Origin of the sequence: Alteromonas sp. KUL106, from assembly GCF_009811415.1 — a bacterium.
Classification (GTDB): domain Bacteria; phylum Pseudomonadota; class Gammaproteobacteria; order Enterobacterales; family Alteromonadaceae; genus Alteromonas.
This window is the reverse complement of the sequence record NZ_BLIG01000020.1, coordinates 1-57671: the sequence shown is the minus strand read 5'-3', so window position 1 is coordinate 57671 and position 57671 is coordinate 1. Positions and strand designations below refer to the sequence as shown.

Sequence of the window (57671 nt, the reverse complement as noted above, 5' to 3'; positions counted from 1 at the left end):
TAGAGAAACAGGGTGGTGTATTGATGGATTGCCTGATTACAATCTGTCGTGCTCACCATTTAAATGTGTCTCGCGTCAGCTTGCTAAGTGGGCTGCCTCTAGTTCGCGGTGAATTATCGCCCACGGCATTCGAGCGCGCTGCAAAACGAGCAGGACTAGCAAGCAGAACGGTTAAGCGAGATTTAGATCAGATCAATACTGCACTTTTACCCGCTGTTTTGGTGTTAAATGAAGAGCAAGCCTGTGTGCTTCACGGTTTGGACGGAACGCATGCGAGAGTCTCATACCCAGAATTAGATGACGCCGTTGTCGCGGTGCCAAGAGAAGCGCTAAACGCCAGTTATACCGGGTATATCATTTTTGCTCGCCCTGAAATGAATGCGCAAGAAACTAATGCTCAAATAGATAAATCATCAGTAGGACATTGGTTGTGGTCGTCTATCAGTGCAGCGAAAGATTTGTATCGCGATGTCATTTTAGCCTCCGTATTTATTAGTTTGCTCTCGATCGCCTTACCCCTTTTTGTGATGAATGTGTACGATAGAGTGGTGCCAAATGCTGCGTTAGAAACGATGTGGGCCTTGGCTATTGGGGTTTTACTTGTTCTGGCGGCCGACTTCCTATTGCGTATGCTTAGGCAGTATTTTGTTGAACTTGCGGCGAGTCGATTAGACGTCACGCTATCAGCAAAAATAATGGAAAAAGTGCTGTCTATAAACTTGGCTAGTAGGCCAGCAAAAAGCGGGTCATTTATAAACAGCTTGCAGTCTTTTGAGAGTATCCGGCAGTTTTTCGGCTCAGTAACCTTAGTGGCATTGGTTGATTTACCATTTGGACTACTGTTTGTCATGATCATTGCGATGATCGACTTTTATCTGATTATTCCTATTCTTATTGGTGCGACGGCTCTTTTTCTCTATGCCATGAAGGCGCAACGCGTTATGCGTACACTTTCTGAAGAGTCCATGGAAATCAGTTCCCGCAAAAGCTCGCTTGTAACGGAAAGCGTGATTTCGTTAGAGGACATCAAGGCCTTTGGGTATGAGAGTCGAAATCAAAGTGCGTGGGAAAAGCAGACAATATTTCTTGCCAAAGTAAATGCAAAACTTCGCTTGGTTTCCATGTCGGTGAATAACGCGGCGCTATGGATTCAACAATCAGTGGGGGTCGTCATCATCCTAACGGGCGTTTATCTCATCATTGAAGGTGTAATTACCCAGGGAGGATTGATTGCTGCCTATTTATTATCAAGCCGCGCCATGGGGCCGGTCTCTCAAGCAGCAGCGTTACTTGCTCAATATCATCACGCTGAGACTGCAAAAAACGCCCTTGACGACATTATGTCTTTACCAAGTGAAAGAGGCAGTAATAAGCAGGTTAAAAGCGATATCGTGCTCAAGGGAAATATTGATGCTATTCAACTAAATTTTAAATATCCAGACGAAAGCGTGCTAGCACTTAAAGACATTAATTTGTCGATTAAACAAGGAGAGCATGTGGCCATTTTAGGTAAAAACGGGTGCGGTAAATCAACGTTGAATAAATTGCTCATGGCCTTTTATCGCCCTGAATCTGGACAAATTTTAATGGACAACATTGACCTCCAGCAATACGACCCAACCCTACTTCGTAAACAAATAGGCTATGTGCCGCAAGACGTAAGCCTTTTTCATGGTTCACTTAGAGACAATATCATGCCAGCTGACTCGAATATTGATGATGCTGACTTGTGGGAAGTTATAACCCGATGTGGGTTGGCGCAACTGGTCAATGGCAATGCAAACGGTATAGATCAAAACGTGGGTGAACGAGGAAGTTTACTATCTGGTGGTCAGCGACAAGCTGTCGCTATGGCCAGAGCCATAGTGCGAAACCCTGCAATATACATCATGGATGAACCTACCTCTTCAATGGATTCAACCAATGAAGCTAAAATGAAAGAGACCATTAAAACAGCGACAGCAGGCAAAACTCTTATTATTAACACACACCGAACCACATTACTCGACTTGGTAGAACGGGTGATTGTTGTTGAGAACGGAAAAGTCATTGCTGACGGCAGTAAGGAAGAGGTGCTAGTACAGTTCAAACAATCCAGTCAACGATTGAAGAGAGCGCCATGATTTTAAAACACGGTGGTGAGAAGAAAGACTGGTTGCAGCGGCTAATACGAGGATGGCTTGCGCCGCCCCCTGGTCAAGATTGGGTACTAGAAGCTGAATGGTCGCGCATTATGCAAACTCCGGCCAAAGCGCGTGGACTCCTATATTTGGTCTCCATCGTGGTATTGCTATTGATAGTGTGGTCGTATTTTGCAGAAATTGACGAAGTAGCAAAAGGTGATGGGAAAGTCATACCGTCTCAACAACTGCAGGTGCTTCAGTCTTACGATGGCGGGATAGTTAAGGAAATTTTAGTACGTGAGGGACAAACGGTTAAAGCCGGACAAGTGTTATTGAAAGTTGATCCAACACGCTTTTTGTCGAATTTAGAGGAAAATACCACCCAGTTTGCTGCACTGGCGGCAAAAGTGCAGCGTTTATCCGCATTAACCCAAGGCGAAGTATTGCGGTTTAATCGAAACCTTCGGGAAAAGGCGCCGACTATTGTTGAAAATGAACGGAAGCTTTATAACTCAAATTTAGCTGAACTTGATGAAGTAGCGGCGGGATCTGACTCTCGTATTATGCAACGTCGACAAGACGTTGAAGAAGAACGGGCCAATCTTTCTCAATATCAGAGCGTGCTATCTCTTTCTAAGAAAGAGCTTGCCGTAACGAAACCATTGCTTGCCTCTGGCGCCGTGTCAGAGATTGAAATTCTTCGGTTGGAGCGCCAAATCGTAGAGCTAGAAGGCAACATTACCAAATCTAAAGTGGCTATTGAGCGAGGTCTTAATGCCATCGAAGAGGAGATTATTAAGAAAGAAGAGGCCCGTCTAAAGCTTGTTAATCGCTGGAATCAGGAGTTAACGGATGCTTCTGGTGAAATGGCGACATTACAGCAGTCTCAAACAAGCTTAGAAGATGTGGTATCGCAAGCTGACCTACGCTCGCCAATTAATGGAACGGTTCAAAGGTTACTTATCAATACAGTAGGCGGTGTTATTACGCCTGGCAGCGCGGTTGTCGAGCTGGTTCCCCAAGACGACCAGCTCATTGTTGAGGCTAAAGTTTCACCTAAAGACATTGCTTTTATTCGAGAAGGGCAGCCCGCCATTCTTAAATTCAGCGCGTACGACTTTACCATTTATGGCGGCATGTCGGCGGAAGTTAAGCATATTAGCGCCGATGCTATAACTAATGAAAAAGATGAAACTTACTACCTTGTCAGACTTGAGACAAAACGGAGTATTGCAGAAGCGTCTCTGGATATTTTGCCAGGAATGATTGTGCAGGTAGATATTTTGACGGGCAAGAAAACGGTACTCAACTATATTTTATCGCCTTTATTCAATGTCAAAGCCTCAGCGCTGAGAGAGCGTTGATGAGACATTTCATTGCCGAAAAGGGCTTGCAAGGGGCATTGACCCAGTATTCATGGAGTAGTTATAGCCATTTTAACCAGCTAGATTGTGACCAAAGCGATTGCATATGGATTTTGACAAATGATCATAATTGGCGTGAGCAGCTCATTGATGCTAGGCAAAAAGTCGATAATCTCGTTTTACTCACTTACACATATGATCGGTCAGAGATGCAAACGGCATTAATGTTAGGTGCTAGAGCATATTGTCATGCGCTAGCTACGCGCTCTCTGCTTGCCTCGGTAACACGTGTTCTTGAAGCTGGAGGAATATGGTTGCCTAATGAACTACTCTCTGAAGCTACATTCAATGTCGCCGCTAAAAAGCAAACACTGCATGTCCTTCCCTCGCTATCGGGGTTAACCAACAGAGAAAAAGATGTGTTAAATGGTATCTTGGAGGGCTTAAGTAACAAAGAAATAGCGAGGGAACATGGTATTACCGAGCGCACCGTTAAAGAATATGTTGGTACGCTTCTTCACAAGTTTGAAACGAAAGACCGGATAGGCTTACTGTTAAAAATCGGTGAGTTTAGTCATCTAAAGGATGCGCTATAACCTCAATATTTGATACCACTCCGTCGATGCCAAGGTCAATAAATAACGCCTTTTGATCTGTGCGTTTCACGCCGTCAGCATACACACTAATTCCAAATGCATGAGCTAACGTACAGAAGCCTCTAATAAATGCGTGATTAGCAGGGTTAACGTCAATGTCAGTCATAAATGCAGAATCAATTTTGACATAGTCTAAGCCCAACTCTTGCACGTTCAAAAGTTGTGAGAAAGACTCGCCCACACGCTTAAGCCCTACTTGGCACTCCCTAGTTTTCAGTGTGTTACAGAAATTTTTAAACTCATTCGGGAAGCGCGTGGCGGTAGATTCTCTCATTTCAAAGCATAGTTGCTTAGCAACCTGTCTATCCGAGTCTAATAGCGCGTACAATTTTGATAAAACAGTTGCGTCGAGTAAGAACTGCTCAGAGCAAAGAAACGCAAACTTTGCATTATTGCTAGAGTGTTTAATAACGTCCATCAGATAAGTAACTGTTGTTAACTCTAACTCAGGTAATAAGCCCAAATAGCGAGCCCAATGGGCATAGTAACCATTTTTTCTTAACTCGCCGTCTATTTCGACACCAGCCCAGCATTGGTAATGAACGAGGTTTCGGTTTACATCAAGAACAGGGAAGTTAAATGTTTCAACGTCCTTATTTTCAATAGCGCGTTTTAAATCATGCTCCCATCTTTTCTCTTCTACCAAAGCGCTTTCCCGCTGGAGAAGCGATTCGATAAAGGGCTCATTTCTATTCGTTATCTCTGCCTCGTTGAGCATAGCGTCCGCTCTCATTAACGCGTCAGAAAAATTATCGCTAGGGCGCAGTTTTGTAACCGACTGAAATACCTTCGGATCGTCTTCCTGACAAAATGCACTTAAGCAAGCACCGTGAATGGCGTCAGATATTTCGGCGGTATTATGTGTCTCAGTAAGAAGAACGGCAAACTCGTTTTTTTGCATCCTTGCAACTCGGCTATCGCTAAAAAAGTGGTGATGATGTGATAGGCAATCGCTTATTTGTCCAACAAAATCACGAATTCTCTTTTTGCGAATATTGGCAGGAGAGCGAAGGAAACCATTCCCTTCAGTAAATCGGACAAAGAACAAGCAGTTAACGCCCTCTGCATCACGAAAGGCGAGTTGACCTTTCAGGATAGAGATAAAGTACTCTCTGTTGGCAACGCCAGACTCATCATCGAATTGCGTTTTATAACGCATGAGATCGAGTCGCGTATTTTCTTCCTCCATGATTTTTTTCGAGTTCGCCGCTAAAAAATTCATGGCGCGAACTACCCGTTTTAATTCCAAGGTGCGCGGTTCGGATAGTTGGATAAAGCGCATTTTTTGAAACGACTCGGCTTGAGTAACTACACCGTTTAGTGGACTAATGATAAAGCGGAGTGCCCAAGCGCCTATAACTCCAGTAACTAGGCCAAGAAGCGACAAACCTAACATCAATCGTTGCGTGGCCTGCCACATAGATGCGACGGCAAAGCTGGTATCCGTTTCCACATAAACCGCACCATACTGTCCCCATCCTTCGCTTACTTGGGCGATACCTAACTTCACTTCAGGTGAAAAGTACTCGGCAAACCAGTGGGGCGTTTCTTCGCCTAATTGTGCTTCATGTTTGTGAGCTGATACTATTTCGCCATCTGCTTTACGCAACACGATTGATGCATAATGGCCAATATCAAATTGAGACATAATAAAAAGATCCAAGGAAACAGGATCTTTATCGAGACCGCTTAAAGTAAGCGCCAGCATGCTGGCGTTATCTACATTCTTAGCATAGAGCTGTTCTTCAACGTATTGCTTTGTGGTTACTGCATGAATGCTCACGCTACCCGCAATTGCAACAAGGACAACGACTATAATAGCTAGCCATAATTCTCTTGTTATCGACATAAATTCTTAGGACCTTCTGCTAATCCCTTCTTTTTTCATACGCTCAATAACGTCCCGCCATCTAGACAGTCTGCTGGTTGATGATGAAACTTGTGTTTTTTGACCAGGTTGCCAAATACCTGAATCATTAAAACTGAAAACGGGGATTAAATCAGTTCGTTGAGAGCCAGGTAAAACGTTAGACACTAAACTATCTAGCACCAAAGGGTCTGATGAAGGGGAGTCATAGTACCCTAAAACCATGTGCGCTTGTGTTATTCGGCTTCTACCGATTTTTGCTTTTACGTAAATCAATCGAAGTTTAGCACTATCAATACCTAAGTGTAGCAGAGCTACATATTTTGCAATGGCATAATCCTCACAATCTCCACGGGAATGGCCAAAAAGTTCAGATGGTGTAGCCCAATAGTCTTTTTCGTTGAATACGATATCGTCGGTAGCATACTGAATACGCTCGGCAAAAAAAGCATTCACGCCGATGAGTTGTTCATTGATACTTTTATTTTCAAGAAGACCAAGCGTTTGTTCGAGTGCGTCAACATGGAGGGCCTTATCAGCACCAAATTTTTCGTTGACTTCACGCTCTAGTTTTGAAAACTCGATGGTGTAGTGCCTTTCTATATGCTGGGCGGCCTGCAGCAAAGCGATAAATGCTAAACAACTCGATGCGAGAAGGTGAAAGGTCATAGTATTAAAAGCGAACCACTCGAAAGCCCTGTTTAAGGTATCTTTCTTACCCTGAAGATTAAGTATGCAAACGTATACTTTGGTATAGGTATACCATGAGGGTGACAAAAAGCCAACTTTCTAACGAGTTATCAATAATACCAATCCGAAGTGAAAACTATTTTTTGACTACAAAATCGTTGTGTTGAATATTGGCCGTTATTCCTGCGTCGGAAAAAATCACTGATGAGTTGCTAAATGCACTCTCGACGGTAAATGTGCCAGGGTAGAGAGAGTACTGAAGATATTTCCTACCTTGGTTATCTATGATTTCTTTAGCTTGGTAGAGATACATCTCATCTTTTTCAGAAATACCGTTATCTCGTCCTAAAGAGACTGATATACGGTTGTTCGCTACGTTTATTACTCTGCCTGTGACCGGCTGGCATGCGGCAGATTCTTTTACATCTTCTATCGCCTCGTTAATAACGTTATCAACTGCCTGTCCATATCTCGATTGCCAAAAGGTAGATGAGAACTCATCCACGTCCTCAAATCTATCAAATGTCCACTCTTCTTCGCTTTGATAAGATGACGTGAAAAGGAGTCCTCCGTTAATCCCGTCAAATACTTGAAGCGACATTGAAAAAACGCGCAGCGGGGCAGTATTACGCCATGGTAGAAATAATGAGGATGCTTTCTCTTCGCCCATACTCATGTCGTTGATAACGCCAATGATGACAAACTGAGTGTTACTTTGAGCCGCTAGCGTACGTATATTTTGATCGGTATAGCGATGTTCAAATTTTGCAGTATGAGGAGCAACATACGTTATCCTCAGGTTATCCGTGTGTGTTTGCATTGCCTGTGCAAGTCGCTGAGTAAATGCTTTATCAAAATGAGGTGTATTCCCTTGTGTCAACTGTGACCTGTCTCTTATTCTAAAGTGTGTTGTAGCAAAATGTTTTTCATCATGCTGAGCGGAACATAGCTTTTCCTTTGGAAAAATATCTGCACGGACCTTAACGGTCACCACATCACCACTGAATATTTCATCAACTAGCTCAAGCTGTTCAACCTCACCGGTAGATCGTATCGTCATTTCTTCGTTTTTGAGCAGTCCGTTCGTAAGCTTTGCAACACTTTGCACTGATGCGCCGGCAAAAAGCATTGCTTGTTTGAGGGCCTCTTGCGTTGCCGCCCGTTTAGCGGCTTCTTTATTGCCGTTAACGACGACGGCCTGTCCGGTCGCTTCATACCACGCGGCATGCGCTTGCCCAATGAAAAAAGCAAGAAGGCAAACAAGCGCCACAGCGATATTAAAGATTTTTGCCAGAGTCGTTTTGCTAATGTGTTGCACCGCACACCTCTATTGTTGCTAAGCTCATGCGCATGGTTGATACCAACTGTTCTGCGTGTCATGCATAACCTATTATGCGAACGGAATATGCGAAAAAAGTGCCAAGTACGAGCAAGTACGAGAAATCTAATTAGTTAAAACATTATATCTTGGATGTCAAAATGGGCGCGTATCTTGCTAGCCTTGCTAATACTATGTCATATCAGCAACAGATAAGGCGTTCACGGCAAGGGAGTAAAACAGTGCGTAATTACTCAAGATGTCAACATAGATAGAACGTCTTGCGCGTAGATAAGAAGTTGCTAATTTATGCAAAAAGAATTTGAGTCATCACTCACTTGTTATTGATGCAAATTGAGGTTTAAGCGTATGAGCTTACGTAAATTGAAAAAATCTAGGTTTTTTGTTCAGGCCGTCATTCTCGGTTTCGCACTTAGCGCAAGTGGTTGTGGCATCGTTGATAAGCATGTTGAGTGGGAGACTGTGGAACCTGATAGTTACCCTATTTTAAAGGCCGTTGGCTATGCTCCGATTTCGTCACAGCAAGGAGAAAGTGACAGCATGAAACTTATCATGGCAATGAAAGCGTCAAAATTAGATGCATACCGAGAGTTGACTGAACAGGTCTATGGTCAAAAAATTGAGGGGAGTCAGTCTGTCTCTCGCCTAATTGTGGACAGCGAAACTTTGCGTTCTTCAGTTGAGGGCGTGATAAGAGGTGCAGAAGTGGTTAAGACATACCCTGTAGGAGATGACACTTACGTTACCGAGCTCTCTTTAGATATGCAGCAGGTGTACGACATTTATTTGTCTACGGCAAAGCCGAGACGAGTAAAAGACGTTAAATATTATTAGTAGATCTGCTTATATAGTGATAGGCAATAAGTGGGTTAAACAATAAGTGGCGTTGGCGCTGCTTTCGCTTTGTACAACAGATTCAAGCGCTCACGCCAGAACCTAGCGTACCGCCTTTAGGCTTGCCTTTTTTGTCATAGGTAAGCGACTCTTTTGCACGAACTTCCATCATCAAATTCCGTAGATGTGTGAGGCGTAGCTGTCCTTGCTCAACGGCTTTTTGATTGACTTGCGTGCGGTATTTACAGTCTTCCAGAAGCTTCTTAGCGTCAGCCATCAAGGCTTCATCTTCTTCCGACAATGAGTCATGATTGTCGACTATGTGTTCAATGTTGGCGTCGAGCGCTTGAATAGACGTCAACAGTGCGGTCTTGTCGTCCAACAGGTTCATTAACGACTCTGCGTCACGTGAGCTAATCAACTGCAACTCTTTATCAAGCAAAACCGCAAGCGACGTCATTTGATCGACTTGACGTGATAGTGCTTGTGTTAGTTGGCTCGCTTGTTCGGTCACGGTGTTTATCTCACTGAACGGTTTTCATGTATTAAATGCTGCTATTTGGTGCCAAAAATCTCTGATTCTAGCTTCGCTATCTTATTCGCAAGCACCTCTGGATTCACCTTATAATCACCGCTTTGAATCGCTTTCTTAAGGCGATCGACTTTTTCTTGATTCACTGGCGCCTCAGATCCTTTCTTTTGCACTTGGCTCAATTGCTGTGCTGATTGCGTCAAAGAAACAGAATCCTGACGCGGAGCAGGCGCGGTCTGCGCTGTTTGCGTCGATGCTTGTTGCTGAGATTGTTGCGTCTGATTTTGCTGCGCTACCTTCCCATTATCAACAGGTGTTTTAGGTAACCCGTTGTTTATATTGTTAATTGCCATTTTAAGTCCTCACTACCTTTTTTGCCTCAGTTTATATATCGGCCTTTTGGCAAATTTCTTTAGCTTAATTATGCACAAAAAAGTAGAAATTAACTGGATTCTTCACAAGTGTATCACGACTTCTTCAGGGCTTGCGACTCTTGCGATTATGGCTCTTTTACTACTCGCATTCAAAACCTTAATGTTATCGCCCAAAACGCCGTCTTGTTGAGCTATACCGGCTGTTTTAATTTCCATGCCTGCAACTTCAGCTGTAATTGTTATTCTATCGCCTTTACAAACAAAGCATAGCATATTTGACTGAATCGCCTGTCCGTCAGTTACTCGACGCATCATTCTCGCACCGACAAGCTCATCTAGGTCTGTAAATGCGGTATGGCGCAGTCGTCTTATGTCAACTTTAGCCAGTGTTAAGTTAGATGACGTGAGTACTGTACCAGGGCTTATTGCCCCCTGAGTTACGACAATTTCTTTTGTACGGGTTACTTGACCGCTGGTGAATAGATACCAGTCATTATTTTTGCAGCTAACTCGCACTGAAATGTAGGACTGGTTCAGCGCTTCTTGTGAAGAATGGTATTGGAAACCGGTTGGGCATTCGGGGATATTTATCCTATCGTCTATCTTCACAACCTCAACATCAATGTTAGTATCCTGCGTATTATCAGTTAGTTGAGATAGCAGATATTGCCTGGCGCCTTCTTCAACTTTTTCGTGCGTCGTCAGTGCCGCTAGGGCGTTTATTGAAAATGTCCCAAGCAATGCAAACGAAAGTAATCGAGAAAGCATTTGGTATGTTTTGTTGTTTATTCGTTTCATAAAGACTTTTCGTGTTCAGTTTACGAGTTTTTGACTATGCTTAATAGCATCAGTCCAGCGATACATCGGTTTTATTCGTAAAGCGCACATTAACGTTAAATAGGCGCTGATTTTAGGGCAGGTACGACAGCCCAACGAAAGTTGAGGTTGCCTAACCGACCGAAATGACACTTAGCGTCATTTTTCTGTCGTTTGACCTGCAAAAATTTAGTGATATTGTCTATCTTTACTAACAGAGGCAATGATCATGCCCAGTATTTATTAGAGGTGACCTATGTCGGGTATTTTAGATTCAGTAAACCAACGAACCCAGCTTGTTGGACAGAATCGATTAGAATTGCTGTTGTTTAGACTAAATGGCCGTCAGCGCTTTGGAATAAACGTGTTTAAAGTGCGTGAAGTGCTGCAGTGTCCTCCTTTGACAGCAATTCCAAAGCTCAACCCTCTGGTTCGTGGGGTCGCGCATATCCGTGGACAAACCATTTCGGTCATCGATTTAAGTATGGCAACCAAGGGGCGTAGGATAGAAGACCTTTCTAATGCTTTTATTGTGATCGCCGAATATAACCGCTCTGTCCAAGGCTTTTTGGTAGGGGCTGTTGAACGAATTATCAACACCAATTGGGATGCTATCATGCCTCCCCCACAAGGAACCGGCCGCGCGAGTTATCTTACGGCCGTTACCGAAGTAGAAAATGAACTCATTGAAATCCTCGATGTAGAAAAAATTCTCAACGAGATTTCACCTCTCAATGCAGAAGTGAGTGCTGAAGTGGCGGAAGGGTTAACCACCGAAGGTCAAGAAAACAAAATAATTTTCATCGCCGACGACTCGTCAGTTGCGAGAAATCAGGTTAAAAAGGCACTTACATCTCTCGGTCTTGAAATTGAGCTTGCGAAGAATGGCTTAGAAGCGTTGAACAGATTGAAGGAAATTGCTGAAGAGTATGGAGATGTGACCAATCGCGTCGGCGTTTTAGTTTCTGATATTGAAATGCCTGAAATGGATGGTTATACATTAACTGCGGAAATAAAAAATACGCCAGAATTACAGAAGCTGCACGTTGTTCTTCACACGTCATTGAGTGGCGTATTTAATCAAGCCATGGTTCAAAAAGTAGGCGCTGATGATTTTATCGCTAAATTCCATCCAGATGAATTGGCCACGGCAGTACAAAAATGGCTCATGACCAAGTGCGAATAACGGAGCAATACAGTATTGGCTAATAAAGACGTTTCGCCAGCAAGCTATTTGAAGTTTAGGGAATTTTTAGAGAAGCAATGTGGGATCGTACTGGGTGAAAACAAGCAGTACCTCGTTCGCAGTCGTCTAGCCTCTTTGCTCTACAAGCACAAATATGAATCAGCGGATGAACTGATTGATGTCGTGGTACGTGGTTTTGACAGAGCATTACTTCAAAGCGTTATCGATGCAATGACGACGAATGAGACGCTGTGGTTTCGAGATAATTACCCTTTTGATCTTCTCGTAAAAGACTTATTGCCCTCACTGTCGGCAAAAAATCAAAAGATTCGCATTTGGAGTGCAGCCTGTTCCTCGGGTCAAGAGCCTTACTCCATTGCCATGTCTGTTCTTGAATATCAACGTCAGCGACCAGGGGCTTTGAGAGCCGGCGTTGAGATAGTGGCGACTGATCTATCTTCTGAGATGCTTAAGAAATGCGAACTGGGTGTTTACGATGAATTATCCCTTGCCAGAGGGTTATCGCCGCAACGTCGACAAACATTTTTCCAAGAAAGCGACAATGGCTTAATGCAGGTTAAACCTGAAGTGCGACGTATGGTGAGCTTTCGAAGTCTCAACCTACTGACAAGCTATGCTGCGTTAGGTCGTTTTGATATTGTCTTTTGCCGCAATGTATTGATTTACTTTTCGGCGGACGTAAAGCAGCGCATACTGCAACAAATTGCCGGACAACTGCAGCCTGCAGGCGTACTTTTCCTTGGCGCTTCAGAGTCAATTAGCGCGGCTAGTGCGACTTACAGTATGGTCAAGTGCCATCCTGGTCTGTATTATCAAAAAAAATAATCGTACTTATTTGACTGATAAATAAAAGTTTTTTTACTTTCGATTTGAGTCTCAATTCTTTAGCTTCCCGTCAAAAAATCATTATGGCATTTGCCTTGCTAACTATTTTTCACAAACGACAATTAAACGAAAAATAGGCAGTGCCTTCTTTCCTCATATTGTCACCACGTAATAGTTTTTAAGTAAGTCAGAGGTCATGTCATGGCTATAAACCTAGATAAACTGGTTGGCTTTCACCAGTCAGCACTCAAGATACGCACAGAGCGTATGGAGGTGATATCAGGGAATCTAGCGAACGCGAACACGCCAGGGTACAAAGCGCGAGATATCGATTTTAATAAAGCGATGCAGTCGGCGATGCGAGAAGCGTCAAGCAGTTCACCCAGTCGTGCCTCATCAGGTTTAGTGCGGACAAATGACCGCCATTTAAGCGGCAATCCTTCGTCAGTAGCGGCAAACTTTGACATGCAATACCGCTTGCCGACTCAGCCCGACACCGGAGATGGTAATACGGTGGAAGTGCAGGCAGAAAGAAATCGATTTTTAGACAATGGATTACGCTACCAAGCTAGCCTTGAATTTTTAAATGGAAAAATTAAAGGCATGAAAAAAGCGCTTAGCTCAGGAGGTCAATAGTCATGAGTTTATTTAACGTAATGCAAATTTCAAGTACGGGTATGGAAGCTGAAAACGTCCGCTTGAATACCACGGCCAGTAATATTGCCAACGCAAACTCGGTTAGCAGCAGCTATGGCGAAACCTACCGAGCGCGCCATCCGGTTTTCGCTACTGCATTGCAAGACGCGATGCGCGACCAGTCAAAAGGCGCGGGTGTTCAGGTCAAAGGTATTGTGGAAAGTGATGCCCCACTTCAAGTGGAATACGCACCGAATAACCCAATGGCAGATGAAAACGGCTATATCTACAAGCCGAATGTGAACATTGTCGAAGAGATGGCAAATATGATGTCGGCATCAAAAGCCTATGAAACAAACGTACAAGTTGCTGACACGACAAAACGCATATTCCGCCGCGTATTACAGCTTGGTCAAGGGCAGTAACTTGCCGCTTGAATTTTGTGAGGATTAATCAGTGAATACCATTAACAACACCGGCTTAAATACTGATCTGTATTGGCAAAAAGAAACTGTCAAAATTGCCGATGGTACTGAGCAGCAGCTTACCCAAGAAGACTTCTTCTCAATGCTTACGGAACAGCTAGCTAACCAGGATCCCACTGCACCGGTTGATAATGATCAAATGGTGGCGCAGATGACGTCATTTACTATGGCTGACGGCATATCTCAGCTCAACGAAAAGTTTGAATCGTTTGCGGCGTCAATGACCTCGAACCAAGCGCTTCAAGCTTCCAGTCTAATAGGACAAAATGTGCTCGTTCAAGGCAATGTGGGCTTCATGGCGTCTGAAGGGGATGGTATATCGGGCGTGATTGTGAACGAAAAGACCGTTCAAAACATGACGATTAGCATTGAGAACCAGTTTGGTGAAGTTATTAAAACCATAGATGCTGGTACGCAAAGTGCTGGCAACATTGAGTTTGAGTGGGATGGTAAAGATAAACATGGCAATCAGATGGCACCGGGTGAATACATTATCAGTGCAACTGGAGAGCTCAATGGCCAAGGTGTTCAGCTTAATACCGCCGTTAATCGTCATGTGGGAAGTGTGAGTCTGGCCGGTAGTGGTCAGGGCGTAATTTTAAATTTGGATGGTGATGTCAGTATCAATCTTGATGACGTCATTCAAATCGGCAGTTAGTAGGAGAATCAATAATGTCTTTTAATATTGCACTGAGTGGCGTATCGGCCGCACAAAAAGATTTGGATGTGACCGCCAACAACATCGCAAACGTCAATACTGTTGGCTTCAAAGAGTCTCGTGCTGAATTTGGTGATGTGTATGCGGCATCTCTGCTTGCAGGTGGAAAAACGAAAGTGGGTGACGGTGTCTTAACACAAGAAGTCGCTCAGCAGTTTTCGCAAGGTAGCCTTCAGTTCACCAATACATCTCTAGACTTGGCGATTACTGGAAACGGCTTCTTCGCAACGGTGCCTGAAATTACCTCTCGAGATTTTTCTTTCACGCGAGCGGGTCAGTTTAAGTTGGACAGCGATAATTTCGTTGTAAACAGTAACGGTGACAACCTACTTGGTTTCCCCGTCAATGCGGACGGTACGAGTGCATCGGTTGCTTTAAGTACCACGGAGCCTGTGCGTATTCCAGATTCTTCGGGTTCACCGCAGCAAACGTCAGAGGTTGATATTCGTATGAACCTTCCTGCTGGCGACGCTGGTCTGGACCCACAAGATTTTAACCCTGATGACCCATTGACTTACAACGCCGCCACATCGGTAACGGTATATGACTCGCTTGGTGACAGCCACGTCATGACGTATTACTTCATAAAAGATGGTGCCGCAGGTGTGGATAATGAATGGTATGTGGCAACAGCAATCGACGACACATTAGTTGATATGACTGACTCTGCTGGTAATGATACCGACCCAGCTACTGCGGTTCACTCTGTCGGCGGCAACACAGGTAACGCAGTAACGGCGTCTAAGCTCATTTTCTCTCAAGGCGGCGACTTTTCAGGCATGGAAACACCCGATGGTTTGCCAACGTTAGACTTTAAAATGCAAACGGAAGCGTTAGGCGCAGGTATCCTGGCAAATGGCTCAGATCCCACGCAACAAATAAACATTGACTTCAATTTGGACGTTAATAATGCAACGCCTAATGAACCAACTCAATTTGCATCAGCGTTCGAGGTAACGTCACTTGAGCAAGATGGTCTTCCAGTAGGTCGTCTAACAGGTATCGATATCGGCCCTGACGGCTTAGTACGTGCTACCTTCTCAAACGGCACATCTGAGCCCATCGTGCGTGTTGCGCTAGTGCGTTTTTCTAATGAACAAGGCTTAACGCAAGAGAGCAGTACTCAATGGAAAGAAAGTATTCTCTCAGGTGAAGCGTTAGCGGGCGAAGCAACGACCGGTACATTTGGTGAGATTAATTCCTCAGCGCTTGAGCAAGCCAACGTCAACCTAACAACAGAGCTTATTGACATGATCATTGCTCAGCGTAACTTCCAGGCAAACTCGCGAGCGCTTGAAGTGAACAACTCATTGAACCAGACTATCCTTAACATTCGATAGTTAACGGCAAGCTTCAGTAGTTGAGGCAAGAAAACGGCAATATTCAGGCGTATGACATCGCTCGAAATTCTCTATTACACGACGGGCCGCATCACAGCGGCCTTTTTATTTTTCTTTATATTTCAATTTACTAACTTCCATCTGATCCAATTGCGCTAAATATCAACAGATTGGCATTGCCTTTGCAAAATCTTGTTTAAGGTTTAATCAGAGTCAAAAGTCAGTCATGGACAAACTTCTCTACATTGCAGCGAGTGGCGCATCTCAAGACCTATTAGGTACGGGGGTTCGAGCCAATAACTTAGCGAATGCACAAACAACCGGTTTTAGAGCACAGCTAGAGCAGGCCCGTTCAATGCCTGCATATGGTGAAGGCTTGCCGACCCGTGTTTTTTCTATGACAGAAAGTCCGTCAAATAACTACGAGTCAGGCCCGATGATAAAAACAGGGCGAGATTTAGACGTAGCTATCCAAGGCGACGGCTGGTTTGCCGTTCAAGATGAAAATGGTCAAGAAGCCTATTCAAGAGACGGGAACTTTAAGCTGGGCGACGACGGAATTTTGACAGACATTCACGATCGTGTAGTGCTTGGTGATAACGGGCCTATTTTTCTTCCAGTTCCTTTAGATAACCTAAATATAGCTGCGGATGGCACATTGTCGATGAGACAGTTAGGCGCGCCTGCGAATGTAATAGAAGATGTAGGACGTCTTAAGCTAGTCAGCCCCAATTATGCTGACATGGAGCGAGGCAATGACGGCCTGTTTCGTATGGAGGACGGCTCTGTTGCGCCAGCCAATGCCAACGTTAAAGTAATGTCTGGCATGCTTGAGGGTTCGAATGTCAATGCCGTGGAAGAGATGGTGGACATGATAAGTCTTCAGCGTCATTACGAACTACAAGTCAAGATGATGAAGCAAGCTGAAAAGCTTGATCAAAGTGGCAATGCGTTGTTACGCATACTGTAAATGAATTTATATCATCGTTGCCCCCTGAGCAACGTCGGAGGTTAACATGCATCCAGCATTGTGGATTAGTAAAACAGGCCTAGATGCCGCACAAACTGACGTGGCGGTGGTGTCGAACAATCTAGCAAACGCATCAACGGTAGGCTTTAAAAAAGATCGTGCGGTGTTTGAAGATTTGCTTTATCAGAACATAAACCAGCCAGGTGGCCGTTCGTCTGCCGACACGGAGTTGCCTTCGGGTTTAATGCTAGGCTCAGGTTCCAAGGTTGTTGCTACGCAAAAAGCGCATACCCAGGGTAACCTATTAACCACTGAAAATGCCCTTGATATGTCTATTCAAGGCCGAGGTTATTTTGAAATACTTCAGCCGGACGGCACCCTTGCCTATACAAGGAATGGTCAGTTTTCGTTAAATGACCAAGGGCAAATTGTGACCTCTGGCGCGGGCTTTTTACTTCAGCCTGAAGTCGCTATTCCCGAAGATGCTCAGCAAATTACGATTTCGCAAGATGGTGAAATTAGCGTAAGTATTCGAGGGCAGGCTGAACCGCAGGTATTGGGGCAGCTAAACATTTCAGATTTCGTTAACCCCACTGGATTGCAGCCCACAGGACAAAACCTATTTGTAGAGACGGCCTCAAGTGGAGCACCTATTCAAGGCATCCCAGGTCTGCAAGGATTGGGGTACATTTCTCAAGGCACGCTAGAGACCTCTAATGTAAACGTAACTGAAGAGTTGGTTAATCTAATTGAAAGTCAGCGTTTATACGAGATGAACTCTAAAGTTATCTCGTCGGTAGACCAAATGCTTGGTCAAGTTATTCAGCAACTTTAATGGGTAGCATAATGCGTATTCTAGGTTTATCTGTTGCACTGCTCACAATTGGTGGTTGCGCCAGTACAAATGAACCACCTGTCCAGGCAAACGACCCTTCATTTGCGCCAGTGGTCCCAGATTACCCTCGTGAAACGGTGGTTGAAGACGGTTCGCTGTTTCGCTCACATTTGGCAAACAACCTTTATTCAGATGTAACGGCGAGAAGAGTAGGCGACATTATTACCGTTACGTTGAGCGAGAATACGCAAGCGAGCAAATCTGCTGATACAAGCACAGCGAAAGACTCTAATGTAAATCTCAACCCCATTACCGGGCTGGCGGGTCAAGCAATCAATATCGGCGGCGAATCTATTCAGCTTGGAATAAGCTCATCTCGCGATTTTAGCGGAGACGCAACGGCAAACCAAAGTAATAGCTTAAATGGCGCTATTTCGGTAACTGTGGTTGACGTGCTTCCTAATAGCAACTTGGTTATTCGCGGTGAAAAGTGGTTAACGCTAAATCAGGGTGACGAATATATACGTTTAACCGGCATTATTCGTCCAGCGGATATCAGCCCTGAAAATGAAATCGTGTCAACAAAGGTCGCGAATGCTCGCATTCAATATTCGGGTACGGGTAGTTTTGCCCGAGCGCAAGAAAAGGGGTGGTTAACTAAGTTCTTTGATTCGGCTTGGTGGCCTCTTTAGGTTTAGGGTAGGAGAGTAAACATGCGTTTATTATTGGTTTTATTGGCCGTTTCCTCACTGCTTTTATCATCTCAAGTAGGGGCGCAGCGCATAAAAGACTTAGCGAGCATTCAGGGTGTGCGTAGTAACCAATTAGTAGGTTACGGCTTAGTCGTTGGTTTGCCAGGAACGGGGGAGCAAAGCCCGTTTACAGAGCAAAGCTTTCGTACCATGTTGCGCAACTTCGGTATCAGTCTTGACGCTAATACAAAACCTAAAATTAGAAACGTAGCAGCGGTGGCGGTTCACGCAGAACTTCCAGCTTTTGCCAAGCCTGGGCAGACCATAGATATTACAGTTTCTTCAGTAGGTGAAGCGGCTAGTCTTCAGGGAGGAACGCTGCTGCAGACGTTTCTTCGCGGTGTAGATGGTGAAGTTTATGCAGTGGCGCAAGGTAGCCTAGTCGTTAGCGGATTTGGTGCACAAGGCGGCGACGGTTCTAGGATTGTAGTCAATACCCCAACTGTAGGCAGAATTCCAAACGGGGCCATGGTAGAGCGCTCGGTTCCAAGCGGTTTTGCTAATGGCGATACGCTAACCCTCAACCTTCATTACCCTGACTTTTCAACTGCAAAAGCGTTAGCCGATACCATCAATGAAAGATTGGGTGCGCAGCCTGAAAATGGCTACATCATTGCGAAACCGATTGATGCGGCTTCAGTTCGCGTAACGGCACCGCGCGATGTAGGTCAGCGGGTAGGCTTTTTAGCCACACTTGAAAACTTTGAGTTCACACCGGCGGATGCGCCAGCAAGAGTTGTGATTAACAGCCGCACTGGCACCATCGTTATTGGTAGCGATGTACGTTTGCTACCTGCAGCGATTACGCACGGGGGGCTAACAGTGACGATTTCAGAGAACCAGCAGGTGTCACAGCCTAACGCCTTTGCAGACGGACAAACAGCCGTCACGACCCAATCCATTGTTGATGTGGATTTAGCCGACAGTCGCATGTTTAAGTTTGAGCCAGGCGTGACCCTCGACCAACTTGTACGTGCCGTCAACGAAGTTGGTGCAGCACCTGGTGACTTAATGGCAATCCTCGAAGCGCTGCGTCAAGCAGGTGCTTTACGTGGTGAGCTGATCATTATTTAACGGGTGTAGGTGGGATAATTACAATGGAATCACTCAGCACAAAAAATCAGCTTGATATGGCTCGCAATGTCCATGATATGGGCAGCATAAACAAGATGCGCGAAGCCATTGCGTCAGGCGATGAAACCGTATTGCAAGAGGCTGCTCAGCAGTTTGAAGCGATATTTGTGCAGATGATGCTGAAGTCTATGCGTAAAGCGCAAGACGCGCTTGCTGATGAGGACAGCCCGTTTAATTCACAGCAAGTCAAGTTTTATCGAGACATGCACGATCAGCAATTGGCAACAGATTTAACTTCCAACGGAGGCTTAGGGCTTGCTGACGTTATTGTCAAACAGTTAGGACAGACTGAGGACAGTTACACGCCGGCAAGCGTTATCAGAAGCGATGGTAATTTATCGTCACTCAATAGCAATCGCGTGCAAAGTGTTACACAAGCCCAAGCCGCCGCCCTATCCTCTGAATCAATAAAGAGTCAGTCTGCGCAAAAAGACGCTATGTTCGATACGCCTGAACAATTTGTTCAGAGTCTTATGCCTATTGCAGAGAAAATAGCAGAAAAGTATGGCATGGATCCCAAAGCTATCGTTTCTCAGGCCGCAGTGGAAACGGGGTGGGGGAAATTTGTCATTCATAAAGCTGACGGGAGTAGTTCTCACAATCTTTTTGGCATTAAGGCCAGTAAAGCATGGGAAGGTGAGCAGGCGGTAGTGGATACTTTGGAGTTTAATAACGGCTTACCGCAAAAACAAAAAGCGGCATTTAGATCTTATTCATCGGTAGAAGAGGCGATGGAAGACTACGGACGTTTTATTACCACACAGCCTCGCTACAGCCATGCTGTGGAAAATGCTTCTGACGCAGCGCGTTACACAAGTGCGCTTCAAGATGCGGGCTATGCTACCGACCCTGAATATGCGAGCAAGATAATGGCCGTATATAACAGCGAACGTCTTAGCGCGTTAATGCCGTAGTCGAGGGGCCATAGGTGAGGATAATACAGTGAGTTCTGTTGATTTATATTCATTAGCGACAAGCGGCGTAAACGCCAGTAGTAAACTACTACAGACGACCAGCAACAACATCGCTAACGTCAACACACCTGGCTATGTTCGCGAGCGAACCGAGCTTCAAAACAGTCAAGTTTTTGGTGTGGAGATTGGTAATACTGAGCGCATTATTAACGTTTTTGCGCAAAATCAGCTGCGTCGAGATATCACAGCAGTAGGAGAGCTTGAAGCCTTTTCTAGCAAAACAACGGCAATTGATAATCTGCTTGCAAGTGAAGCAAATTCAATTTCAAAAGGGTTGAGTGAGTATTTCTCGGCGTTACAAACCGCTGCTGATGACCCAACTAATTTAGCATCTCGTGAACAAGTACTCAGCAAATCCGAGTCTTTGTACAACCGAATGAGAACCTTGTCAGACTACATGCTAGAAAAAGAAGAGGAGCTTAATCTAGAGTTCACTTCAATGGTAAACAGAGCAAATACACTCATTGGTAACATTGGCGATTTGAATCGAAATATTGTCATTGCTAATGGTAACAATACCAGCGATCAGCCGAGTGCGTTGCTCAACGAGCGAGATCAGGCCATAGACGAACTGGCTTCGATAATGGGTATTACGGTTAAAGAAAGTACTACGCAAAATGGTGCTGTAACAATTAACCTGACGTCAGGCGAGTCACTCGTTCTTGAAAACGGAGCCTTTAATCTTTTTGAGTTAAGTTCTAGTGCTGACCTGACAACGAAGGAAATTAAGTTAGAAACTGACTTCGGTTCACAAACGAAAAACAACGCATCGTTGCGAATTTTGGAAAGTGATCTCGGCGGCGCATTGGGCGGTTTGTTTGAGTATCGCAATGAAGTACTAGGCCCGACGATGCGTGATGTTGGCCAGCTGTCGGTCGCTTTCGCAGATGCCATGAACACGCAGAATAAACTCGGCATGGACTTGGATGGTCAGATTGGTGGTAACATTTTTGACATTCCCTCTTTTAGAGGTTTAGCGTATGAAGATACCAATGGCGACTATGTTGTTACAGCGCAGATTACCGAGGGCAAAGGTGCTGAATTAACTGACGCCGATTATAAAATTGAAGTTACCGCAGTTGCCGCCGGCGTGCCCAGCGAAATAGAAATTACGTTTTTAAACCCCGATGGCACGCCCAAAAAAGATGGTTCAGGTAGCGACATCATTATTTCAAATTTTGCGGTAACCCCCGGTTTTAATGAATTACCCGGTGGCATTGAGATTGACTTTTCAGGAAGCGATCCTTACACCGTTGGCAATGAGTTTCTCATTCAGCCCACCAAAGACGTGGCATCAAAAATAAGCTTAGCAACAAATCGTCCTGAAGATTTAGCGTTTGCCAATCCGGTAAGAGCGGGGGCCGATAGCGCGAACTTAGGCAGTGCTAACGTTGTCGATGTGACCGTGTCAAATACGGAAGTGGGCACGTCTGCCTTTGACGGAGCGGGTGGCCTTTTAAATTCAGCGCCCGCTCAAATTAGCTTTACCGCCCCGGATACCTACAACGTTTTAGATGGAAGCGGCACTGTTTTAGCTACCGTTACTGGCACCACTAATTTAAATAATCTCATCAGCCAGGCGGGAATCAGCCCAGACCCAGGCTTTGACTTAAGCTTAGATGGCGTACCGAAGGCAGGAGATAGTTTCTCCATTGGCTATAATACAGATGGCTTTAACGACAATAGCAATGCGCTTAATCTAGCCGCTATCCAAAATGAAAACAAAGTACAGGTGAGTAGTGAAGCGACAAATAGGCCGCGAACCTTTCAAGACGCTTACGCGTCAATGGTAGGACGAATTGGTGAAGATGCCTCAATGGCCAGTGTTTCTCTAGCTTCTGCTGAGGCAATGAAAGTGCAATCTCAAAATTGGTTTGAGTCGGTGTCAGGCGTAAGCTTAGATGAAGAAGCGGCGAACTTGATAAAATACCAGCAAAGTTATGCTGCCGCAGCGCGAATTTTATCAACAGCGCAAGAATTATTTAATACCATTTTGCAGTCAGCAAGGTAGGTGAGCTATGCGTATATCAACGAATCAAATTTATGATCAAAACATGCGCTCCATTATGCAAAACCAGGGCGATTTGGCGAAGACTCAAGAGCAACTTGCCTCAGGTAAACGCATTATTACTCCCAGCGACGATCCTGTTGGTGCTGCGAAAGTTCTGCGCTTGACTGAAGAAATTGATGAGCTTAATCAGTTCCAGCGCAATAATGATTTGGTGACTGGCTCTCTTGAGCAGCAAGAGGCTGTGCTAACCAATATTACCGACTCTATCAACCGCGCACGAACGCTTATCGTCCAGGCTGGAAATGGGATCTTAGATGATCCTGATAAACGCGCCATTGGTGCGGAACTAGAGCAGATAAAACTAGAAGTGTTTGACCTGATGAACACACAGGATGCAGACGGCAATTATTTGTATGCGGGCTTCCAGTCGGGCAACCAGGCGTTTGAATACAATCCAGCGGCGGGCGCAAACGCCATTACGTTTGCAGGCGACCCTGGTGTAAGCTTTGTGCAACTATCTAATAGCTCAAAAATACAATCAACCAGTAACGGTTATGAAGTGTTTGAAAACGTTCTTTCACGCTTTAAGTTTTCAGTGAATGGCACAACGGGGGCAACGGTAACTACTGCCTCTGTGAGACAGCAGGGCACGTTTGATACCTTTTTCGACAAGAATTACGACCCTGTAAACGCAGGAAACAACGATTACCGCATTAATTTTCTAGCATCCGGACAAGCTGAGTTGGTCAACCAAGGTACTGGTGTCGTTATTGACACGGTGCCTTTTACGTCTGGTCAGCCGTTTACCATCAAGGGAATGGAATTTGATGCGACGGCTGCGCCTGGTGATAGTATAGATTTGTCTTTTAATGCACCGCAAAAGAAAAGTATGGCCCAGTCTATTCACGAAATTCAGACCATATTGATGGATTCCACAATAGACAATTCTGCACTTCAAGAATCGATAGCTGATGCACTAGTAGGATTGGATAACGGACTTGAGAAGCTTTCTTTAGAACGGGCTTCCATCGGTAGCCGTTTGAATATCGCTGAGAGTACTTATGAAAGTAATCTTGATATGGAAATTGCGGCAAAAGCGCAGCGCTCATCTATTCAGGATGTAGACTACGCAGAGGCGTCTACTGAGTTCGCAAAGCAGGAAACGGCATTGAGTGCTGCGTTAGCTACTTTTCCTAAAGTAGCCAACTTGTCGCTATTTGATTTTGTTTAGCCATTCTAATTAGTTAATTCACTAATGCCGGTTAAACATGCCATGTAAACTCGGGCTTCATTGTCGATGTGGCTGGAGTAATAAGAGACATAAAGGTTGTCGCCTTCAATTACCAAGCCCGGATAACTTGTGTCTCCGCCGCTTGGCAGTGTTTGTAGCTCAGAAAGTGTTTTAGTCTTGCTATTAAACAGCCAAATCTTGGTAGTAAATTGATGTGAGCTCCAATCAACATGTCTTCCTGCAACGATATATAGGTTTTCATTTAACGCCACAGTTGCGGGACCACCAATATAGATCCCCAAATCATGCCAGTTCCATTTGGTATAAGGCGGTTTTGACGTACCAAATTGCGCACTGAAAGTATCGGCATCTCGTCTTAAAAATACCGAGGCATTTCCCTCATCATCAAATAAGATTGTGCTTTCATTGGGATAGCCCTTGCCTTGCTTGTTTAAACAAAATGCGGCGTTTTTATGAAGCAGCATAGTTCGAGTAGGGTCGCCCTTATAAAGCGACAATGTATTTGATGACTGATTGTAAGCAAATCCGTAAGCCTCAGAACCAAACCAATCATGATTCCATAACCACCAGCCGTTTTTGCCAAAACTATTTTTTCCTGACCAAGATTGCCCCGTAGTGGAAAAGTAGCTCTGCATTTGAGTCTGAGCTTGCCCGCCCTCTATTTGAGTCTTTGCGTAGACTGTTAAAATCAGGCGGTTGCCATTTGAAGAAAATTTAGGGTCTCTTAGGTCGGCATTATTTTCACTAAGGACCGTTTTGCGACGGACTTTGAATGAATCCTTATCAATAGTCATTACCACAACTACTCCGTCAGCACTGACATGATTCGTTGCTTGGCGGTAGCAGCACAGTAACGTGCTTTGACTTTCGTCGAAAGGGTTTGCAATTAAATCTGTGAACGCACAATGCGATGCGGGCTTTGAAATGCGTCGAACACCTAATATTTTTAAACTTTTATTCAATCCAAATCCCCCTTAAAAATCCATGAGTTATAACTGATTTTCATTCCTGCGACGGCAATATGTTACCGCTTATCGGCAAAAATCGTAATTTTTTCTAAAGAGAACTTGTTTATTGTCGATACAGTTTCTGAGAGAGCCAGTTCGTCAATTACCCCTCAGTAGTTGATGACTACTAAAACAAAATAAGTCGGGATCCCCCGGCGGCCAGCAAACGCTGGACTGAGAGTGTAGGAGAGACTTTATGTCTATGTTCGTCAATACCAATGTATCCTCATTGAATGCCCAGCGTCAGCTATTTGATGTAAGCAATTCATTGAGCACGTCTTTTGAACGCCTGTCTTCAGGCTTTCGTATCAATAGCGCCGCTGATGATGCTGCAGGTCTGCAAATTACAGATCGCCTAACTTCACAAGTACAAGGCTTAAACCAAGCTGTTCGTAATGCTAATGACGCGATTTCGTTATCACAAACAGCAGAAGGTGCTTTGCAGGAAACAACTAATGCCCTGCAGCGTATCAGAACGTTGGCTGTACAAGCTCAGAACGGCATTAACAGCTCTGCTGACCGTGTTGCTCTTCAAGAGGAAGTCTCAGCGCTTCGCTTGGAAATGTCACGCATCGGCTCAACAACTGAATTCGGTGGTGTTAGCCTTCTAACAGGTGGCTTTTCAGCCACGTTCTTAGTTGGTGCTAATGCGGGTCAGAAAATTAGTGTGAACTTGTCTAGAGCGGGCGGTTTTGGTGCATCAGGTCTGGGCATCGACGGCAATATCTTATCTGCTGGTGGTGCTTCTGCAATGCTATCGGATATCGATTCGGCTTTATCGATAATAGGTAGTACGCGAGCAGAACTTGGTGCATTGCAAAATCGTTTCCAGTCGACCATCCGCAACCTGAGTAATATCGCAGAAAATGTATCTGCTGCCCGTTCTCAGATTAAGGATACAGATTTCGCGACGGAAACTGCAAACTTGACAAGAAACCAGATCATTCAGCAGGCAAGTACCACGGTACTCGCACAGGCTAATCAGCGCCCTCAGGCTGCGCTACAGCTTCTTGGTTAATCTGCGGAGCTAGCCCTATACGGCTGAAATATATTCAAGCTGGCCACCTCATTGGCCAGCTTTTTTGTATAACGCCAAAATTTATTTTGTCCTATCAGTAAATAACGCTTCTTCAAAGCGCCTTTTAAAAATCCTAAAGTATTGATTTTTATTTTAATTTTCCTTTACGCGCGCATATCTCAAAATCCCTAAAAAAAATACTAAAGTAAATTTGTCTATTGGACGATAACTATTACAAAGGGGAGATAAAGATAAAGAATCTTTCCAAGAGGGTGATAATAACAATAAATGCCCGATGATAGATGGTTTTTTTATTGTGTTAATTAATTGTCTATATTTTATTTTTGTTAGGAAAAATAGTGTCTTGTGATTGTTTTGTCGGTTTTAAAATAGTTTTAAAGTAAATACGTTTTAAGTCGATAAAAAGGAAGGTTTGCAAGGGCGGTTGGAGCTGCTAACCGGCGAGATTGAAGCCAGGAGGTAGTGAGAGGTTTGAGGTCTGGAACAACAAACTCACCGGCCAGCAAAGAGAAGTAAATTCTCTGTTTAGCAAGTTTCATTAGTAGTGTGCCAATGAAACGTCAGATTAACCTGACACCATATACAAAGCACAGGCTATGCCAAATATTTAGAATAATCGCGCAAATAATAAAAGCAATAGCGCAAAACTCGAAACTGTTAGGAGAGACCCATGAGTCTATTTGTTAATACCAATGTGTCATCATTAAATGCACAACGTCAATTATTTACCACTGGTAACAACTTAAGCACAGCATTTGAGCGACTTTCTTCTGGCTACAGAATAAACAGCGCCGCTGATGATGCAGCCGGACTGCAAATTACTGACCGGATGACATCTCAGATTCAAGGTTTGAATCAGGCTGTACGTAACGCAAATGACGGGATCTCTCTTGCACAAACAGCGGAAGGTGCCTTGCAAGAAACAACAATGGCACTCCAGCGTATTCGTACTCTTGCTGTACAAGCGCAGAACGGGATAAACAGTTCTGCAGACCGAGTGGCTTTGCAAGAAGAAGTATCGGCACTTAGATTAGAATTGTCGAGAATAGGTTCGACAACCGAATTCGGTGGCGTGAGCCTCTTGACGGGTGGATACTCAGCGACATTCTTGGTTGGGGCGAATGCAGGACAAAAGATAAGCATTAATCTATCTCGAGCGGCAGGTTTTGGAGCGTCTGGACTTGGTATCGACGGTAATATTTTATCTGCTGGTGGTGCATCAGCAATGCTATCTGATATTGACGCGGCCCTTTCTATCGTCGGAAGCACGAGAGCGGAACTAGGTGCTATCCAAAATAGATTCCAATCCACTATTCGTAACTTGAGCAACATTGCTGAAAATGTATCTGAAGCACGCTCGCGAATTAAGGATACAGATTTCGCTACGGAAACTGCGGAATTGACACGCAACCAGATTCTTCAACAGGCTACAACAACAATCCTGTCACAGGCTAACCAGCGTCCTCAAGCAGCTTTATCGCTTCTTGGAGGTTAATAGGAAGGCGCAGTTTTGGAAGGAGTTGAGAGGCCAGTCCAAAACAAAGAGGCGGTCAAAAGACCGCCTCTAAACAAAGCGCCGACTAACAGGACTGAGAGTGTAGAAGTGTTGGTTGAGAGGCCAGTTTATCCTACTTAAACCCTGCCAGCCGACATAAAACGAAATTTGCTCAATCTCCTAACATGGGCAAATTGACCGAGATTTTTGTCTCGGTCTTTTTTTATCTTTTATACCAACCTGTTTTCAATTTCAATCAGATCCCCAAATCGATATTTAATTCAAAGTATCTGTCAAACAATATTAGTACGATCAAATAGTAAGCATGTTTGATGCCATATTTTTAATTTATACCAATCCGCATGGATAATTGTCCACTCAGAAGGTGCTGGCAAGTTTCCTAGCGAAGCGTGGGAATGCAGGAATGGCTGTTCCCTTTCAAATTCCCAGAATGAAGCTAGAAAGCTTGCCAGACCATCCCGTAGGGCGAGTTTAAAATGTCCGTACTCTTTGTTGTGTCACCTTGATGTAGAACCACTATACCTGCGGTAACACGCCGCGATTACGAACATTTTAAGTCTCGCTGAGTGGCTAATTATCTATGCGGACTGGTATTGGTTCTGAATTATTATAACGCTCTATAAAATCGCAGTGCTTTCATTGCCAAGTGCCACGATTGAAACCTCATACCTCGTTCACCTTTTTCTCATCGATTACTACGGAAGAGCTGGTCGTTCTCAGTTGCATCAGACAATTATTTCATTCTAGAAGTGACGTTTAATTGCATTGCAATCAGCGAGTTAATAATTTTTTTAAAAAAATACGCAAAAAAAACTAAAGACTCTAAAGGAATGGTCGATACCTATAGTCGAGGGGTAATTTAATTTACTTTAAAAGAGGTGTTAGTTAGGAGTAGTGACCTAATTAACGTGAACTGGAAGGGTTTGATTTAACTCAGGTTGCAATCAAATCTCTAGGAGGTAATCCAATGTCTTTATTCGTGAATACAAATGTGTCTTCGCTGAATGCGCAGCGTCAACTTTTCGACGTAAGCAGTAAGCTTAACACTTCATTCGAACGTCTCTCATCAGGTTTTCGCATTAATAGTGCCGCTGATGATGCTGCTGGTCTGCAAATAACTGACCGTCTAACTTCACAGGTTCAAGGCTTAAATCAAGCTGTTAGAAACGCAAACGACGCAATTTCGTTGACGCAAACGGCAGAAGGCGCTTTGCAAGAAACAACAACGTCGTTGCAAAGGATTCGTGTGCTTGCTGTTCAAGCGCAAAACGGTATAAACAGCTCGGCGGATCGTGTTGCTTTACAAGAAGAAGTGTCAGCCCTACGCCTTGAAATGTCACGTATAGGCGAAACAACGTCTTTCGCTGGCGTCAGTCTGTTGACGGGGGGATACTCAGCCGTTTTCCTAGTTGGAGCAAACGGTGGTCAAACAATAAGCGTGAATTTGTCGCGCGCCGGTGGATATGGTGCTTCGGGTTTAGGAATAGATGGCAATGTCCTATCTGCTGGTGGTGCATCGGCCATGTTATCTGATATTGATGCCGCCCTGTCGGTAATTGGTAGTTCTCGTGCAGAACTGGGTGCTTTACAAAGCCGCTTCCAATCAACTATCAGAAACTTAAGCAGTATCTCGGAAAACGTAGCAGCAGCCCGATCGCAGATTAGGGATACTGACTTTGCAGCCGAAACTGCAGAGTTGACAAGAAACCAAATTATCCAACAAGCATCAGTCTCAATTCTTAGCCAGGCAAATCAGCGTCCACAGACGGCGCTATCACTGCTAGGATAAGCTATACTAACCTAAATTGGCTTAGTTAAAAGCTAACGGATGCTTGCGTAATTGTGAGTGTCCGTTTTGTCGTTTAATTAAGGAGGCATAAAGTGGATATTCAAAATACCGTTAATGGCCAGTCTCTTGCACAGCGTTCTGCTTTGCCAGTCCAGCCTTCGCCACCAGAGCGTACTGGGCAAGTGAATGCAGAGCAAGTTGAAACAAATAAAAACGATAGCCGGCAAAGCAATGCTCGATTGAATGCTGCTGACCTTCAAAATGAAGGGGGACTATCGCGAAATTCACCTCAAGGTTTACGCGAACAAGCCGATACCCAAGACAGAGAGGTGACGGAAGACGCAATTAGACAAGCGATTTCCAATGTTGAATCTTTTTTGAAAGTTCAAAATAGAGATTTGGCATTTTCTATAGATGAAGATACAGCGCGTTCAGTGGTAACAGTCATTGATGGGCAATCCGGTGACGTTATACGGCAAATTCCTTCCGAAGAAGTGCTAGCACTTGCCGAGCGGATACAGGAATTACAACAGGATGTGGGGGCCAGCGTCGGGGTATTTATCAATAACGAAGTTTGAGTATGAGGTGAGCTATGACAATTCGTTCGTTAGGTGTAGGTTCTGGTCTAGCTTTAGATGATCTAGTTCAGCAACTGATTAACGCGGAGCGAAAGCCTAAAGAAGATAGATTGAACGCACGTGAAGAAGCGGTTGAAGCCGAAATTTCTGCGTTGGGTTCTATCAAGTCAAAGCTCTCAGAATTTAAAGATGCCGTTGATGAGCTTCGAACTGACAGTGACATTAATGGTCGTGAACCTACTGTGACAAATCCGTCAGAGGACGATGATGTTCTATCGGCAGATGCGACCAGTTCTGCACTTCGTGGCGATTACGATATTATCGTTCAACAATTAGCAACAGGAAGTCGTATTACGACTGACGCTGCAGCCTTTTCCTCAAGCAGCGACCCTCTGCTGTCTGGCGGAACAGGGTCACTCACCTTTAGTGTTGGTGCGACTAAATCATTTACTATCAATATTGATGCAACCACAACACTTGCATCACTCCGAGAACAAATAAATAATTCAGAAGAGAATTTCGGTGTCACTGCAAACATAATTGAAACCGGAACTGGAGCCGGCCCCAGACTCGTTTTTGTCTCTGAAGAAACGGGAAATGGTAACGACTTGGTTATTAACAACGATACTGGAAATACTGAGTTAGATCGTTTATCCACGACCGGTGGCACAAACAATATATCTACAACAAACATTGAATCAGCAAAAAACGCAATTGCGTTGGTAGATGGTATTGAAGTGCAAAGCGAAAGCAATGAGTTTGATAATACTATCCAAAATGTATCGTTCACCGTTAATGAGTTGTCACCATTAGATAATGTTGGCAATCCCATCGCCACTAAGTTGAGTATTGGATTTGATAAAGAGGGACTCGAGCAGAAAATTCGAGATTTTGTTGAAAACTACAATTCTCTGGCAGATGAAATAGAGAAGCTGACTAAATACGGTGCTTCCGAACTTGAAGAAGATGGCGCACTAGCGGGTGATGCATTACTTCGCAGTATTCAGTCGGGCCTTGCCTCCATCGTTGGCGACAGTGTGAGTACATCTAGGTTAGGCGGCCTTTTTAGACTAGGCGTTGAGTTGGACGAAGATGGCCGATTGGAAATCGCATCTAATGACTTTGGTTTGGGTTCAGGTGAAGAGCGCTTAAAAGATGCTCTAGAAGATGACTTCGATGATATAGCGACACTTTTTACTGATGAAAACGAAGGTATTGCCGTTAAACTATATAACTTTGTAGACGAGTTCTCAGCTTCAGATGGTTTAATTAGCCTAAGAGAAAAGTCTGCGAAAGATGCGCGTGAAAGTGTGTATGCCGATAGAGAGACGCTAGAACTACGAATGGTGAGCTTTGAACAAATCGTCCGTGGTAAATATTTAAATTTAGACCAAACTGTCTCTCAATTAAATCGCACTGGGTCTGCGTTGTTAGCGGCATTGTAAAGATAGATAGGAGTAGATATGTCACTTAAAGGTATCAATGCGTACCGCAAAGGTAACTTAAAACAAGACGTGGCTAGTGCTGATCCGCATAAGCTTACTTTAATGTTGCTTCAGGGAGCATTAGATAGGATCGCTTACGCCAAAGGTGCAATGGAGCGCGGAGAGTTTGCATCTAAAAGCGAACTTATTTCAAAGGTGAGTGCAATACTTCTTCACTTACGCGATACCTTAGATATGGAAGCAGGCGGAGAAGTTTCGCAAAATCTCTTTGCTCTGTACGATTATATGATTACAAGAATAGGCGATGCTCACGTACAGAATGACTTGAATATTTTAGATGAAGTATCTAATCTTCTAACACCAATTCGAGATGCTTGGGTTCAAATTCCAGAAAGCGCAAAAGCTGAGGCTTATGAAAAGCAGCGTCAAAACCGTGAAGCAGTGTGATAATCGATAAAATACCAGAGTTAAACCACTCCTATACTCCCCTTTTTCTCAAAATACTCAATAGGCACATTACCCAATGCCTTAATGATGAAGAAGGGGATAACACATTTCCTGAACTGCTCCGCTGTATTGAAATTCGCCACAAGGTTATCATTCGTGAACTCGAACGCTTATCTGGCGATGAGCGTAAAGAATTTGCTAAAAATGAAAGCGAGATCCAGGCACACTTAGATAAAATGGCAAATAAATTGCTGAAGGCTTACAAAGATAAATTGCTAGAGTTCAAAAGAGCGAAAGCGGCATTAAAGAGATATGAGTAGAAAATGCGCAAAGCCATACAGCTTTTTTTAGATAAAGATGAAGAACACCAAGCCCACATCGAGCACGAGAAAGCCCCTGTTCTCTCGCGTAATGTAGACCTCAGCCTTCTAGCATTCAGACGGAATATGCCGTCAATCTATAGCCTGTTAAACAGAAATCGTCAGCAGAAAACCTCAATATACCTTAATGCTGATGGTGAATTTGACGTAGTTGACTACGGTTCGGGCAACGTTCTGTATGGGGCGAAAATCAATGACTCCATTAAGCGAAGTGTCGAAAGTTTTTTGGCTGCTCCCACATCTTTCTCATTTGCGCCAGAATTAGCCCTTACTCAAAATGACATGAGTTCTCCTAATGATACGCTTGTTATCATGGGGCTTGGACTTGGAGCGCACTTGCCTATGATCATGGCGAGTCACCTCTCTTTAAAACATATTATTATTTATGAGCCAAATATCGACTACCTGGTGTGCTCTCTTTACACCGGTGTTTGGCTAACCATTTTTGAACTAGCAAAGCGCAATAATATAGCTATTTATCTACAAATTGAAAAAAATGGTGAGTCGCTATTCAAAGATTTTTCTGAGTTCTATGAACATGTCAGTAGAGATAAGGCCTTTATTTATTTCCACTATCACTCAGACGCGTTCGACGGCATATATAACGCGTTAAAAAACACGGATTGGGTGCTGAGTAAAACCAGTACGTTATACAATCAGAAAAGGTCCTTTTTGGATTACATTGTCCCGTGGCCGCCCATTGTCAATCCTAGAGAATGGAACGAATCGAATCTCAATACCGCACTTTTTGCGTCAAATATTTCCGCCTTAGAGCATTACTTCCCCTCTATAGCTGCAGAGTTTGCTGACTATGAAACCTCTCATTGGGACGTGGTCGCCAATGAGAGTGGATTGGTGAACCTCGCTCATAAAAAAACGGGAAGTTTTCTCTACACGAGCAACCCTCAGGATGACTCCGATAGCGTAATTGATATGTTTAAGACAAACCCTAACCGTGATGGGTTGGTGTTGAGTTATACGGGTGGAAAATTGAAGCGATATTTCCACTATCAAACGGTTCTGCGAGTCCAGCAAGAAATGAAGAATATGGCAGAGGCGCAAGGTGCGCTGCCTGCAGTGATCAAATCTTTGATAATGTTTGGATTAGGGCAGGGCCTGCAACTCAAAAAGCTACTTGATGAATACGATGTTGAGAAACTGTTTTTAGTCGAACCTAACAGAGACTTTTTTTACGCATCACTTTTTTCGATTGATTGGGCGACGATTTTACAAAAGATTGACGAAAAGGAAGGCCGTCTATATTTAAACATCGGCGACGATGGAACACACCTAGGTAAAGATATATTGCGGCAGTTCCAAACTATTGGTACTTACAACTTAACGAACACTTATTTGTTGAAGGGGTATGACAATAGTTTATTAGAACCCGCGATTAATAAGCTTCGTGAGGAGCTGCGTTTAATCGTAGCCATGGGTGATTATTTTGAGCATTCAAGGTATGGCGTAGCGCACACCAAGTGGGCATTAGAGAATAAGGTACGGTTATTGTCTGAGCTTGATGACAAAAATCGCCATAAACTTTTAGATGCTGTTCCGGTACTGGTTGTTGGCAATGGGCCGTCACTGGATAATCTAATGCCTCTACTTCATGAAGAAAAGGAGCGAGCGATAATCATCAGCTGCGGCACCGCACTTCAAGCACTCCACAAAAACGGAATTGTTCCTGACTTTCATGCTGAGGTTGAACAGAATCGGTCGACATTCGATTGGAGTACACGTATTGAAGATCCTGAATACCTCAAAAAGGTACGTTTAATTAGTTGTAATGGTATCCACCCCGACACGATCAAGCTTTATAAAGATGCTTACTTGGCGCTAAAAACGGGCGAGGCTGCAAGCTTAATGATGAGTGCCTTGTTTCCCGAGCAAGCCTTCGCGGGTTTAAAAACTTCATATCCAACGGTGTCTAATTTTGTTGTCAATTTAATCTGTGAAATCGGTTTTAGAGAAGTGTATCTCTTTGGCGTTGATATGGGGTTTGTGGATATCAACCATCATCACTCGAAATCATCGGGATATTACCAAGCTAACGGAAAAGAACTCTATAGCTATCAACAAGAATACAATGCCTCCCTTATCGTTGAGGGCAATCTTCGGCCTTATGTAAATACAAAGTACGAGTTTAAAATGTCGAAGACCATAATGGAGCAAACCATAGCGGCTTATGACACCGAATTCTATAATTTAAATGATGGCGCTAAGATTGAAGGGGCGCGCGCACTACATAAAGAAAATGTCATCATCTCATCAAGTATTGAACAGAAGCGTGAGCTAATCGATTGGATTGAACGCGAAGCTTACGCGCTGGTTGATAAAGAGCTCTTTATTTCGCGCTATAACGAAAAGCATAAGCTTGAAAGCCTTCTTGAAGGCTTACAAAATCTACGTGCTATTGCTCAGCAAAAAATCGATTCTATAGAAGCGGCAGAAAAGTGTATTGATGAAATACGAATGGTGCTTATAGACGCTTATCATAGCGGATGTGCAACCTTGTTCTATTACATGAATGGCTCGGTCAACTATATTAATAGCGTACTCAATAAAATACTTAATTTCGAAGACCAAGATATGGTATTCGATGTGTTCGAAAGGACGTTAGGGTACTGGGAGGTATTTTTAGACGATGCAATTGATAGTATGACCCTTGCACCTTATGAACTTGATTTCGTAACAAGTTTTCCGCTAGAAAGACAGCGCGCCGCACTCAACTATTATTTCTCCCAAAATAAAATTATTGTTGATAGTGTTAGTTCAAAAGAAGCATTAACGTTGATGGGGACAACATTGTCGCTGCCTTTAGGAAAGAGCGCGGATGCGAGTAATACGGTATTTATTGAGCGATTTAAAAATCTAAAAACCGTGAAGGCAAGTGAAAAGCAATGTCTCATTGTTAGCGAATATGAAGATCTTCATCAATTTCTTGAAAATCCGTCGCAGCTAGATAATAAAGTGGTTGTTTTCGTTCCGTCACTCTTTGAATCCTTATCCTGGGGGGATGAGTATCGCTCCTCCGAAGAATACAGCTTCTACATTGCTGTACTTGCTTCAACGTGTCGCGACGAAATAAAGTTTGTTTTGCCCAAAATCCCTAGTGAACTTCCAAGTAGCGAAGTTATTAGTAAGTTCGATTTAGCTTGTTTTGATGATTTCTATATCTATGATTGCCACAACTTTATAGCATTTAGTGCATCGCCACTTTCTGAGAGCGCGTTAGTCACTGGGTCGGGTGATCGGTTGCGGTATCTTCCCACTTTACGCGATGAAAACTTTGCTACGATTGAAATACTGGTCAGTAAAAGCAAAGTTAAATAGTTTTTGAATCAGGTATCTAGGGCTTGCTGCCCTTTACGGTATCATTTTTGTTCTAAGACGAACCCAAAGGGCACTGTTTATACGTTATGCTGCATTATCGCCCACTTATGTAGAGAAACTACACTACATGGACTCTGCCTTGCCTAAATGACGCTCAATTCACTGTATAAATATACAGCAAAAGTCAGCAGCGCCTAGAGAAGACGGTTTGAAGGGACAGCGAATAGTTAAAAAGACACTGTGGTTTAACAACCCGATTGCGATTTACTTATCAAACCTCAAATGGTGGAGCAATGTATATCATTTACTGTTGTGGGTAATTATCTATGCGTACTGGTATTAAAGATGTTTCAGCGCTATTAAGCACAAGTAAGCCTGCATGAAAAGTGGTTGTGGCGGCATCAAAATACAAGAATCAGTACATTACGTTCGAAACGGCGACACTTGAGTTCAAGCGTCGCTTGCTTGGCACAAAATAGAGAGCGTGAGACTATGAAATTACGCTTTTCTTTTGAGCAACAACAGCTCTGAATGAAACCCGTCAATGGTTTTTAACCCGAAGGGGCGAACATTACTGGCCACTAACTCATAATTAGGTAGCATTCTGCCATAGTCATCGGTGAATATCGGATCTTTCACTCCAAAACCATGGGTTTTGATGCTTTGCTTACCTTCTCGTATATTTCTCAACAATACCCATTTTGCTTCGACTCTATCAATATGATTTAGATAGTTCTGTACAATTTCTGGTTCCATTTCTTGAAATGAAATGAAGTTAACAAATAAGTCAATCGGCTCATTGAGCTCCTCAATCTGCCACGCGCCAAATACATTTAGGTTGCGTGCATTTGAGACCACATCACGAGGTGTTTCACTTCGGAAAAAACCACCCACATTGTCTTTACCAAATACTTCTGACAGATAGTACTCTGCCACATTTAGAGTAGGAGCAATATCAAAGTCTAGGTATCGTATTTTATCGTTCGTTTTAACTAATACCTCTCCAAGCGTGCCATAGCCTCCGCCAATTTCTACGACGGTGCGTATATCGCTAAGCGGTGTATATTGGTTTAAGAAACATAGGCCGAGTAAATAATTAAGTGCGGAGCGACTATACCAGTTCCCATCGAAATCAAAATGTTCGATGGGATCACCCACTTTGCTTTCTGAGAAGTGCATTAAATTTGATTTGTTGTGAACGGAATGGCTGGCAAGTAAAACTCGATAGTCAGCTTCAGCTTGGCTTCTTCCTGAGAGCATTGCAGTCAAGGTTTGTTGTTGTTTTTCAGACAGCATTCCAGTGCCTAACATTGGCTGAATGAGCGCTTCGCTCGGTTTGCCTAGTCCATTCCCCGGATAGCCATAAGTGGGCACGAAGTAAGACAAAGGAAGCTGGGCGCGGCGAAAGTTGCTAATTCCCTCTTTTTTTATGTTATCAAATATCTCGATGCATGCACCGGCCCAAAAATCTGTGGGTTGATACAGCGTTGATTGCTTTTTCATCTCGTCAAAAGCAGATCTACACATTTGTTCAAAAGCATGTCGTTCCATAGTTAACCTTTTCTACGCTAGCGTTAAGTTCAATCTAGTTGAAAGTTATTAACCTTAGCGATATTAGTGAATATGAGTTACACCGTCTCGTCTTGAGTGTCTCGCACGGTATAGATTTCGAATATAAAAACGAAAATTACGATGATAAATTTGATACAGCCTGTCGAGACTTATCGATGTTATCTTCGTTGTGGTCGTCAAAATTTCTTTCAAAATATTGATTAAGCTTGCACTTCGCTTCTTTCAAAACGTCGGCCATAAAAAAGGCCGTACCTGAGGCTTTGCCTAGAGTCACTACGTTTGCTATTTTTGTTTCAACCAATTTCTCTTGTTCTCCCATTTCCTTTTTAAATGCCGGAGTCAAAACTGGAAACCCACTCGAAGCCGCTAAAACGTGAGTGAGTGAAGGGCGGCTTGTTACAGGCATGATGCCCATGTCGTAAAGTTCCTGACAAATGCTCTCACGTGATGGAGCTGGCGCTTCAATATCATGCATCACTTCAACGGTTACTCGGTGTTCATCAGTCGTTGTTTTTGCAAGATTGCTATAAAGCGTTACACGAAAACTAGAAAACGCGGGGTCGTGAACGTTGACATAATTCGACGAGATTTTAGGTGGATCGGGAAATACGAAATGATAAAGGGAAGAGGTACGAAATATTGGGCGTGTCGATGGCATATACGTCAATTTTGCTGATCGAATAAGCATAATAAGTGGGGCTGTCCAAACAAGCAGGTTACAATCGATACGTTGTCCTGAAGACAAAACGACACTTTTAATAACCCTGTCGCCAGTCATGTTGACTTCGCTAATGCCTGTCTGTGTGTATATGTTAACACCACACTTTTCTAAGTTGGCGACCAAACTGTCGATCCAAACACGAATGCCTTTATCTCCTTTGGGATAAATATTCTTGAATGGCGAGAGTCCCTCTTCCTGAGATGCAAAGGCAAGAATTTCATCTAGACGAGGTGAACCCTTAAGTTTTCGCATAAGTTCACCGTCGCCTAATATTAAGCGCTGAAGCCCAATAATCTTATGGCTATCGGTTGCCATCTCCGATAGACACGCGCCAAAACGCTTGTTCATCAGAGGCGCAAAAAAGTTTTTGGTTAGGTTTGGGCCGTAGGTAGCATCAAGCTGCGACTTCAGTGAATCAAAATTTTGTTCGTGGTATCTCGTATCATTATTTTCTTGTGTAAGCTCTAAAAGCTGTTGAGCAAGTTGCGTATTAGTTTTGCTACCTAAAAATGGATTTGGAGAATCTGTGTAGAGTGTATTGAAAGGCCCAACATTAGCCGCATTGATATTTTGAAACTGCCAATAGTCAGATAAGTTTATTGAAGAAAACAGGAGTGCATCTATATCAGAGTCTCCGGTATACCGAGGCACGTGGGTTCCATAGTCAAACCAATGGCCTTCGATTTTCGTCGATGACAGTAAGCCACCCAGCTGCTCACTTTTTTCCACTAAGGAAATATGCGCGTTAGGATATTTTGTCTTCGCAAGTAGGGCAGAATAAATTCCTGCAATACCACTTCCAACGATAACCACTGATTGACATGTCATAATACTACCTCACGAATTTAGCTTATTCGATGAAAGAAGCTGGAAGCGCGGTACCCCGCTTGAGGGATATGCGACTTTCTTTGCCCAATACAGTTTCATAGTGTTCAGGCGAAAGTCCGAAACCCGGCCTAATAATGCGAATGTTTTCTCTGGTTAAAAGCTCGCCCTCTTTAATGTCTTTGACAACATAGATTGAGCGACGGTAGTTCCGGCTGGCTTTTTCACCATCAGAGGGGGCTTTTTGAACCGTCCCCAACGCCTCAAAGCCATTCTTGACCAGGTCAACCATTTGCTTAAACTCGCTTGGCTTCATAGAAAAGTGGCTATCAACTCCCTCGTGTCCATCTAGACACAAGTGCTTTTCGATGACGCGTGCGCCGAGGGCCGTAGCAGCTACCGGTGAAGCTGCACCTAAAGTATGGTCTGATAGTCCTGTAAAACAGTGATGTTTTTCACGCATGTAAGGTATTGTCTTTAAGTTGGCATCTTCATACTTGGCTGGGTAAGCACTGGTGCATTTGAGCAAAACGACTTTATCATTTCCTTGTTCTCTTACAGTACTCATCGCGGCTTCAATTTCCTTTTCTGTAGCCATCCCTGTAGACATTATTATGAGTTTTTGCGTAGATGCGACTTTTTTAATTAGGGGGATATCCGTTAATTCAAACGAGGCAATTTTATAAATCTCATTATCAAGAGACTCTAGAAAGTCGACAGCAGTTTCATCAAAGGGGGTAGAAAATGGGATCATGCCATGTTCCTTGCACTTATCGTAGATCGGTTTATGCCATTCCCACGGTGTACTGGCCTCTGAGTACAAGTCATAGAGTGTTCGCTTTTCCCACTTATCACCGGTTCCTGTCACTAAGAAGTCGGGCTCATTAGAGTCAATAGTCATGGTGTCAGCGGTGTAGGTCTGCAGTTTGAATGCATCAGCGCCCGCCTTTGCAGCCTCTTCAACCAAACGCAATGCGACGTCTATCGAGTTGTTATGGTTACCTGATAACTCAGCGACTATAAAAGGGGCATCTTCGTCACTGATGGTATAGTTTGAGAGCTCAATAGGTTTAAGTTTTGTGCCGTTCATGGGTGTCCTACGATATGCTGCTTGGTTGCTTTCCATCCAATATTTGCCACTGCATCAACGATACTTAAATGGCTTACAAAACCACTGGCGTGATATTGTGGATAGGGTGTTGGACGAAAGTCTTGATAGGTAACGCTATGTAGCGCGTTTTGTAATATGCCTTCAGCTTCAATATAGTCCTGTGACCCCCTTGGGCTAAGGTAATGATTAGCGTTGACTGACTGACATATTTTTAAAAGATGATGTGACTTTTTACCGTCACAGCGAAGCGAAGACGCCTTGACGAAATTTGCATTGAAGCCGAGTAGTTTTGAAATGCTGCTGATTATATGCTGATTAAAAAGTGACAATTTATCTGAAGGCGCATGTTCAACGATTGATAGCAATTCGGAGCAATCATTAAAAAAAGGGGTTTTTGCATAGTTGTATGTGATCGTTTTTATTAGCTTATTTTTCCATTCTGAATTCTGGCTAATATCAACATCGCAGATCAGTGTATCTCTACTCGTTTTCTGAATAGGACATGAAACCCAGTTTACCGTTTGCCCCGTGAACAGTCTATTTCTAGTCTGCCATGACCTCTTATCTAATTGAACGTCATCAAGAAAAACAAATGTATCTACTTTGCTTATAAGATTGAAATACCCCAACCACGGTAAAAAAGTCGGCTGCATTATCGCGCACGATGTGTCTTGTTTGACGGGGTGAGTTGATATAGTCATCGTGATATGGCGCTCTACTAAAACCCTTGTTTATACGCGTAAATGGTAAATTCAAAAGGTATAGAATGAGACTTAACATCGTAATCATGTCTTAACGTCACATAGGGAGATAAGTTGCGTTTGCAATAATCAAACAGGCTCAAGGGGTCATGGTAATGAAGATGGGTATCTTGATAATCTACATAAGTCGACAATGCATTAAATGCTATTCCTTTTTTACAGGTCCGCCACATTGCATTAAGGGTGTTTTCAGTAAAGGCAGCATTATCCTCCATCTTATTATTCAGCATGCCGCTTAGAACGACATAGTCGGTCTCAATACTGGTGTTATCCTTGTTGACATCAAAGGTATAAAAAGAAGCGTTCTGGTCAGCATCATATTGGTCTTTCGCGCTGTGTATAAAATCCTCGACAAAATCGTAACCATGATAGGGGATATCGCCAAATCGCTCGCGGACAAGTGGTAATATGTCGGCTAAACCACAGCCCATATCGCTGATACTTGTCATTGAATCGGCAACATCAAGAAGAATTTCAAAGCGTTTTATCTGACTTTCTTTCGAAGAGTATTGAACAGAAACATGATCTCTTCCATGCTGTTTAAATAGATTACTGTAGTGCTCTTTAATCTTATCACTCACCAGTTTACTCCTGAGCATAGTGTTCATCAAAAATCGCCGCCGCGGTTCTTGCAGTGGCATTATCTTCAAAGTGTGTGCATGACGCCTGAACGAGATGTTTGCGCTGTTTCAACGCTTTATCGGCTGTTTCAATTAATTCTTGAGATGACCAGTTAAACGCAGAACGGTCTTTTTCTTCGACCTCATTTGCTAAGCTTATACTACGCACTGCCGTTGCAGCGCTTCCCACTGCATAACACAGGTTAGCATCCTGAAACGCCAGCGTTTCTGCGTATTGTTCAGGCGTTTGGGCAACCACAATATTTGGAATCCCACAATACGCACTTTCATATTTGATTAATCCACCTCCAGACACGACAAGATCAGCTTTTTCATAAAGTGACGCCATATCTTGAGTTCTAATTATATGTTGATAGCGCTTAATGTTTGTTAAAGAAGAATAAGCGCCTAACAACGTTACGGCATATTGTTTGTTTAGCGATAATAGGTCGGCGATATGAGGACCTATTGACAGCCTATCATGTCCTCCAATTGCTATAAGCACATTGGATATTTCCCTTGCCTTTTCGGCTTGAGATAGATGTATTTTTCGGACTCTGTCTAATGCGTTATTACACAAAAAATATCGTGGGCCTAACAGTTGTTGTTTTGCGGTGTACTTATATCGGTTTGCCGCAACAGTAAAATTTATTATCGTGTCTACGCTTGATTGAGAGGTATCACCGAAGTCATCAATAACACAGACTTTAAACTGTTGGTGCAATTTTTTTGTATGCTCTTCTGTCAGTTTATAAGTGTCACATAAAACCGCACGGGCAGACAGTGATAGGGTTTGCGCTATTGCACCGTCTATATCCACGGCATCAACTTTGAAATAGCCTCTATCACTCAATAACTCAGAAAGTGAAGCGTCGAAGTTTCCGACCCAGTAACTTGAAATTCCATATATCGTTCTCAACGCGTCCACTAAGTGCAAACATCGAAAAAAATGCCCAAAACCTACGTCGCTATTTGCTTCACACACAACGATTAAACGGCTAGTCGATGCTGCCCCTGTACTTTTGAAGGTTGTCATAAGTGTCGATCTTCACACTAAACTGATTGACGTTTCAATCGCTTGAAACACTAATCTTATAAAGTCGCTCGGCATAGTCCCAATCTTCGGGGGTATCAATATCCTGGGATTTCCATCGCGATAACTCATATACACTGGCTCGAGTGGAGTACACGACCCTTTCTTCCTGAAAAGCGTCTTTTCGTCCCCAATAGAACATGCCAGCATCGTGAAATGTATGGGTTAATTCCTGTGAACGCTTATTGAGGTTACTCTCGAATAACATTGCAAGTTCGTTTCTTTCGTTAAAGTAAAGGGCGCGTTGGATCGGTGAGGCGTAGGAAACAACAGAAAAAATGTAATCTTTGTCGGTGGTTATCCATTGAGAATATGCAGCATCAATATCGAATGAACTGATCAATGGAGCAGCAGGATAAATTAGGCAAACATTTTCTATGACATGATTCAGCGATAATTGAGACAACGCATGCGAAATAACTGGCATTGTCGGCGTATCGTCTTGGGCAAGAGAAGCGGGACGTAAAAAAGGCGTTTTAGCCCCGTATTGTTGCGCTATTTCGGCTATTTTTTCGCTGTCAGTAGAGACAATCACTTCGTCAATGGCGTCAGATGCTAGCGCTTGCTCAATCGAGTAAGCAATTATAGGCTTTCCGGCAAAGTGTTTGATATTCTTATGTGGTATGCGTTTACTGCCGGCTCTTGCTGGTATTATCGCTACGTTCATGGTGCAAAGCTCTTGTTTTAGCTTCTTTGATGTTTAGGGTATTGCCTAAAGCTCAGATGCTATTTTGTCTACTAACGTAGTTAAGTTATCGGTAACGAATTCAATTTCTGAAGGTGTTAGTTTTGGATACAAAGGTAGTGTTATGGCTTCCTGGTAGTACCGCTGCGCATTCGGCAAACAGTAATCTTGCGGTAACCTTGAACGATAGTAGGGCTGCAAGTGAATGGGAATGTAGTGAACGTGCGCGAAAATTCCCTCTGACCTCAAAGACTCGACCATGTATTTGTGTTGAGGTTGATTAATACCGTCAATACGTACTACGTATAAGTGATAACTACTATATACATCAGGCGCTATCGCCAAAGGGCTGATTAGGGCGTTCTTTGCCAATTGTTTATTGTACATCAACGCGAGTGAGTTTCGCGCACTTACAAAGTGGTCTAATTTGGAAAGCTGACTCGTGCCTAATGCTGCTTCAACGTCATTCATTCTATAGTTAAAACCTAAGTCGGTCTGTTCATAATACCAAGGACCGTCAGGCGTATTTAACATTTGGCTGGAATCACTTGTTATTCCATGGCTACGTAACTGCATCATTTTACGCGCTAATTTTTCGTGAGGCGTCAATGCCATTCCACCTTCCATAGTGGTGATTATCTTCACAGGATGAAAACTGAACACACAAATGTCAGCGTATTCACACCGTCCGACCGGCATATTTTCGAAAGCGCCGCCAATGGCATGAGATGCATCTTCAATGACTTTAAAACCATATTCTTTTGCCAGCGTATGAATGGTTCTCATATCACATGACTGCCCCGCGAAGTGGACGGGTATCACTACTTTGGGAAGCGTATTGTTCGCTCTAGCATAAACCAGCTTCTCTTCTAGAGCCTCCACACACATGTTGCCATTCTCTAGCGAAATATCGACAAAATCTACGCTAGCGCCACAATAGACAGCACAATTTGCTGACGCGACGAAGGAGTTAGGTGACGTCCACACAATATCATCTTGCCCTACATCCAGAGCCAGACAAGCGAGATGCAATGCTGATGTAGCACTGTTAACTGCGACAGCGTGATTTACACCGCAGTAGTCGGCGACCGCGCTTTCAAATTTAGGAACGCAAGGGCCCTGGGTTAGCCAATCTGATTTTAAGGCGGAGATAACCGCTTCTATATCTTTGTCATCGATATCTTGTCGGCCATAAGGAATCACTTCGCGGATGCTCCGTTAAATTTCACTATTTCTTCGATTGAAAGAAAGTGTGGGTTAGTGTCTGAAACATACTCGAAGCCCTCTGAGACGGTTCTACCGTGCTCATTTAACGCATTTGACGTGAAATTATTACTCCGATGGAAAAAGCGTATTGCCGGCGCGATAACAAAATGATCATCATATTCGAATGTATGAAATGCCATGTCTCCTGGACACATCATTTCATGAAGCTTTTCACCAGGGCGAATACCCACAATCTTGATTGGAATGTGTGGCGCCATGGCTTTCGCTAGGTCGGTTATTCTGATGGAAGGAATTTTGGGAACAAATATTTCTCCACCAAGCATTCGTTCAAAGTTTTTGAGTACGAAGTCAACACCCTGTTGGAGGGTAATCCAAAAACGCGTCATATCCTGATGTGTAACAGGGATATGATCTGTACCTTCTTCAATAAGCTTCTCGAAGAAGGGGACAACAGAGCCTCGAGAACCCACAACATTTCCATATCGCACCACGGAAAAGCGAGGTTTGTCGGCCCCAACCATGTTATTTGCCGCGACAAATAATTTGTCTGATGCAAGCTTTGTTGCACCATATAAATTCACCGGGTTTGCCGCTTTATCTGTTGAAAGTGCTATGACTTTTTCTACGCCGTTGTCGATTGCTGCGTTAATTACATTTTCGGCACCATCAATATTGGTACGTATACACTCGGTCGGATTATATTCTGCTGCGGGAACTTGTTTCATGGCTGCGGCGTGAATGACAAAGTCTACGCCCTGCATTGCGCGCGCTAGTCTGTCTTTGTCACGAACATCGCCGATAAAATAACGCATACAAGGCGCGTTGAACTTTTGCTGCATTTCAAATTGCTTTAATTCATCGCGAGAATATATGATTAAGCGCTTTGGTTTATAGCGTGATAACAATGTTTCAGTGTACTTATGACCAAATGACCCTGTACCACCCGTTATCAAAATAGATTTGCCGTCGAACATGTTCCGCCCGCTTTTTTTATGGTTGTAAATTAAATATACCATGTGTCGGCAGTATTGCCATAAACCATTAGTTTTTAAAGAGTCTCTGCTGCTTAAGCTAACCAATATCTGGTCTTAATTTTTTACGTTTCTTAATAAGTATATTAAACGATACATCCGATAGAAACGCCCACTCGCGTTTTGATTGCCTATTTACTATACTATAGAAAGAGTAATTGGAGAGGATTTGGTAATGATCAAAGTTGGTTCTGATTCTGGAAATTTGCCACTTGGCCAGATTCAAGAAAAGCAGAATAATCTGCTTGAAAAGCTGGCTTCTGGTAAAAAAGTTAACAATGCTCTCGACGATGCAGCAGCCCAGCAAATCATCGACCGGTTAACTTCAGAAGTAGAAGGCAACCGCCAGGCTATTAATAACGTTTACGACGGAATTTCAGTGGCGCAGGTTGCAGAGGGTGGTTTAGGCAGCATCAATGACGATGTAAACCGCATTCGCGAACTTACCTTACAATCTGGTAATGGTGTTTTGAGCAGTGGCGATCGCCGTGCTATCCAATCTGAAATAACACAGCTACAAGAGAATATCTCCCAAACCATTGAGCAAACGAATTTTGCCGGCAAGCCGTTACTATCTGAAAATGGTTCACTTGAATTCCAGTCAGGTTCAAGTGCGGGTCAATCGATAAGTGTGAACACACAAGATATTGCGTCTCAATTGAATGATGTGCTGTCTATTGATATTACGTCAGGAACCAGTATTGAAGATGCGTTAGGAGCGACTGATGCAGCCATCGAAACATTGGGCAGTGCGCGCGGCGATTTAGGTGCCACACAAAACCGATTTGAAAGTGCGGCGCGTTCTTTGACGCAATCGAATGTAAATACCGCAGAAGCGCGCAGCCGCATTCAAGACTTAGATTTTGCCCAAGCAGCGTCAGAACGCGCATCCAACGATGTGTTGGGGCAAGCGGCGCTTACCATCCAAGCGCAAGCTAATCAGCAACAAGGGCAGGTTTTGTCTTTACTGAGCTAGGTAATGCTAACCGATTTCATCACTATTAATCGAAAGAAGCAGGGTAACCTGCTTTTTTTATTGATACATTTCCCAAATCAGCGGTTGCGCTGCGATCTTTTGTCGTTACAATTTAGAAATGCGCTAAACTGTAAATAATAACAAAGCGTCCTCGGGGAATTGATGAAGAACATTTTGCTGGTTAGTGACAACCAGGAACTTATTCAAAACTTAGAAACTATCGTTACCTTCATGGGAGAATCGTGTCAATCGCGAGGCTTCAGTGAATGCGAGCGTTATTTGTTAGACAGCGGTGCTGACGCAGTTCTTATTGAACATACTTCTTCAACCACAGTAAGCAGCTTAGTTGAAAAGTTTCCACATATACCGTTTGTTGCACTGGTTGAAAACAACAGTCAAGCGACGGCGAATTGCAACTTAGTTAGTGTTATTGCGACACCCCTAACGTATCCTGTTTTAACTCAGGCTATTCACCGTTGTCAGGAATATTCTCGGCGTAAACCTAGCTTGTCTCGCTCCGCGGGTACAAAAACGCGTTTGTTCAGAAGTCTTATCGGTAAAAGTGAACAAATTCAAATTGTTCGCCGCTTGGTAGAGCAAGTTGCCCCTACGGACGCCACCGTATTGATTTTAGGTGAATCTGGTACGGGTAAAGAAGTCGTAGCTCGCAATGTCCACTTTTTATCAGAGCGGAAAGACGGTCCGTTTATTCCCGTTAACTGCGGCGCTATTCCCGGTGAACTGTTAGAAAGTGAGTTGTTTGGGCATGAAAAAGGGGCGTTTACCGGCGCAATCAGCGCGCGCAAAGGCCGTTTTGAGTTAGCGGAAGGCGGGACATTATTTCTTGATGAGATCGGCGATATGCCGCTTCAGATGCAGGTCAAGTTATTGCGCGTGTTACAAGAGCGCACGTACGAGCGAGTAGGGGGGAACAAGCCCCTTCAGTGTGACGTTCGCATTATTGCCGCGACCCACCGTAATTTGGAAACCATGATCAGTGAAGACAAGTTTCGTGAGGATTTGTATTATCGCCTTAATGTTTTCCCAATAGACAGTCCTGCGTTAAGGCAAAGAAAGGAAGATATTCCCTTACTACTACAAGAGTTGAACAGTCGAATTCAAGGCGATGGCGTTGACGCTGTACGTTTTACTGAGCAAGCTATTGCGTCACTTATGGAGCATGACTGGGCTGGTAACGTTAGAGAGCTTTCGAACTTAGTTGAGCGTTTAACTATTCTTTACCCCGGGCAAATTGTAGACATCGCTGACTTGCCCGAAAAGTATCAGTACGGTGATGTGCAAGCTTACGAACCTGATTACCCTGAGGAAATTCTTGAGCGTGAAGCATTCAATGAGTTGTTTGCAGAAGCGGCCGCGCATGAGTCCGACGAAGAAATAGATCAATCAAGTCATCAACCGTTCAACGGTATGGTATCTTCTGAACTCCCTGAAGAAGGGGTTAATCTTAAAGAGTACCTTTCAGAACTTGAAGTCAACCTTATTCGACAAGCACTGGACAATCAAGAGTGGGTAGTAGCGCGCGCGGCCGATAAACTTGGAATGCGACGAACCACCCTTGTTGAAAAAATGCGAAAGTACGATATTCAACGGACCGAAGATGCGTAATGTCAGTTAATTGACGTTACGTTTATCTTCTGAAATTGCTATATCTTTTTGAAAAATATGCCAATTTTGAGTTGGCATGCCTCCTGCTTTAACCAAGTCATAGTTAACAACGTCTGCAATTTGACGAGGGTTATATGGCTTTTGACAGCTCACCACATTCTACTGATTACACAACGTCAGCCTATGCACTTAACGGTGTCGACTCGGCAATGTCTCGTGATGATTATCCTGTCTCGGGTAGTGATGATATTGAATCATTGCGATTGCAGGCAAGCCGATTAGAGCATTTACTTCAAGTAATGCCTGCTGGCGTCATTGTTATTGACGGAAAAGGCATTGTTCGTCAAGCGAACGAGCAAGCAAAAGCCCTGTTAGGAGAGCCTCTAGAAGAGGAAGTCTGGCGCAGTATTATTACGCGTTCATTCAAGCCCAGAGCTGATGACGGTCACGAAGTCTCGCTGGTTGACGGTAGGCGAGTAAAGCTTTCTATTACGCCATTAGAAAACGAGCCTGGTCAATTAATTGTGATTACTGACCTGACGGAAACCCGTCAACTGCAAGCGCGAGTGAGCCATATGCAGCGCTTGTCTTCTCTTGGAAAAATGGTGGCATCACTGGCGCACCAGATACGCACGCCGCTCTCTGCTGCTATGCTTTACGCCTCTAATTTAACGCGCAAAGGTTTAGGGGAAGCGTCCCAAACACAATTTGCAAATAAACTTACTGACCGACTTAAAGAGTTAGAAAGCCAAGTTAACGATATGCTGCTTTTTGCAAAATCCGGCGAGGAGCAGGTGGTCAGTACTATTAATTTAAGTGAACTGCTCGCTTCAGTTGAAGGCAGTGCGTTAACTATGACAACACAGGCACAGCAATCACTTTTGTTCTCAGGGTTTGAACAAAATGTTTCTCTGACGGGTAATCTAACCGCGCTTCAAGGTGCGTTATTGAACCTAATTCATAATGCCAGTCAAGTTACGGCGAAAGGTGAATGTATAGTTGTCAACGCATCGCTGAATAATGAATGCTTGAACATTGCCATTATTGACAAAGGGCCTGGCGTCCCAGACTCGCTAAAAAACAAGATATTTGAGCCGTTTTTTACAACTAAAACACACGGTACAGGTTTGGGGCTAGCCGTCGTTAAATCGGTAGTCAATGCGCACAACGGTAATCTTTATGTCTCGAACATACCACATGGTGGTGCCTGCTTCAGCGTCTCTTTACCGTGTAAAGCCCATACTCAATCGTCAAACACATTGACTCACGTAGCGTAAGTCATAGGAGAAAATCATGTCTAAAACTACTATTCTTATTGTTGAAGATGATGCAGGTTTACGCGAAGCACTCCTTGACACATTGTTGCTTGGTAACTACGACGTAGTAGAAGCTGACTGCGCTGAACAGGCGCTTTTGGTGCTCTCATCGCAATCTGTCGATTTGGTGGTAAGCGATATTCAAATGGGCGAAATGAGTGGGCTTTCACTCTTAAAAAATATCAAAGCAAAATACCCCAATTTGCCTGTGCTGTTAATGACAGCATATGCCACTATTGACGATGCCGTACAGGCCATGAGAGATGGTGCGACTGACTACTTATCGAAGCCCTTTGCCCCAGAGGTACTGCTCAATCTAGTGGGGCGTTATGCTCCTGCTCAAAAAATAATATCGCGTACGCCCATCGTTGCAGACCCTTCAAGCCTTAAGCTACTTGAACTTTCTCGTAAAGTCGCGAAATCTGACGCAACAGTAATGGTGATGGGGCCTAGCGGATCAGGGAAGGAAGTCCTTTCTCGCTATATTCATGACCAGTCGCCGCGCAATGACGCGCCGTTCGTCGCAATTAACTGTGCTGCTATTCCTGAGAATATGCTTGAAGCGACGCTGTTTGGTTATGAAAAAGGCGCATTTACCGGCGCTATTCAAGCGTGCCCAGGCAAATTTGAGCAGGCCCAAGACGGAACATTATTGCTTGATGAAATCACCGAAATGGATTTGGCACTACAAGCCAAGCTCCTTCGCGTATTGCAAGAGCGAGAAGTAGAGCGACTTGGTGGCCGTAAAACGGTAAAACTTAACGTCCGCGTAATTGCTACAAGTAACCGAGATCTGCGTAAAGCGGTAGACGCAGGCGAATTCAGAGAAGATCTGTATTACCGTCTAAATGTATTTCCAATAGAGTGGCGACCATTATGTGAGCGTCCAGGAGACATTGTTCCCCTTGCTGAACACCTCGTTCAACGTCACGCCAGTTTACAGGGCTTAGGCACAATACGTTTAAGTGCGTCAGCACGAAATAAACTTTCTCACTATGCCTGGCCGGGCAATGTGCGGGAACTAGAAAATGTGGTTCAACGCGCACTAATTCTTTGTGAAAATAAGGAAATAGATGCCGCAGACCTTATGATCGATGAAGATGTATCCTCATCCATCGAGACTGTTCAAGAGCATGCCGAAGATAATAGGCTGGGTTCTGAGCTCCGTTATCAAGAGCACCAAATTATACTTGATACACTTGTATCGTGTAACGGCAAGCGAAAAGATGTGGCGGAAAAGTTAGGCATCAGCCCACGAACGCTTCGTTATAAGCTTGCTCGCATGCGTGAAGACGGTATCGAAGTACCAGCCTAAGGCTAATGTCTTATACCAGTCCGCATAGATAATAATCCACTCAGCGAAACTTAAAATGTTCGTAATCGCGGCGTGTTACCGCAGGTATAGTGGTTCTACATCAAGGTGACACAACAAAGAGTACGGACACTTTAAACTCGCCCTACGGGAAGGTCTGGCAAGCTTCTGAGTGGGCAATTATCTATGCGGATTGGTATTAATACTCCTCTTCTCTTTACTATTTTACCGTCGCCTCTGCTGTATATTAGGCGGCGGTTTTTTGTTGTCGGTCTCTAGACCAACGTCATTAATTTGGCTTTTTGCCGTTTTATTTTCCTATCCTTATGATTTTAATGGCTTTTAAAAGTTGGCAAGCCACTTGCAAAATCGCTTCTATATTATGTATTTCGCCATCGTTTAGGCGGTTTTCAAAGAAACACTAGGAGTGCGTATGGACGTTAAAGCCAATAGTTTGTATCAAGAAATGCAAAACATGATTGGACAAACTCGTCTTCAAGTTAATGAGCCTCAACAGCAGTCGCTTACCGAGATCAATAGCTCTGCAAGTGATTTCTCGACCATGCTTAAAAATGCAGTGGATGGCGTGAATAATATGCAGCTAGAGTCAAAAGACGTACAGCAACGCTTTGAGATGGGGGATCCCAGTCTCAGCTTAGCCCAGGTAATGTTAACTAAAGAGAAATCAGGCATTGCCTTTGAAGCGACAGTTCAAGTGCGTAACAAAGTACTTGAAGCCTATAAAACAATAATGAATATGCCGGTGTAGGTGGAGTAGGTTATGGCTGAAGCAACAGGTACAAACCTAACGGTTCCTGATCAAAATCAAGCGGTGGATAACGAGCCGGAAAATAAGTCCGGCTTCATGGATACGTTAGGCAGCGCTGACATGATGCGTCAAATGGCGATGGTCGTTGTGCTTGTTATCTGTGTGGCCATCGCGATTTTTATTTTTATGTGGTCTCAGGAGCCAGATTATCGCCCCCTTGCGAAAATGGAAACACAAGAGCTTATCGAAACCCTTGATTACATGGACGCCAATCAAATTGAATACAAGCTTGAGGGGAATATTGTTTACGTAAGAAGCGATGAATTTCAAAATATCCGCCTGGGTATGACTCGACAAGGGTTAACCAAAGCCTCTGATGCAGGCACCGATATTATCATGCAAGATATGGGCTTCGGCGTTAGTCAACGTGTTGAAATGGAGCGTTTAAAACACGCAAGAGAGCAACAGATTGCTGCCACTATCGAAGATATCGCCAGTATTCAAAAGGCACGAGTTTTATTGGCTATGCCAAAAGAAAACGTATTTGCACGAAGAGAAAAGAAAGCGTCTGCGACGGTTGTGCTTACCGCTAAACGAGGTGCGGTTATCGCTGGTGAAGAAGTGGATGCAGTTGTCGATATCGTTGCTTCTGCAGTGCAAAACATGGAACCGTCAAAAGTAACGGTCACAGACAGTAATGGCCGTTTGCTTAACTCAGGTTCACAAGACTCATTAAGTTCTCGCGCTCGAAAAGAGTATGAGATTGAGCGTCAGCGCGAGCAAGAATACTTAGAGAAAATCGACGCGATTCTTATCCCAGTTCTTGGTATTGGAAATTATACCGCCCAAGCTGACGTGGCAATGGATTTCACTGCCATGGAGCAAACCCAGCGCAGCTATAACCCAGACCTTCCTGCTGTAAGAAGCGAGATGATTGTTGAAGAAAATAGCGTGGGCGGTGGCGTCGGCGGAATTCCGGGTGCGTTATCAAACCAACCTCCACTTGATTCAAATATCCCTGAGAATGCCGGTGGTGGTAACCAGCCAAGCATGCCAGGTCGTACAGCGAAAGAGTCGACCCGAAATTATGAACTCGACACCACGATTAGTCATACGAAAAAACAAACTGGCGTTATAAGAAGACTGAGCGTGTCTGTTGCTGTTGACTATACTCAAGTGGCAGGTGAAGACGGAACGATGACGCCAACACCGCGCAAACAGGAAGAGATCCTGAACATTCGCAGACTGCTTCAGGGGGGCATTGGTTTTGATGTTACCCGTGGTGATTCGCTAGAGGTAGTGAGTGTACCCTTTACTCGAATGGATACAGGTGAAACTGAAGATGCGCCGCTTTGGGAGCAGCCAGGTTTTCTCCCCATTCTTAAGCTAGTGGTTGGTGGCTTAGTTATAATAGTACTTATCATCTTTGTGATTCGTCCCATGCTGCGCCGTCTCATCAATCCTGATGAGTCTAACGAGGCTGATGAATTTGATGCAGATGAAGGTCTTGATTTAGGTGACGACACCATTAGCATGCTAACGTCTGACTTCGATGAAGGTCAGGTGGGCTTTGCGCCAGACGGCTCGCTTATGTTGCCAGACCTTCATAAAGATGAAGATGTGCTTAAAGCTGTGCGCGCCCTTGTGGCTAACGAACCTGAATTATCAGCCCAAGTAGTTAAGGGTTGGTTAATGCAAGACGAGTAGTGAGATAAGATTATGGCCGAAGAACTAGCCAATGTTGCAGAACCGTCATATGACGTCAGTAAATTAGAGGGCGTAGAGAAAGCAGCCATCTTGTTGCTGAGTTTATCTGAGGAAGACGCAGCACAGATATTAAAGCACCTAGAGCCAAAGCAAGTGCAGAAACTTGGTGCTGAAATGGCGAAAGTGGATGATATGACGCAAACAAAGATCACGTCAGTTCATAAGCACTTTATTGAAGAAATTCAGAACTACAGCACAATAGGTTTCCAAAGCCAAGATTTTGTGAAGCGAGCCCTGACTGCTGCACTTGGTGAAGATAAAGCGGCAAATCTTATCGATCAAATCCTAATGGGCAGCGGCGCTAAGGGTCTAGATTCACTCAAGTGGATGGACTCAAAACAAGTGGCTAGCATAATTCGAAACGAGCACCCCCAGATTCAAACGATTGTTTTGTCTTACTTAGAGCCTGAGCAAAGTGCTGAAATTTTGGCGCAGTTCCCAGAGAAAGTACGATTAGATCTGTTGATGCGTATTGCTAACCTGGAAGAAGTTCAGCCAGCAGCACTGCAAGAGCTTAATGAGATTATGGAGAAGCAGTTTGCGGGTCAAGCCGGAGCGCAAGCAGCGAAAATGGGCGGCTTGAAGTCAGCAGCGAACATTATGAACTACCTGGATACGGCGATCGAAGGTCAGCTTATGGATGCCATCCGCGAGCAAGACGAAGAAATGAGTCAACAAATTCAAGATCTTATGTTTGTGTTCGACAATCTAGTTGATGTAGACGACAAAGGTATTCAGGCAATATTGCGAGAGGTTCAGCAAGATGCTCTACTCAAAGCAATCAAAGGTGCCGACGAAGAACTTAAAGATAAAATTATGCGCAATATGTCTAAACGCGCTGCTGAAATGCTTGCCGATGACTTGGAAGCACTTGGTCCGGTGCGTATTAGCGAAGTTGAAACGGCACAAAAAGAAATTCTTTCTGTGGCCCGTCGACTTTCTGACTCAGGTGAAATTATGCTTGGTGGGGGCGGCGGAGAAGAGTTCCTGTAAACCTATGACAGGAACAGCTTTGCGCACCACAACCCATTGAGCCTAGGTAAACATATGACCGGTAACAAAAGTTTCAGTGAAAACGAGATAAACGAGGCTAAGAAGTGGGATCTGCCCTTTGTCGATGATCCTTCGTCATCAAGGGAAAATGAGCCAACCAACGCACTTAACAAACGTTCTGATTGGAAATACGAACCTCCCGAAATAGAAGAGGAAATAAAGCCACCTACTGCTGAAGAAATTGAAGCGATCAGACAAGCAGCATTTGATGAAGGATATCAAGAAGGTAAAGAAAAAGGCTTTGAAGAAGGAAAGGAGGAAGGACGTGAAGCGGGGTTAGCCGAGGGAAAAGAAAAGGGATATGCAGAAGGCCTAGAGCAGGGCTTAGACGAAGGACGTCAACAGATGGCAACGCAAGCCGAGGCATGGCAGATGCTTGCTGAGAAACTCCACGATCCGCTTTCTCAAGCGAATGACGCCACGCGTGACCAGCTCGTAAAACTAGCGGTTACCCTTGCTAAAGCAGTGATTAAGACAGAAGTAAGTACTAATCAACACGTCATTCTTCAAGCATTGAGCGAAGGCATTAAAGCGTTGCCTATCAATCAAGCCGGCTATCAGATTCATATGAACCCTGAGGATATTTCGCTGGTTAAAGCACATTTTGGTGAAGAAGAAGTTGCTAACAAAGGATGGAATCTTATCGAAGCGCCAGCCATGGAACGTGGCGGATGTGACATAACGACCACTCAAAATGCAGTAGATGTATCAATTGAACGTCGCTGCCGTGATGTCATTGATAAATTTTTATTAAACCAAGGGCTATCTGATGACTAGCCCTTGGCACAATCATTTTGAAGCGTTGACGAAACACGTCACTTCACCGCCTATCGTTGCAGCCGGAAAACTTGTCAGAGGTATTGGTTTAACGCTTGAGGCTGTAGGTTGCCAATTGCCCGTGGGTAGCCAATGTCTAGTTCAAACCATTGAAGGCGAAATAGAAGCTGAAGTCGTTGGTTTTGGTGATGATATTACTTACCTCATGCCTACTGAAGCTGTCCGAGGAATTGTACCTGGAAGTCGTGTTATGCCGCTTAATCGTCAAAGCGGGTTACCCGTAGGGATGGGGCTGCTGGGACGCGTCGTAGATGGAAACGGCCAGCCACTTGACGGACTTGGCGAAATCGATGCAGAAGCGCGGGCTCCAACGACACGTCCACCCATGAATCCGCTTATACGACGCCCTATTAATACCCCCATGGATGTGGGGGTAAGGGCTATCAACGCACTGAATACAGTTGGTGTGGGGCAGCGCATGGGACTTTTCGCTGGAAGTGGCGTAGGTAAAAGCGTTTTACTTGGCATGATGACGCGAGGCTGTGAAGCTGACGTGGTGGTGGTCGGCTTGGTCGGCGAGCGTGGACGAGAAGTAAAAGAATTTATTCATGAAATACTGACTGAAGAAGAGCGAAAGCGCGCCGTAGTGGTCGCTGCACCGGCTGATACTTCGCCATTGATGCGGTTAAAAGGTTGCGAAACGGCGGTGACAATTGCTGAGTATTTTCGTGACAAAGGCATGAATGTCCTATTACTCATTGACTCACTTACCCGCTATGCCATGGCGCAGCGTGAGATAGCGCTGGCAGTGGGTGAGCCGCCAGCAACAAAAGGGTATCCACCTTCCGTATTTGCGCGTCTTCCCGCCCTGGTCGAACGAGCGGGGAATGGCAGCGAAAGGCAGGGCTCTATCACTGCGTTTTATACTGTATTAACGGAAGGGGATGATTTACAAGATCCCATCGCCGATGCAGCAAGGGCAATTTTAGATGGCCATGTGGTCTTATCGCGTGCGCTTGCCGATAGCGGTCATTACCCCGCTATTGATATCGAAGCGTCTATTAGTCGTGTTATGCCTATGGTAGTCAGTGAAGAACATCAGCTGATGGCGCGCCGTATTAGGCAGGTCTATTCCAACTACAAACAAAACCAAGATCTTATATCGATAGGTGCGTACGCTAAAGGCTCAGATCCTCGCATCGATTTAGCTATTCGTGCAGAGCCAGCCATTAACGCTTTTCTCCAACAAGGCATGAAGCAAGTTTTGCCTTACGATGAAAGTCTAGAAGGCATGGCAGCACTAGCGAAAGGTTTAGGGCACGGGTAAATTGATATGGCATCTAGCACTTTGCCTCGGTAGTAACATAATTAGCTAAAGGAAACGTCATGTCTCAACAACTTGTTCGACTGGCTGAGTTTGAACGTGAAAAAGAACAGAGAGAAGCGCGTTATTTTCAACAGGCTCAGCAAAATGTTAATCAGCAAAAGCAAAAGTTAACAAGTCTTGAGCAATACCGAATTGATTATATAAAAGGTATCCAACAAACTGGGCAAGCTGGCGTTACCGCAACCTATTACCAGCAGCATTTGTCTTTTGTCGGCAAGCTGGACAAAGCCTGTGAGCAGCAAATGCAAGTTATCGCGCGTGCTCAAATGGCAGCCGATCAGCGCAAACAAATGTGGCTGAAACAACAGCAAAAGGTTAAAGCCGTGACTTTACTGCTAGACAAGAAAAATTTAGCTGAAAAGAAAAAAGAAGCAAAAGCAGAGCAGGCCATGATGGATGAATTTGCCACCCAACGATTTTTCAGAGCCAAACGCTCACCATTCTAAATAATTAATCCAGCCTTGAGCCACTTTGGCTCAACCCTTGCAAAACCTTCATACAATGTATCAACGCAGCGCCATTGTTTAGTCATAGTCATAATGGTTTATCAGCAATTCTTTAAGTTTTAATACGTAATACAGATTAAGACATGCGGCCCTCAGCAGGCATAAGCCTTAAAGAAGAACGATAGCGATATAGGCTACTCAGTTAAAGCTAAGTGATTGTTATGTATAAAGCGTTGATGGGTTTGCGATTAACTTCGCTTCAAGTATCTCAAGATGATACCAAGCGAGTTAGACGCATCACATAGCGTCTTCTTGGTGAAAGACGATTAAAATGTAGGACGGTAGGACAATATGCAACAAGTTGCCGCACATAAAACAGACATTGCCGCATTACCTTTTTCTGCTTCGAGCACGGCCAAAGCCGTTGAGACAGGGATTGGTACACAGCAAGAAACGAGCAGTGAAAACAACCAAGCATTTAATCGACTCTATCAAGAAGCGAAAACGAGCAAAGCGGATTTTGTATTAAATGATAATGAAGCCCAGCGCTCTCAGTCTCGGAACGTAAACCGTTCAGACGGCACTCATGCAAGCTCTCAAGCATCTAGTGAAACGGTGAAACGCGGGAAAGACCGAGATGCGGGTCATACTGATTTACCTGTTCAGGACGATTTGCCAGTAAGCAAAAACAAAGAGGATGCGTCTGCTGAACTAACAGCGAGACGTTCAAACGAGAATCGGGATGAATCGGCATTATCAAAAAACACGCATGTTAGTGCTGACGAGGAAACTACTGGTCTAGCGGTGGATGATGCAGCAGGTAACGTTGAGCAAAAGAGCGTAAATGACATAGAGTTCATCATTGGCGAAGGTGGCAAAAAAGATGCCCAGGCAGGCGTTATTGCCGCGCCAGGCACGCCTGACGAAAAGTCGAGCATAAATGAGAGAGAGCCAGACTGGGTCGCCTACGTTGAAACTGTTGCTAACCGTTTGGGAAAAAGTGAACAACCCTCAGACAATTCTGATGCAGGAATGAACAATCGCATCTCAGTAGTTGCTGGCGAGGCGGTTAACGTTATTTCTGTAAAGGAAAATGGAAAACTTTGGAAACTCCCTGATGATGTTAATGCGAGCGACGCGTCATCGGTCATGGCTCATCTATTGTCTCAGCTAGACAGCGAAAATAATAAGGGTGAGATAGCGTTTGAGTCCCTGTCGTCTGACGCGCAACAGACACTGAGTGCATTAACGTCGTTGTTGCTTGGAGAGAGTGCTAGAAAACAGCAGGCGAGCGACGATAGCGATGCGAATACTCAGCTTTCAAACGT

The 57671-nt window shown here is 44.1% G+C and carries 51 protein-coding genes and 1 pseudogene; 36 read left to right on the top strand and 16 right to left on the bottom strand.

Translation table 11 applies throughout. The features are described from left to right. Positions 1 to 23: 23 nt before the first annotated feature. Genes GVO63_RS07860 through GVO63_RS07850 form a run of 3 tightly spaced genes read left to right on the top strand, consistent with a single transcriptional unit; the run spans position 24 to position 4083 of the window. Entirely contained in the window at positions 24 to 2123 is a 2100-nt protein-coding gene (locus tag GVO63_RS07860; RefSeq protein WP_159578956.1) for a type I secretion system permease/ATPase, read from the top strand. Beyond that, positions 2120 to 3487 (top strand): HlyD family type I secretion periplasmic adaptor subunit, encoded by a 1368-nt coding sequence (locus GVO63_RS07855; protein WP_159578937.1) that lies wholly within the window; start codon positions 2120 to 2122, stop codon positions 3485 to 3487. The genes GVO63_RS07860 and GVO63_RS07855 overlap by 4 nt, the downstream gene beginning before the upstream one ends. Next, positions 3487 to 4083 carry a LuxR C-terminal-related transcriptional regulator gene (locus tag GVO63_RS07850; RefSeq protein ID WP_159578934.1) on the top strand — a complete coding sequence of 199 codons (597 nt, stop codon included), beginning with the start codon at positions 3487 to 3489 and terminating at the stop codon, positions 4081 to 4083. Before GVO63_RS07855 ends, GVO63_RS07850 begins: the two co-directional genes overlap by 1 nt. Here GVO63_RS07850 and GVO63_RS07845 read toward each other — a convergent pair. From GVO63_RS07845 to GVO63_RS07835, 3 genes are all read right to left on the bottom strand, one after another. After that, positions 4058 to 5992, bottom strand: coding sequence for an EAL domain-containing protein (locus GVO63_RS07845; protein ID WP_159578932.1), 1935 nt, complete (start codon positions 5990 to 5992; stop codon positions 4058 to 4060). The genes GVO63_RS07850 and GVO63_RS07845 overlap by 26 nt on opposite strands. A 6-nt stretch (positions 5993 to 5998) precedes the next feature. Then, positions 5999 to 6679 (bottom strand): transglutaminase-like cysteine peptidase, encoded by a 681-nt coding sequence (locus tag GVO63_RS07840; RefSeq protein WP_159578929.1) that lies wholly within the window; start codon positions 6677 to 6679, stop codon positions 5999 to 6001. A gap of 157 nt (positions 6680 to 6836) precedes the next feature. Beyond that, a complete protein-coding gene (locus GVO63_RS07835) occupies positions 6837 to 8018 on the bottom strand; it encodes a flagellar assembly protein T N-terminal domain-containing protein (protein ID WP_159578927.1) in 1182 nt (393 codons plus the stop codon). Between the two features lie 369 nt (positions 8019 to 8387). On the opposite strand from GVO63_RS07835, the gene GVO63_RS07830 reads away from it, so the two are divergent. Further along, positions 8388 to 8873: an LPP20 family lipoprotein gene (locus GVO63_RS07830; protein ID WP_159494945.1), complete on the top strand. Its 486-nt coding sequence runs from the start codon at positions 8388 to 8390 to the stop codon at positions 8871 to 8873. A gap of 82 nt (positions 8874 to 8955) precedes the next feature. Here GVO63_RS07830 and flgN read toward each other — a convergent pair whose 3' ends face one another. The 3 genes from flgN to flgA all read right to left on the bottom strand — a co-directional run bounded on the left by flgN (position 8956) and on the right by flgA (position 10577). Next, positions 8956 to 9387, bottom strand: coding sequence for a flagellar export chaperone FlgN (gene flgN / locus GVO63_RS07825; protein WP_159578926.1), 432 nt, complete (start codon positions 9385 to 9387; stop codon positions 8956 to 8958). 41 nt (positions 9388 to 9428) lie between these two features. Then, a complete protein-coding gene (flgM, locus tag GVO63_RS07820) occupies positions 9429 to 9758 on the bottom strand; it encodes a flagellar biosynthesis anti-sigma factor FlgM (protein ID WP_159494947.1) in 330 nt (109 codons plus the stop codon). Between the two features lie 102 nt (positions 9759 to 9860). Beyond that, positions 9861 to 10577: a flagellar basal body P-ring formation chaperone FlgA gene (flgA, locus tag GVO63_RS07815; protein WP_159494948.1), complete on the bottom strand. Its 717-nt coding sequence runs from the start codon at positions 10575 to 10577 to the stop codon at positions 9861 to 9863. A 274-nt stretch (positions 10578 to 10851) separates the two neighbouring features. On the opposite strand from flgA, the gene GVO63_RS07810 reads away from it, so the two are divergent. The 13 genes from GVO63_RS07810 to flgL all read left to right on the top strand — a co-directional run bounded on the left by GVO63_RS07810 (position 10852) and on the right by flgL (position 23713). Continuing rightward, entirely contained in the window at positions 10852 to 11781 is a 930-nt protein-coding gene (locus GVO63_RS07810; protein WP_159578925.1) for a chemotaxis protein CheV, read from the top strand. A gap of 15 nt (positions 11782 to 11796) precedes the next feature. Continuing rightward, positions 11797 to 12627, top strand: coding sequence for a protein-glutamate O-methyltransferase CheR (locus GVO63_RS07805; RefSeq protein WP_159494950.1), 831 nt, complete (start codon positions 11797 to 11799; stop codon positions 12625 to 12627). 201 nt (positions 12628 to 12828) lie between these two features. Then, complete coding sequence (gene flgB / locus GVO63_RS07800) at positions 12829 to 13263, top strand: flagellar basal body rod protein FlgB (protein ID WP_159578924.1); 435 nt, start codon at positions 12829 to 12831, stop codon at positions 13261 to 13263. Between the two features lie 2 nt (positions 13264 to 13265). Continuing rightward, positions 13266 to 13688, top strand: coding sequence for a flagellar basal body rod protein FlgC (flgC, locus tag GVO63_RS07795; protein ID WP_159494952.1), 423 nt, complete (start codon positions 13266 to 13268; stop codon positions 13686 to 13688). Between the two features lie 31 nt (positions 13689 to 13719). Then, positions 13720 to 14406 (top strand): flagellar hook assembly protein FlgD, encoded by a 687-nt coding sequence (locus GVO63_RS07790; RefSeq protein WP_159578923.1) that lies wholly within the window; start codon positions 13720 to 13722, stop codon positions 14404 to 14406. Positions 14407 to 14420: 14 nt separating this feature from the next. Then, positions 14421 to 15806 (top strand): flagellar hook protein FlgE, encoded by a 1386-nt coding sequence (flgE, locus tag GVO63_RS07785; protein ID WP_159578922.1) that lies wholly within the window; start codon positions 14421 to 14423, stop codon positions 15804 to 15806. 226 nt (positions 15807 to 16032) lie between these two features. Next, positions 16033 to 16776: a flagellar basal body rod protein FlgF gene (locus GVO63_RS07780; protein ID WP_159578921.1), complete on the top strand. Its 744-nt coding sequence runs from the start codon at positions 16033 to 16035 to the stop codon at positions 16774 to 16776. 46 nt (positions 16777 to 16822) lie between these two features. After that, positions 16823 to 17611, top strand: coding sequence for a flagellar basal-body rod protein FlgG (gene flgG / locus GVO63_RS07775; protein WP_159578920.1), 789 nt, complete (start codon positions 16823 to 16825; stop codon positions 17609 to 17611). 11 nt (positions 17612 to 17622) lie between these two features. Beyond that, the gene (flgH, locus tag GVO63_RS07770; protein ID WP_159494964.1) at positions 17623 to 18303 is read left to right on the top strand and encodes a flagellar basal body L-ring protein FlgH; all 681 of its coding nucleotides are present in this window, start codon (positions 17623 to 17625) and stop codon (positions 18301 to 18303) included. A 21-nt stretch (positions 18304 to 18324) separates the two neighbouring features. Next, positions 18325 to 19437, top strand: coding sequence for a flagellar basal body P-ring protein FlgI (locus tag GVO63_RS07765; protein ID WP_159578919.1), 1113 nt, complete (start codon positions 18325 to 18327; stop codon positions 19435 to 19437). Positions 19438 to 19460: 23 nt separating this feature from the next. Continuing rightward, complete coding sequence (gene flgJ, locus GVO63_RS07760) at positions 19461 to 20411, top strand: flagellar assembly peptidoglycan hydrolase FlgJ (protein ID WP_159578918.1); 951 nt, start codon at positions 19461 to 19463, stop codon at positions 20409 to 20411. Between the two features lie 28 nt (positions 20412 to 20439). Beyond that, entirely contained in the window at positions 20440 to 22482 is a 2043-nt protein-coding gene (gene flgK / locus GVO63_RS07755; RefSeq protein ID WP_159578917.1) for a flagellar hook-associated protein FlgK, read from the top strand. Positions 22483 to 22489: 7 nt separating this feature from the next. Beyond that, the gene (gene flgL, locus GVO63_RS07750; protein WP_159578916.1) at positions 22490 to 23713 is read left to right on the top strand and encodes a flagellar hook-associated protein FlgL; all 1224 of its coding nucleotides are present in this window, start codon (positions 22490 to 22492) and stop codon (positions 23711 to 23713) included. Between the two features lie 5 nt (positions 23714 to 23718). On the opposite strand, the gene GVO63_RS07745 is transcribed toward flgL, so the two are convergent. Further along, the gene (locus GVO63_RS07745) at positions 23719 to 24696 is read right to left on the bottom strand and encodes a hypothetical protein (RefSeq protein WP_159578915.1); all 978 of its coding nucleotides are present in this window, start codon (positions 24694 to 24696) and stop codon (positions 23719 to 23721) included. Between the two features lie 241 nt (positions 24697 to 24937). Between GVO63_RS07745 and GVO63_RS07740 the strand changes: the two genes are divergently transcribed. The 8 genes from GVO63_RS07740 (at position 24938) to GVO63_RS07705 (ending at position 35268) form a co-directional block, all read left to right on the top strand. Next, complete coding sequence (locus GVO63_RS07740) at positions 24938 to 25759, top strand: flagellin (protein ID WP_159494961.1); 822 nt, start codon at positions 24938 to 24940, stop codon at positions 25757 to 25759. A 691-nt stretch (positions 25760 to 26450) separates the two neighbouring features. Next, positions 26451 to 27275: a flagellin gene (locus GVO63_RS07735; protein WP_159494962.1), complete on the top strand. Its 825-nt coding sequence runs from the start codon at positions 26451 to 26453 to the stop codon at positions 27273 to 27275. 988 nt (positions 27276 to 28263) lie between these two features. Then, complete coding sequence (locus tag GVO63_RS07730) at positions 28264 to 29085, top strand: flagellin (RefSeq protein WP_159578913.1); 822 nt, start codon at positions 28264 to 28266, stop codon at positions 29083 to 29085. 92 nt (positions 29086 to 29177) lie between these two features. Continuing rightward, positions 29178 to 29663, top strand: a complete 486-nt coding sequence (locus GVO63_RS07725) for a flagellar protein FlaG (protein WP_159578911.1) — start codon at positions 29178 to 29180, stop codon at positions 29661 to 29663. Between the two features lie 14 nt (positions 29664 to 29677). Then, positions 29678 to 31108, top strand: a complete 1431-nt coding sequence (gene fliD / locus GVO63_RS07720; protein ID WP_159494967.1) for a flagellar filament capping protein FliD — start codon at positions 29678 to 29680, stop codon at positions 31106 to 31108. 18 nt (positions 31109 to 31126) lie between these two features. After that, a complete protein-coding gene (fliS, locus tag GVO63_RS07715; protein ID WP_159494968.1) occupies positions 31127 to 31555 on the top strand; it encodes a flagellar export chaperone FliS in 429 nt (142 codons plus the stop codon). Then, positions 31552 to 31875 (top strand): hypothetical protein, encoded by a 324-nt coding sequence (locus tag GVO63_RS07710; protein WP_159578909.1) that lies wholly within the window; start codon positions 31552 to 31554, stop codon positions 31873 to 31875. The genes fliS and GVO63_RS07710 overlap by 4 nt, the downstream gene beginning before the upstream one ends. Before the next feature lie 3 nt (positions 31876 to 31878). Continuing rightward, positions 31879 to 35268, top strand: coding sequence for a 6-hydroxymethylpterin diphosphokinase MptE-like protein (locus tag GVO63_RS07705; RefSeq protein ID WP_159578907.1), 3390 nt, complete (start codon positions 31879 to 31881; stop codon positions 35266 to 35268). A gap of 498 nt (positions 35269 to 35766) precedes the next feature. Here GVO63_RS07705 and GVO63_RS07700 read toward each other — a convergent pair whose 3' ends face one another. From GVO63_RS07700 to pseB, 9 genes are all read right to left on the bottom strand, one after another. Further along, positions 35767 to 36819 (bottom strand): putative sugar O-methyltransferase, encoded by a 1053-nt coding sequence (locus GVO63_RS07700; protein WP_159494971.1) that lies wholly within the window; start codon positions 36817 to 36819, stop codon positions 35767 to 35769. Positions 36820 to 36955: 136 nt separating this feature from the next. Beyond that, entirely contained in the window at positions 36956 to 38389 is a 1434-nt protein-coding gene (locus tag GVO63_RS07695; protein ID WP_159578905.1) for an NAD(P)-binding protein, read from the bottom strand. 22 nt (positions 38390 to 38411) lie between these two features. Continuing rightward, on the bottom strand, positions 38412 to 39476 hold the full coding sequence (gene pseI, locus GVO63_RS07690) for a pseudaminic acid synthase (protein WP_159578903.1): 1065 nt from the start codon (positions 39474 to 39476) through the stop codon (positions 38412 to 38414). After that, positions 39473 to 40198 (bottom strand): WbqC family protein, encoded by a 726-nt coding sequence (locus GVO63_RS07685; RefSeq protein ID WP_159494974.1) that lies wholly within the window; start codon positions 40196 to 40198, stop codon positions 39473 to 39475. The genes pseI and GVO63_RS07685 overlap by 4 nt, the downstream gene beginning before the upstream one ends. A gap of 17 nt (positions 40199 to 40215) precedes the next feature. Next, positions 40216 to 40839: a methyltransferase gene (locus GVO63_RS07680; RefSeq protein WP_159494975.1), complete on the bottom strand. Its 624-nt coding sequence runs from the start codon at positions 40837 to 40839 to the stop codon at positions 40216 to 40218. Between the two features lie 4 nt (positions 40840 to 40843). Then, complete coding sequence (locus tag GVO63_RS07675; protein ID WP_159578901.1) at positions 40844 to 41914, bottom strand: hypothetical protein; 1071 nt, start codon at positions 41912 to 41914, stop codon at positions 40844 to 40846. A 34-nt stretch (positions 41915 to 41948) separates the two neighbouring features. Next, positions 41949 to 42638, bottom strand: a complete 690-nt coding sequence (gene pseF / locus GVO63_RS07670; protein WP_159578899.1) for a pseudaminic acid cytidylyltransferase — start codon at positions 42636 to 42638, stop codon at positions 41949 to 41951. A 45-nt stretch (positions 42639 to 42683) separates the two neighbouring features. After that, the gene (gene pseC, locus GVO63_RS07665) at positions 42684 to 43859 is read right to left on the bottom strand and encodes a UDP-4-amino-4,6-dideoxy-N-acetyl-beta-L-altrosamine transaminase (RefSeq protein WP_159578897.1); all 1176 of its coding nucleotides are present in this window, start codon (positions 43857 to 43859) and stop codon (positions 42684 to 42686) included. After that, the gene (gene pseB, locus GVO63_RS07660) at positions 43856 to 44857 is read right to left on the bottom strand and encodes a UDP-N-acetylglucosamine 4,6-dehydratase (inverting) (protein ID WP_159494979.1); all 1002 of its coding nucleotides are present in this window, start codon (positions 44855 to 44857) and stop codon (positions 43856 to 43858) included. Before pseB ends, pseC begins: the two co-directional genes overlap by 4 nt. Before the next feature lie 232 nt (positions 44858 to 45089). Between pseB and GVO63_RS07655 the strand changes: the two genes are divergently transcribed. The 11 genes and pseudogenes from GVO63_RS07655 to GVO63_RS07605 all read left to right on the top strand — a co-directional run. Continuing rightward, a complete protein-coding gene (locus GVO63_RS07655) occupies positions 45090 to 45890 on the top strand; it encodes a flagellin (RefSeq protein WP_159578895.1) in 801 nt (266 codons plus the stop codon). 162 nt (positions 45891 to 46052) lie between these two features. Next, positions 46053 to 47516, top strand: a complete 1464-nt coding sequence (locus tag GVO63_RS07650) for a sigma-54 dependent transcriptional regulator (RefSeq protein ID WP_159578893.1) — start codon at positions 46053 to 46055, stop codon at positions 47514 to 47516. A 134-nt stretch (positions 47517 to 47650) separates the two neighbouring features. Beyond that, positions 47651 to 48793 carry a PAS domain-containing sensor histidine kinase gene (locus GVO63_RS07645; RefSeq protein ID WP_159578891.1) on the top strand — a complete coding sequence of 381 codons (1143 nt, stop codon included), beginning with the start codon at positions 47651 to 47653 and terminating at the stop codon, positions 48791 to 48793. A 16-nt stretch (positions 48794 to 48809) separates the two neighbouring features. Further along, positions 48810 to 50147, top strand: coding sequence for a sigma-54 dependent transcriptional regulator (locus GVO63_RS07640; RefSeq protein WP_159578889.1), 1338 nt, complete (start codon positions 48810 to 48812; stop codon positions 50145 to 50147). A gap of 430 nt (positions 50148 to 50577) precedes the next feature. Then, entirely contained in the window at positions 50578 to 50913 is a 336-nt protein-coding gene (gene fliE, locus GVO63_RS07635) for a flagellar hook-basal body complex protein FliE (RefSeq protein ID WP_159495021.1), read from the top strand. 12 nt (positions 50914 to 50925) lie between these two features. Further along, positions 50926 to 52620 carry a flagellar basal-body MS-ring/collar protein FliF gene (gene fliF, locus GVO63_RS07630; RefSeq protein WP_159495022.1) on the top strand — a complete coding sequence of 565 codons (1695 nt, stop codon included), beginning with the start codon at positions 50926 to 50928 and terminating at the stop codon, positions 52618 to 52620. A gap of 12 nt (positions 52621 to 52632) precedes the next feature. Further along, positions 52633 to 53673: a flagellar motor switch protein FliG gene (gene fliG, locus GVO63_RS07625; RefSeq protein WP_159578887.1), complete on the top strand. Its 1041-nt coding sequence runs from the start codon at positions 52633 to 52635 to the stop codon at positions 53671 to 53673. A 54-nt stretch (positions 53674 to 53727) separates the two neighbouring features. Continuing rightward, positions 53728 to 54510 carry a flagellar assembly protein FliH gene (fliH, locus tag GVO63_RS07620; RefSeq protein ID WP_159578885.1) on the top strand — a complete coding sequence of 261 codons (783 nt, stop codon included), beginning with the start codon at positions 53728 to 53730 and terminating at the stop codon, positions 54508 to 54510. Continuing rightward, entirely contained in the window at positions 54503 to 55837 is a 1335-nt protein-coding gene (gene fliI / locus GVO63_RS07615; protein ID WP_159578883.1) for a flagellar protein export ATPase FliI, read from the top strand. Before fliH ends, fliI begins: the two co-directional genes overlap by 8 nt. Positions 55838 to 55896: 59 nt before the next feature. Then, on the top strand, positions 55897 to 56343 hold the full coding sequence (gene fliJ, locus GVO63_RS07610; protein ID WP_159495026.1) for a flagellar export protein FliJ: 447 nt from the start codon (positions 55897 to 55899) through the stop codon (positions 56341 to 56343). A 351-nt stretch (positions 56344 to 56694) separates the two neighbouring features. Beyond that, positions 56695 to 57671: pseudogene (locus GVO63_RS07605) on the top strand (flagellar hook-length control protein FliK); the annotation flags it as partial.

What these genes read in the sequence shown, in the direction of transcription:
- GVO63_RS07860 (WP_159578956.1), top strand. Translation starts at nt 24, where the DNA reads ATGGATTGCCTGATTACAATCTGTCGTGCTCACCATTTAAATGTGTCT.
- GVO63_RS07855 (WP_159578937.1), top strand. Translation starts at nt 2,120, where the DNA reads ATGATTTTAAAACACGGTGGTGAGAAGAAAGACTGGTTGCAGCGGCTA.
- GVO63_RS07850 (WP_159578934.1), top strand. Translation starts at nt 3,487, where the DNA reads ATGAGACATTTCATTGCCGAAAAGGGCTTGCAAGGGGCATTGACCCAG.
- GVO63_RS07845 (WP_159578932.1), bottom strand. Translation starts at nt 5,992, where the DNA reads ATGTCGATAACAAGAGAATTATGGCTAGCTATTATAGTCGTTGTCCTT.
- GVO63_RS07840 (WP_159578929.1), bottom strand. Translation starts at nt 6,679, where the DNA reads ATGACCTTTCACCTTCTCGCATCGAGTTGTTTAGCATTTATCGCTTTG.
- GVO63_RS07830 (WP_159494945.1), top strand. Translation starts at nt 8,388, where the DNA reads ATGAGCTTACGTAAATTGAAAAAATCTAGGTTTTTTGTTCAGGCCGTC.
- flgM (WP_159494947.1), bottom strand. Translation starts at nt 9,758, where the DNA reads ATGGCAATTAACAATATAAACAACGGGTTACCTAAAACACCTGTTGAT.
- flgA (WP_159494948.1), bottom strand. Translation starts at nt 10,577, where the DNA reads ATGAAACGAATAAACAACAAAACATACCAAATGCTTTCTCGATTACTT.
- GVO63_RS07810 (WP_159578925.1), top strand. Translation starts at nt 10,852, where the DNA reads ATGTCGGGTATTTTAGATTCAGTAAACCAACGAACCCAGCTTGTTGGA.
- flgB (WP_159578924.1), top strand. Translation starts at nt 12,829, where the DNA reads ATGGCTATAAACCTAGATAAACTGGTTGGCTTTCACCAGTCAGCACTC.
- flgC (WP_159494952.1), top strand. Translation starts at nt 13,266, where the DNA reads ATGAGTTTATTTAACGTAATGCAAATTTCAAGTACGGGTATGGAAGCT.
- flgE (WP_159578922.1), top strand. Translation starts at nt 14,421, where the DNA reads ATGTCTTTTAATATTGCACTGAGTGGCGTATCGGCCGCACAAAAAGAT.
- GVO63_RS07780 (WP_159578921.1), top strand. Translation starts at nt 16,033, where the DNA reads ATGGACAAACTTCTCTACATTGCAGCGAGTGGCGCATCTCAAGACCTA.
- flgG (WP_159578920.1), top strand. Translation starts at nt 16,823, where the DNA reads ATGCATCCAGCATTGTGGATTAGTAAAACAGGCCTAGATGCCGCACAA.
- flgH (WP_159494964.1), top strand. Translation starts at nt 17,623, where the DNA reads ATGCGTATTCTAGGTTTATCTGTTGCACTGCTCACAATTGGTGGTTGC.
- GVO63_RS07765 (WP_159578919.1), top strand. Translation starts at nt 18,325, where the DNA reads ATGCGTTTATTATTGGTTTTATTGGCCGTTTCCTCACTGCTTTTATCA.
- flgJ (WP_159578918.1), top strand. Translation starts at nt 19,461, where the DNA reads ATGGAATCACTCAGCACAAAAAATCAGCTTGATATGGCTCGCAATGTC.
- flgL (WP_159578916.1), top strand. Translation starts at nt 22,490, where the DNA reads ATGCGTATATCAACGAATCAAATTTATGATCAAAACATGCGCTCCATT.
- GVO63_RS07740 (WP_159494961.1), top strand. Translation starts at nt 24,938, where the DNA reads ATGTCTATGTTCGTCAATACCAATGTATCCTCATTGAATGCCCAGCGT.
- GVO63_RS07735 (WP_159494962.1), top strand. Translation starts at nt 26,451, where the DNA reads ATGAGTCTATTTGTTAATACCAATGTGTCATCATTAAATGCACAACGT.
- GVO63_RS07730 (WP_159578913.1), top strand. Translation starts at nt 28,264, where the DNA reads ATGTCTTTATTCGTGAATACAAATGTGTCTTCGCTGAATGCGCAGCGT.
- fliD (WP_159494967.1), top strand. Translation starts at nt 29,678, where the DNA reads ATGACAATTCGTTCGTTAGGTGTAGGTTCTGGTCTAGCTTTAGATGAT.
- fliS (WP_159494968.1), top strand. Translation starts at nt 31,127, where the DNA reads ATGTCACTTAAAGGTATCAATGCGTACCGCAAAGGTAACTTAAAACAA.
- GVO63_RS07705 (WP_159578907.1), top strand. Translation starts at nt 31,879, where the DNA reads ATGCGCAAAGCCATACAGCTTTTTTTAGATAAAGATGAAGAACACCAA.
- GVO63_RS07700 (WP_159494971.1), bottom strand. Translation starts at nt 36,819, where the DNA reads ATGGAACGACATGCTTTTGAACAAATGTGTAGATCTGCTTTTGACGAG.
- GVO63_RS07695 (WP_159578905.1), bottom strand. Translation starts at nt 38,389, where the DNA reads ATGACATGTCAATCAGTGGTTATCGTTGGAAGTGGTATTGCAGGAATT.
- pseI (WP_159578903.1), bottom strand. Translation starts at nt 39,476, where the DNA reads ATGAACGGCACAAAACTTAAACCTATTGAGCTCTCAAACTATACCATC.
- GVO63_RS07685 (WP_159494974.1), bottom strand. Translation starts at nt 40,198, where the DNA reads ATGACTATATCAACTCACCCCGTCAAACAAGACACATCGTGCGCGATA.
- GVO63_RS07675 (WP_159578901.1), bottom strand. Translation starts at nt 41,914, where the DNA reads ATGACAACCTTCAAAAGTACAGGGGCAGCATCGACTAGCCGTTTAATC.
- pseF (WP_159578899.1), bottom strand. Translation starts at nt 42,638, where the DNA reads ATGAACGTAGCGATAATACCAGCAAGAGCCGGCAGTAAACGCATACCA.
- pseB (WP_159494979.1), bottom strand. Translation starts at nt 44,857, where the DNA reads ATGTTCGACGGCAAATCTATTTTGATAACGGGTGGTACAGGGTCATTT.
- GVO63_RS07655 (WP_159578895.1), top strand. Translation starts at nt 45,090, where the DNA reads ATGATCAAAGTTGGTTCTGATTCTGGAAATTTGCCACTTGGCCAGATT.
- GVO63_RS07650 (WP_159578893.1), top strand. Translation starts at nt 46,053, where the DNA reads ATGAAGAACATTTTGCTGGTTAGTGACAACCAGGAACTTATTCAAAAC.
- GVO63_RS07645 (WP_159578891.1), top strand. Translation starts at nt 47,651, where the DNA reads ATGGCTTTTGACAGCTCACCACATTCTACTGATTACACAACGTCAGCC.
- GVO63_RS07640 (WP_159578889.1), top strand. Translation starts at nt 48,810, where the DNA reads ATGTCTAAAACTACTATTCTTATTGTTGAAGATGATGCAGGTTTACGC.
- fliE (WP_159495021.1), top strand. Translation starts at nt 50,578, where the DNA reads ATGGACGTTAAAGCCAATAGTTTGTATCAAGAAATGCAAAACATGATT.
- fliF (WP_159495022.1), top strand. Translation starts at nt 50,926, where the DNA reads ATGGCTGAAGCAACAGGTACAAACCTAACGGTTCCTGATCAAAATCAA.
- fliG (WP_159578887.1), top strand. Translation starts at nt 52,633, where the DNA reads ATGGCCGAAGAACTAGCCAATGTTGCAGAACCGTCATATGACGTCAGT.
- fliH (WP_159578885.1), top strand. Translation starts at nt 53,728, where the DNA reads ATGACCGGTAACAAAAGTTTCAGTGAAAACGAGATAAACGAGGCTAAG.
- fliI (WP_159578883.1), top strand. Translation starts at nt 54,503, where the DNA reads ATGACTAGCCCTTGGCACAATCATTTTGAAGCGTTGACGAAACACGTC.
- fliJ (WP_159495026.1), top strand. Translation starts at nt 55,897, where the DNA reads ATGTCTCAACAACTTGTTCGACTGGCTGAGTTTGAACGTGAAAAAGAA.